Origin of the sequence: Paenibacillus residui, assembly GCF_042677205.1 — a bacterium.
Taxonomy (GTDB): Bacteria; Bacillota; Bacilli; order Paenibacillales; family NBRC-103111; genus Paenibacillus_L; species Paenibacillus_L residui.
This window is the reverse complement of the sequence record NZ_JBHTIU010000013.1, coordinates 1-57,671: the sequence shown is the minus strand read 5'-3', so window position 1 is coordinate 57,671 and position 57,671 is coordinate 1. Positions and strand designations below refer to the sequence as shown.

Annotated in this window: 40 protein-coding genes; 4 read left to right on the top strand and 36 right to left on the bottom strand. The window is 49.6% G+C overall.

Features of this window, described 5'->3' with window-relative positions; genetic code table 11:
• Window positions 1–19 precede the first annotated feature (19 nt).
• The 16 genes from ACFQ03_RS05050 to ACFQ03_RS04975 all read right to left on the bottom strand — a co-directional run bounded on the left by ACFQ03_RS05050 (window position 20) and on the right by ACFQ03_RS04975 (window position 21,187).
• Window positions 20–934 carry an ABC transporter permease gene (locus tag ACFQ03_RS05050; RefSeq protein WP_379286522.1) on the bottom strand — a complete coding sequence of 305 codons (915 nt, stop codon included), beginning with the start codon at window positions 932–934 and terminating at the stop codon, window positions 20–22.
• 95 nt (window positions 935–1,029) lie between these two features.
• Window positions 1,030–2,511, bottom strand: coding sequence for a response regulator transcription factor (locus ACFQ03_RS05045; protein WP_379286520.1), 1,482 nt, complete (start codon window positions 2,509–2,511; stop codon window positions 1,030–1,032).
• Window positions 2,489–4,276: a cache domain-containing sensor histidine kinase gene (locus tag ACFQ03_RS05040; protein ID WP_379286518.1), complete on the bottom strand. Its 1,788-nt coding sequence runs from the start codon at window positions 4,274–4,276 to the stop codon at window positions 2,489–2,491. The genes ACFQ03_RS05045 and ACFQ03_RS05040 overlap by 23 nt, the downstream gene beginning before the upstream one ends.
• Before the next feature lie 167 nt (window positions 4,277–4,443).
• A complete protein-coding gene (locus ACFQ03_RS05035; protein WP_379286516.1) occupies window positions 4,444–5,451 on the bottom strand; it encodes a hypothetical protein in 1,008 nt (335 codons plus the stop codon).
• Between the two features lie 12 nt (window positions 5,452–5,463).
• Window positions 5,464–7,542, bottom strand: coding sequence for a hypothetical protein (locus tag ACFQ03_RS05030; protein WP_379286514.1), 2,079 nt, complete (start codon window positions 7,540–7,542; stop codon window positions 5,464–5,466).
• A gap of 24 nt (window positions 7,543–7,566) precedes the next feature.
• Window positions 7,567–10,527 (bottom strand): right-handed parallel beta-helix repeat-containing protein, encoded by a 2,961-nt coding sequence (locus ACFQ03_RS05025; protein WP_379286512.1) that lies wholly within the window; start codon window positions 10,525–10,527, stop codon window positions 7,567–7,569.
• Window positions 10,528–10,746: 219 nt separating this feature from the next.
• Window positions 10,747–11,868, bottom strand: a complete 1,122-nt coding sequence (locus tag ACFQ03_RS05020) for a hypothetical protein (RefSeq protein ID WP_379286510.1) — start codon at window positions 11,866–11,868, stop codon at window positions 10,747–10,749.
• Complete coding sequence (locus ACFQ03_RS05015; RefSeq protein ID WP_379286508.1) at window positions 11,865–12,014, bottom strand: hypothetical protein; 150 nt, start codon at window positions 12,012–12,014, stop codon at window positions 11,865–11,867. The genes ACFQ03_RS05020 and ACFQ03_RS05015 overlap by 4 nt, the downstream gene beginning before the upstream one ends.
• Window positions 12,015–12,845: 831 nt before the next feature.
• On the bottom strand, window positions 12,846–13,382 hold the full coding sequence (locus tag ACFQ03_RS05010) for a shikimate kinase (RefSeq protein WP_379286506.1): 537 nt from the start codon (window positions 13,380–13,382) through the stop codon (window positions 12,846–12,848).
• Between the two features lie 49 nt (window positions 13,383–13,431).
• Complete coding sequence (locus ACFQ03_RS05005; RefSeq protein WP_144939155.1) at window positions 13,432–13,899, bottom strand: GNAT family N-acetyltransferase; 468 nt, start codon at window positions 13,897–13,899, stop codon at window positions 13,432–13,434.
• A 53-nt stretch (window positions 13,900–13,952) separates the two neighbouring features.
• Window positions 13,953–14,528: a histidine phosphatase family protein gene (locus ACFQ03_RS05000; protein ID WP_144939157.1), complete on the bottom strand. Its 576-nt coding sequence runs from the start codon at window positions 14,526–14,528 to the stop codon at window positions 13,953–13,955.
• Window positions 14,529–14,813: 285 nt separating this feature from the next.
• Window positions 14,814–16,427, bottom strand: a complete 1,614-nt coding sequence (locus ACFQ03_RS04995) for a DUF4127 family protein (RefSeq protein WP_379286503.1) — start codon at window positions 16,425–16,427, stop codon at window positions 14,814–14,816.
• 86 nt (window positions 16,428–16,513) lie between these two features.
• Window positions 16,514–17,206, bottom strand: a complete 693-nt coding sequence (locus ACFQ03_RS04990) for a hypothetical protein (RefSeq protein WP_144939161.1) — start codon at window positions 17,204–17,206, stop codon at window positions 16,514–16,516.
• A 144-nt stretch (window positions 17,207–17,350) separates the two neighbouring features.
• Window positions 17,351–18,892 carry an ATP-binding protein gene (locus ACFQ03_RS04985; RefSeq protein ID WP_379286550.1) on the bottom strand — a complete coding sequence of 514 codons (1,542 nt, stop codon included), beginning with the start codon at window positions 18,890–18,892 and terminating at the stop codon, window positions 17,351–17,353.
• Between the two features lie 8 nt (window positions 18,893–18,900).
• Window positions 18,901–19,923 (bottom strand): hypothetical protein, encoded by a 1,023-nt coding sequence (locus tag ACFQ03_RS04980; protein WP_379286501.1) that lies wholly within the window; start codon window positions 19,921–19,923, stop codon window positions 18,901–18,903.
• Between the two features lie 439 nt (window positions 19,924–20,362).
• Window positions 20,363–21,187 (bottom strand): M55 family metallopeptidase, encoded by an 825-nt coding sequence (locus ACFQ03_RS04975; RefSeq protein WP_379286499.1) that lies wholly within the window; start codon window positions 21,185–21,187, stop codon window positions 20,363–20,365.
• A gap of 264 nt (window positions 21,188–21,451) precedes the next feature.
• Between ACFQ03_RS04975 and ACFQ03_RS04970 the strand changes: the two genes are divergently transcribed.
• Entirely contained in the window at window positions 21,452–22,567 is a 1,116-nt protein-coding gene (locus ACFQ03_RS04970; protein ID WP_260982144.1) for an ATP-binding protein, read from the top strand.
• A 256-nt stretch (window positions 22,568–22,823) separates the two neighbouring features.
• On the opposite strand, the gene ACFQ03_RS04965 is transcribed toward ACFQ03_RS04970, so the two are convergent.
• The 10 genes from ACFQ03_RS04965 to ACFQ03_RS04920 all read right to left on the bottom strand — a co-directional run bounded on the left by ACFQ03_RS04965 (window position 22,824) and on the right by ACFQ03_RS04920 (window position 34,786).
• Window positions 22,824–24,320, bottom strand: coding sequence for a DHA2 family efflux MFS transporter permease subunit (locus ACFQ03_RS04965; protein WP_379286496.1), 1,497 nt, complete (start codon window positions 24,318–24,320; stop codon window positions 22,824–22,826).
• A gap of 214 nt (window positions 24,321–24,534) precedes the next feature.
• On the bottom strand, window positions 24,535–25,899 hold the full coding sequence (locus ACFQ03_RS04960; protein ID WP_379286494.1) for an extracellular solute-binding protein: 1,365 nt from the start codon (window positions 25,897–25,899) through the stop codon (window positions 24,535–24,537).
• A gap of 265 nt (window positions 25,900–26,164) precedes the next feature.
• The gene (gene pdaA, locus ACFQ03_RS04955) at window positions 26,165–26,941 is read right to left on the bottom strand and encodes a delta-lactam-biosynthetic de-N-acetylase (protein ID WP_144939169.1); all 777 of its coding nucleotides are present in this window, start codon (window positions 26,939–26,941) and stop codon (window positions 26,165–26,167) included.
• A gap of 565 nt (window positions 26,942–27,506) precedes the next feature.
• Window positions 27,507–30,680 carry a bifunctional cytochrome P450/NADPH--P450 reductase gene (locus ACFQ03_RS04950; protein ID WP_379286491.1) on the bottom strand — a complete coding sequence of 1,058 codons (3,174 nt, stop codon included), beginning with the start codon at window positions 30,678–30,680 and terminating at the stop codon, window positions 27,507–27,509.
• A 131-nt stretch (window positions 30,681–30,811) separates the two neighbouring features.
• On the bottom strand, window positions 30,812–31,381 hold the full coding sequence (locus ACFQ03_RS04945) for a TetR/AcrR family transcriptional regulator (RefSeq protein ID WP_379286489.1): 570 nt from the start codon (window positions 31,379–31,381) through the stop codon (window positions 30,812–30,814).
• Window positions 31,382–31,519: 138 nt separating this feature from the next.
• Window positions 31,520–32,131 carry a flavin reductase family protein gene (locus tag ACFQ03_RS04940; RefSeq protein WP_379286487.1) on the bottom strand — a complete coding sequence of 204 codons (612 nt, stop codon included), beginning with the start codon at window positions 32,129–32,131 and terminating at the stop codon, window positions 31,520–31,522.
• Entirely contained in the window at window positions 32,128–32,736 is a 609-nt protein-coding gene (locus ACFQ03_RS04935) for an alpha/beta hydrolase (RefSeq protein WP_144939175.1), read from the bottom strand. The genes ACFQ03_RS04940 and ACFQ03_RS04935 overlap by 4 nt, the downstream gene beginning before the upstream one ends.
• Window positions 32,733–33,683 (bottom strand): ring-cleaving dioxygenase, encoded by a 951-nt coding sequence (locus ACFQ03_RS04930; protein ID WP_379286485.1) that lies wholly within the window; start codon window positions 33,681–33,683, stop codon window positions 32,733–32,735. Before ACFQ03_RS04930 ends, ACFQ03_RS04935 begins: the two co-directional genes overlap by 4 nt.
• Window positions 33,684–33,815: 132 nt before the next feature.
• On the bottom strand, window positions 33,816–34,214 hold the full coding sequence (locus tag ACFQ03_RS04925) for a DoxX family protein (RefSeq protein WP_379286483.1): 399 nt from the start codon (window positions 34,212–34,214) through the stop codon (window positions 33,816–33,818).
• Window positions 34,215–34,336: 122 nt separating this feature from the next.
• Window positions 34,337–34,786, bottom strand: a complete 450-nt coding sequence (locus ACFQ03_RS04920; protein WP_379286548.1) for a MarR family winged helix-turn-helix transcriptional regulator — start codon at window positions 34,784–34,786, stop codon at window positions 34,337–34,339.
• A 313-nt stretch (window positions 34,787–35,099) separates the two neighbouring features.
• Here ACFQ03_RS04920 and ACFQ03_RS04915 point away from each other — a divergent pair, with 313 nt between their 5' ends.
• On the top strand, window positions 35,100–35,981 hold the full coding sequence (locus ACFQ03_RS04915; RefSeq protein ID WP_379286481.1) for a polysaccharide deacetylase family protein: 882 nt from the start codon (window positions 35,100–35,102) through the stop codon (window positions 35,979–35,981).
• 473 nt (window positions 35,982–36,454) lie between these two features.
• Here ACFQ03_RS04915 and ACFQ03_RS04910 read toward each other — a convergent pair whose 3' ends face one another.
• The 9 genes from ACFQ03_RS04910 to ACFQ03_RS04870 all read right to left on the bottom strand — a co-directional run bounded on the left by ACFQ03_RS04910 (window position 36,455) and on the right by ACFQ03_RS04870 (window position 52,538).
• Entirely contained in the window at window positions 36,455–38,038 is a 1,584-nt protein-coding gene (locus ACFQ03_RS04910; protein ID WP_379286478.1) for a response regulator, read from the bottom strand.
• On the bottom strand, window positions 38,019–39,863 hold the full coding sequence (locus ACFQ03_RS04905; protein WP_379286476.1) for a cache domain-containing sensor histidine kinase: 1,845 nt from the start codon (window positions 39,861–39,863) through the stop codon (window positions 38,019–38,021). The genes ACFQ03_RS04910 and ACFQ03_RS04905 overlap by 20 nt, the downstream gene beginning before the upstream one ends.
• A gap of 106 nt (window positions 39,864–39,969) precedes the next feature.
• Entirely contained in the window at window positions 39,970–41,262 is a 1,293-nt protein-coding gene (locus ACFQ03_RS04900) for an ABC transporter substrate-binding protein (protein ID WP_379286474.1), read from the bottom strand.
• A gap of 35 nt (window positions 41,263–41,297) precedes the next feature.
• Window positions 41,298–42,128: a carbohydrate ABC transporter permease gene (locus tag ACFQ03_RS04895; protein ID WP_379286546.1), complete on the bottom strand. Its 831-nt coding sequence runs from the start codon at window positions 42,126–42,128 to the stop codon at window positions 41,298–41,300.
• Entirely contained in the window at window positions 42,128–43,012 is an 885-nt protein-coding gene (locus tag ACFQ03_RS04890; RefSeq protein ID WP_144939186.1) for a carbohydrate ABC transporter permease, read from the bottom strand. Before ACFQ03_RS04890 ends, ACFQ03_RS04895 begins: the two co-directional genes overlap by 1 nt.
• A gap of 711 nt (window positions 43,013–43,723) precedes the next feature.
• Window positions 43,724–48,862 (bottom strand): FIMAH domain-containing protein, encoded by a 5,139-nt coding sequence (locus ACFQ03_RS04885; RefSeq protein ID WP_379286471.1) that lies wholly within the window; start codon window positions 48,860–48,862, stop codon window positions 43,724–43,726.
• Between the two features lie 303 nt (window positions 48,863–49,165).
• The gene (locus ACFQ03_RS04880) at window positions 49,166–50,932 is read right to left on the bottom strand and encodes a glycoside hydrolase family 2 protein (RefSeq protein WP_379286469.1); all 1,767 of its coding nucleotides are present in this window, start codon (window positions 50,930–50,932) and stop codon (window positions 49,166–49,168) included.
• A gap of 283 nt (window positions 50,933–51,215) precedes the next feature.
• A complete protein-coding gene (locus ACFQ03_RS04875; protein WP_144939192.1) occupies window positions 51,216–51,773 on the bottom strand; it encodes an NADPH-dependent FMN reductase in 558 nt (185 codons plus the stop codon).
• Window positions 51,774–51,968: 195 nt separating this feature from the next.
• Entirely contained in the window at window positions 51,969–52,538 is a 570-nt protein-coding gene (locus ACFQ03_RS04870; RefSeq protein ID WP_379286467.1) for a superoxide dismutase family protein, read from the bottom strand.
• Window positions 52,539–52,892: 354 nt separating this feature from the next.
• On the opposite strand from ACFQ03_RS04870, the gene ACFQ03_RS04865 reads away from it, so the two are divergent.
• Window positions 52,893–53,378 carry an RNA polymerase sigma factor gene (locus tag ACFQ03_RS04865; RefSeq protein WP_379286465.1) on the top strand — a complete coding sequence of 162 codons (486 nt, stop codon included), beginning with the start codon at window positions 52,893–52,895 and terminating at the stop codon, window positions 53,376–53,378.
• Complete coding sequence (locus ACFQ03_RS04860) at window positions 53,365–54,630, top strand: zf-HC2 domain-containing protein (RefSeq protein ID WP_379286463.1); 1,266 nt, start codon at window positions 53,365–53,367, stop codon at window positions 54,628–54,630. The genes ACFQ03_RS04865 and ACFQ03_RS04860 overlap by 14 nt, the downstream gene beginning before the upstream one ends.
• Window positions 54,631–55,250: 620 nt before the next feature.
• Here ACFQ03_RS04860 and hflX read toward each other — a convergent pair.
• On the bottom strand, window positions 55,251–56,519 hold the full coding sequence (gene hflX, locus ACFQ03_RS04855) for a GTPase HflX (protein WP_379286461.1): 1,269 nt from the start codon (window positions 56,517–56,519) through the stop codon (window positions 55,251–55,253).
• Between the last annotated feature and the right edge of the window lie 1,152 nt (window positions 56,520–57,671).

Below are 57,671 nucleotides of genomic sequence, written 5' to 3'. Positions count from 1 at the left end.
CAACTAGCGAATTCCCTTCTTACCAAATGCCTTCCCCCCATTGCTTCGCAATCTTATTTGCTCCCAGAACAAGAATGAGCCCGATTACGGATTTGAATAAACCGACCGCCGATGCCAAGCTGTAATTCATTTGCTGGAGACCGGTACGGAACACCCAAGTATCGATAATATCTGCTACCGGATAAACTTGAATGTTATAAAAAATATAAATTTGATCGAAACCGGCGTCGAGCATATAGCCAAGTCTCATAATTAACAGCAGGACGATAACGTTACGTATTCCGGGGAGCGTAATGTGCCAGATCATTCGCAGTCTGCTCGCTCCGTCTACTCTGGCAGCCTCATAGAGAGTCGGATCGATTCCCGCCATCGCTGCCAAGTAAATAATCGCCCCCCATCCGGCATTCTGCCAAATATCCGAGCCGATCAGGATACTGCGAAACCAGTCCGTTGACTGAAGAAACGGAATCGCGTTCCAGCCCCACTCGACGATCCAGCGATTCAACAGCCCGCTGGATTGGGAAAGAAAGGCCAGCAAAATCCCATAGATAATGACCCACGACAGGAAATGAGGCATGTAGCTTATCGTCTGAATCAGATTTCTGAACCAGTTCGTCCGGCATTCGTTGAACAAAAGCGCCATCAATATGGGAGGCACCGTGCCAAACAACAGTCTGTAGAAACTGATCGTAATGGTGTTGATCAGCAGTTGGGAAAAATAGGGCGATTCATAAAATTGTTGAAAATACTTGTACCATGGATCCGCCCATGGACTGGACAGGATTCCTCTCAACATATCGTAATCTTTGAATGCTATGATCGCGCCATACATCGGAACATACTTGTAGACGACGTACCATACTAAACCAGGAATCAGCATGAAGTAAAACACTCGATGCTGCCATGCCTTTCTTGCAATGGCTCCCCCTTGCATTCATTCACCTCCCTCTGACGCTCTTTTACAAATTCATTGTATCAGCCTCCTCCTTCGCACATAATTCACAACGTTTTGAACTTGGTAGAACAATATTATGCATTTCGGCATTTCTCCGAATGCCTGTACATATTCGGGGTCATGTTCGTATATCGTTTAAATATTTTGATAAAGTAATTATCATGCAGGAACCCGACCCGTCTTCCCACTTCACTGACGGTCATATCCGTATGGTCCATGAAATGCTTGGCTTTCTCGATGCGAAGGCAATGCAAATAATCGATGAAATTGGCCCCTGTTTTTTTCTTGAACAAACTGCTCAGATAGTGCTCCTCCAGAGCAACAAATTGCGCAAGTGATTTCAGAGTGATATTGGTGTCGTAATGTTCATGTATATAATCCAGTACTTTGTTGATTTCATGATGATCGGTCATGGAAGGTTCCACCCTCCTGCCTCCTCCCATTCCATCCCTTAATCTTGCCAACAGTTTGGCGAGCAAGTCCTCGTGACTTGTACAAACGGAAAGATCGTCCGTATCCGCCTCCGAACGTTGCGCGATGCGGAACATCAATCGGCTGAACTGATTCGCCGCCTGTTTCACCACATGCATCGGAAATACTCCCCGTTCCATCCGCTCCCATATGTCTTTGATCAAGGCTTCACATTCCTCTATTCTGATTTGCTCGAAAGATCGGATCAACTTTCGCTCGATTTTCCAGGATACGAAATGACCGCTTTCTTCGGTTGTATCTCCCTGTTCGAAATAACGAAATCCTTGTTGCCCGCTATACCAAAATTCGTCCAGCTTCCGCAATGTGCTTTTCCACGCTTGCGGCAATTGCGAGCCGGGTACGGATGCACAGAGGACCATGGGGAAGGGCGCATCCCTGCCGCGAAGCGGATTCACTTTAAGCTCTTGCCGGCTCCAACAGAACATAGTGGTGTGACCGAGAGCGGAAAATTCGTGGATAACGGCATGTTTGTCTTCCTCCACCAGCCTCAATGCCTTAAAATCTTCAACCGAAAAAATACCGGTGCCATTCAGTACCGAACAGACCGAAACGAACGGCATCATTTCTCCCGCTCTATTCTCAATCGGTTTTCCCTTCTCGGGCTTAACATCCGTCACCTTCTCCCACATTTCCCGATAATATTGCCGATATTCGTAAAATAATCGAAGCGATGTTTCTCCCGCCATTCGCTTTAGCTGCTCATCCACTTTCGTTAATATATCCCGCAAGACCTCGGCATTCATGGACAGCTTCAACACATAATCAAAAGCCCCGTTATGCAGTGCCTGTCGTGCATACTCAAATTCATTCATGCAGGTCAGCATGACAAAGAGACAGGGCAGGCCTGCTTCCCTCGTCTTCTTCAAAAGGTCGATTCCATTCATGATCGGCATGACGATATCGCAAAGCACAAGATCCGGCTGATGTTCTTCTATAAACTCCAGTGCCCTTAATCCGTTGCTTGCCTCGCCGATCACCTCGAATCCGCTTGCATTCCAGTTTATATTTGACCTCAACGATCTTCTTACATGGACTTCGTCTTCAACAATTAGAATTCTCCACATGACTCAACCCTCCCAAGCTGTAAGGAATCGAAATCAGTAACGGAAACGAGAGCTTTACTTTCGTCCCCCGGGTAAGCGGAATGATCTTAATTTCCGCATCCTCTCTGAACAAAAGGCGGTATCTTTCCCGCAAGTTGGCAAGTCCGATGCCCCTTCGACTACGTTTGAACGCGACCTGTTTCGCATATTCCAGACCGATCCCGTTGTCCTCGACTTCAATATGCAGCTTCTTATTTTCCGTATAAGCACGAACAACGATGATCCCCCCCGACTCCATCTGGTAGAACCCATGATGGATCGCATTTTCCACAAGAGTTTGCAGACCGAGCTTGGGCACCAATGCATAATCTAGGGTGGAATCCACCTCGTATACGATGTCAAACAGATTATCGTAGCGATATTTTTGAATATACACATAAGAGCCTACCAAGTCGATTTCGTCTTTCAGATAGATCAGTTCGACCTCCGAATTCAAGCCGGATTCCAACAATTTACCCAGGGATACGCAGATCTCCGCGATGGTCTCATTTTTGTCATCCAAAGCAATCCATTTGATGGAATTCAGCGTGTTTAATAAAAAGTGGGGATTGATCTGGTTCAATAGCATCTGGGAATGAATCGCTTCCTTCTGCCGTTCTTCAATCTTCAATTGGGCCACTAAATGATTAATATCGTAAACCATTTGATTGAAGGCTTGGTGGAGCCCCAGAATCTCCCCTTTATATTGATCCTCGGGAAGATGCAGCTTCAGATTTTTGCGGACCATTTCCATCATTTTCACCTGCAGCTGCTGTAGAGGGCGAGTAATGGAAGCGGAAATAAGCAAGGTGATGACCGCGAAAATACCGAACATGATATATAACGTAACTAATACCTGATCCCGCATGGCCTTTAAATCTCCCAAAAACAAATCCAAAGGGAAAAGGTTGATAATATACCAATCAAGCGATGGAAGATATCGGATGTTAATGAGAGCATTCGTTGTTTTGTCAATGTAATAAGTGGGGAAGCCGCCTTCGCGCTGTTTGGAAATAAGCTGTTGAACGATGCCGTTTTGCAAGGGCAGCCCGTTTTTCGTCTGGGCGATGATCTGTCCGTCGGCATCCGAAATGAAGTACCTTTGACCTGTGGATATTTCCTTGGCGATGGACTTGAACCATTCTTTATAATCAAGCCGGATCCGCAACATGCCGATCGGTTCATTGTTCGCATCTTTAACTACCGAGAATAAGGTGAACAGGGGCGAACGATCCCATAATTCGTTTCTGTCTGTTTCCCTTAGCAGCAAGTGATAGGAAGTATCCTCATGCAGCAGGCGATTAAATCCCTTCTCCGGGATGACCTGATTGCCGTTTTCTGCCGATTTGGAGGAGCTGTAGTGGTTGCCGTAATTATCCGTTAGTGAATATTGCACATATGAGCTGTACTCATAGGTTTGCAGCGTGTTGAATCTTTCCTCCAGCATACTGATTCTCTCCACTCGCTCGTATTGCGAAGGTGTTTTCAAGATGGCCATGACGTTGTTATCATTCTCCAAGGTCAGCATGGACAGGATGATGTTGCTTTTCATCATTTCGAACGATTGCGCGATTTGTTCCAACTGGTTTTCATTTAGCTCGCTGATTCGATATTCAATCAAGCTTTCCAGCTTGTTGAACTGATAGATTTGAATGCCCCCAATAGGGATCAGTACGAACAGGATAAATGCATAAAAGAAACGATACTTCAACTTGGCAGGAGTTATCCGGTTTATAAAACGCTTCACAGCATGCATCACATCACCAATTTTCCTTCCTTTGTAATTATCGCTATTTTATTACTTTATCCCGACCGTTTCCATCATCCGCGCTGATAGAAAGTTGACAAAAGCCGCTCTCCGAATAGGAGGCGACTTTTGCCTGATATCAAGCGTATGTGCGCGATTCGATGAACCTATGAAGGCGGATTTCCGCGCAGAAGCAGGTTTCGGATATACTTTTGACGTTGATCGTCAACGTTGTAACGAAGCTCCATCCAATATGGAACATTCTGAAACAATTGATTGATCTGTTGGGCATTCAAACGATCCAGGTTGCGCATTTTAGCTTCATGCGCGTTTCCCTTGACCAGCAAGGGCAAGACACATTGGCGATAGAAAGCCGTCTCCGATGTCTCGGGGTTATTCAACCAGTATTCTGTCAGCGCCTCGGAAGTTGACCGGAACTTATTCCATGCCTTGGTGAGCATGTGCTTCTGGATGGCCATACGCTGATCTGTTGTCGGCTGTTGGAAATGAAGCAGATTGAACTGTCCCGTTTGATGTACTTTCCCGCCCCAAGTTTGGCCATCTACGGACGACCAGCGGATCAAGTTGAACTGCCAGTTGCCTCCATCTATCGGAATTGCGTCATATACAACCTCCCAGGGCACGATAACGACCGTTCCCCAGCCGCCGGGGATTGGCTGCGAATTTATTTGTACACTGCCCTTCAGCGGTCGGTTATGCCGGAATTCGCTCTGCCACTCATAATATTCTATCGGGGATCCGGATGTCGGTATGATGATCTGATGATAAGGAAGATCTCCTTCGCCGGTAGCGATAAAGATTTCCAGCGAATTTTCTACCGGCTGGCCGTTCTCATCGATTTCCGGCTCCTTGGACTGGACGAACATATACAAGCCATCCTCGCGGTATACCATGTAAAAGGCCGTCTCATGCTCGCCGCCCGGCGGAATCGGAGCAAGATTAGTATAGTTTTCAAACCGTGTATCTTTGTATTGCGGATTGTTGAAGTAGGAGCTTTGCATCCAACGGTCCGGAGTCGATAAATCTTCCGTCGCATAGGTGACTTCGTAAACTTTTTTGCCGTCGGAGCTCGCATACCCCGTGTTTATCCATATCGACCCGCATAATACAAGCACCCACAGAATCGCTATCCATCGATTGGTCGCTTTGATCATCGTTTTCTCCTCCTACTGCCCATTTTGCAGGTCGAGCATGTGTAGAATATGGCGAATCATCTCAAGCCTTAGCAAATCCTGATTCGTCGAGCGTTCATCGACGGATTCGAGCCAGTTCAACGCATGATTGGCAGCCGTAATGCGCTCTGGAACGCCGGAGGACAGCGCGTCAGCCGCAACCTGCTTAAGCTTAGTTGCATAACGGATATCGTCGATTCCCTCACGGTAACCTTCCCATGCAATGGTGTCGATCACATTCGTTTTGGTCGGATAAACCAGGTTGAAGGCGCGGAATTCGGAGGATGCGTTGTCATTCCAGATATTCGTGGGGTTTTCGGAATAGATGTAATTGTAGGTGGCATCATAGTTGGCTTTGTACGGCCACATCCCGTGCCGCTGCCGCATCAAGTCCGGATTCTCGGGGCCGGTGTGCGGGTAAGCATAGTTTGTAATGAGCCGATCACCGCCCAGAGCATGCCACTGATCCGCTTTCTCGCGCGTCGGTTCCCCGACCCAGTTCAAGAAATTTTCCGGAATGCCCAGAGCTAAATGTGACGCATGACCTGTGGCATAAATCTTACCTCCCTTGTCCTGAATATACTTCCACATCTCTTGCTGGAATTGAAGCATGCCCCAACCTGCTTCATCCCAACCATCCAGGTAAAGGTTCGTATGACCGGCCGCACCGGAAGCAATGGCCAAAGCTTCGTCAACTTCGAGCTTGTGATTGTCAATGCCGTTGCGCCATGCATTATAGAAGGTGTCCATCTTCTGTTTGTTTTCATCTGTCGGGTTCGCTTCATAAGCTGCTTTGGCATTCAAATAGTTGTTGTACTGTACATAGATACTGTACGGAGGAAACGCTTGCTTGACGCCGAATAGCGGATTCAATTCGAGTCCGGCCTGCCGCATCAGCTCCAGCTGCCGGAGGAAGGTATTCTTGTCTGCGGCCGAATAATATGGCCCGGGGAGATTAATAACATTGTGATCGACCAGATTGCGATATTCGTTCAGAAGTCTCGTTTCAGCCAGTTCGCTGTTCCCGTTGGTCGCTTTCAGTGTTTCCTTCAATCTGCTGTGGTGGTAAAGCATGACGTAAAAGTCCTTGTTCAAATCGTAGTACGTCTTCGGTTTGGGAAGCTCGAACGGCAGCACGCGAATGATGAGCGTGATGCTGCCGGCCGGAGCCCCGTCTGCGGCAATATCTATCGAGCCCCTGTAAATTCCCGCAGGCGTCTCGAGCGGCACCTTCGTTGTCACCCACATCTGCTTTGATTCTCCGCGCTTAAGCGTAACAGGCAGCAGCGTCGGGCTATCCTCAACCGGTTCCGAGTAGAAGTCAAATTTCGCAGCCGGGACTCTGGAAATGTCCACATATTCCGATCCGGACGGGTAGTCCACCCGTAACAAATTCCTTTTCCCAACCCGGTCTACTTGAACCAGATTTTCATCATGCAGCAGAAGCTCGGGCACCAGCACGCTCTTGGATGGGTCGCTGAAATAGCTGTACCATCCCGTTCCGCCCTGATACCAGGTTTTGACCACCCGCAAATCAACTGCACTGGAGGGGATCGAACCTCCCTTGCCATGCAAATCGGTTATGGTGAAAGTGAGTGAGCTTACGTCGCTCAAAGGGGCGAGAACGAAGGAGGCGGCCTCAAATTCGCCTTGCGCCGAAATGACCGAAACCCGATCACTGACGACGCCGTCTTCCGGAATATCATCGGGCAGCCTCTGCAGCGGACTTAGCGCCGGAACTTCATACACGATAAACGGAGAGTCAGCCCATACATCTTCATTCTCGATATCCGCAGCCAGCTTCAACGCGTAGTTCAATGCCTTCCGGGTGACCTGGACATCTTCCGGTAATATCTCGGAGGAGCCTAGCAGGGAAGTCGCTCGATCACTCACACTTTCAAGAAACTGTTTCAGAAGGGGCCGGGGCGTTAATCCCATCCTCAAATCGATCTGAGCGACCTGTTCGGTCAGCTCTTCTCTGTATTCAAGACTTGATGCGGATGCCTTGACCGGTAACGCGACCATAAGTAAGCTGGACAACATAATGGTTCCTAGAAGCACATGCCTAAACATCGATATATCACTCCTTCCTAATGGTTATTGAATGGAGCCGAAAGGCCTGAAGACAGCCAACGCTCCGATATATAGCCATGAGTACCCATCCGGATACGATTTCTCGGTCGCCGCAGTTCCTGCCGGTTGATTCGAACTGCCAGATTGGCCTGCAGCCGTGCATTTGTAGACGTTGCCCGCAGCATTGACCAAGGTGTTGATTGTATACTGACTGCCGGATGTCCATTCCGTATCATTTGCAATTCCCGTCGTTGTACAAACCCATCCGATATATCCGCCCGGGGCAGGAGCGGCATGATATAGGATTTGCCCTACGGTATATGCCCCGGAGGTCGGGATTCCGGCCATCCGATCGCCCGTTCCGACCGAAGCCGCGTTGATATCTGTGGAAATATCGCCAAGTAATTTCAATAGCTGAGCAGTGAATGTGCTATCCTGCTGAACAGTCATCTGATGAACGAGGTTCTCACCGATATATGCTGTTAATTTCGGCACCTTTGCAGTGTATACATTATTTCTAAACGCGCCGAACAGCTCGATTTTGTTGCCGCTATAACTTGATTCAAGATAATTATCGGTTATTTTTAGAAGCTTTTCGGCATATATCGTGAACGGTCTGTTGAGCTGCGCCGGATGCTGCATAGACACCTTATTTCCTTCAATGAGCACGTTCTCGAAATTGGTTAGGTAAATTCCTTCGTTATTCGCACCAAAGACTCGTTTTTCTTTATTCAGAACGATCCGGTTATTTTTGATCCGGGCGGTTTTGGTAAATGAGTTCGGAAGTCCAGATAGCTTCATGTCAAAATTATGAAGGATACAGTTCTGTACAAGCGCGTCATTAACCTTCCAGAATCCTGCTGATGCCCATCCGTCCTTGTCGCCATACAAACCGCACCCGACAATAGATAGTCGGTTCAAGGACAGTTCTCCAAGTTTGGCAGAAGAGTTAATGAACCGAAAGTCGCAATCCCGAAAGATCAAGGCGTTCTTCCCGATCAAATCCCAGCCTTGGGAATTATCACTGAACAACCTGGAAGAGGTGTTTAATGTAAATTTACAATTTTTAAACTCGGCGAGTCCCCTGCGATTCAACCAACCTCTTGCAGCTTCCTTTTTGTTATAATTGAATTTGCAATGGCTGAAGGTAACTGTGTCGTAGGGAGCATCATATGCGAACGCCTGCCATATACTACCTGTTATTTCTGTCGTATAGCCTCCGGGGATTGTTGCCCATGCCGGCTCGATCATGGCGCCTGCAAAAGACCACGTATAGCCGTCTGCGTATGTATGATCGCCATTTGCATGAGTCGGCGCATTCGCAGCCTTGCCGCTCCCTGCCTGAGTACACCGATAGACCTTCCCCGCATGAGTAACTTGTTTTCCGACCGTATATGAGGTGCCGGAGGACCACGGAAGGGCGCCCGGAGTAATAAGGACGTGATACAACGGATTGTTTAACCAAGCGGCATTCTTGACGGAAGGAAGTACGGCAGTGCCGACACTGCCGGCATAATTCGTTCCTGCGGAAAAATCCGGATGCGCTTTCATCATCAGGAGGAAGGAAACGTCCTCAAACATGCATCCTTCGTAAACGGACTCATAGTTAATGGACATCGTTGCGTTTAAGAAAGTGTCCTGTTTGAAGTATACGGAACCGCTCGCTCCTTGTCCCGTACCAACTACGCAATTGTATTGATTATATTGGGATACTATATTCGTGCCCCTGGAACCTTGGAAAACAACACCGCCGCTTAAGCCATTCGTCACGGAGTCGAACTTGTTGTTTTCAATCAGAATATTTCTTCCATGCACAATACTTATATGAAGACTTTCATTGTCCCGGAATATATTGTTTCGGATGATGATATGCTGGTTGATATTCGTTCCGTCCTCGATATCAATCCCCATAGGAAACGGATATAGTCGTCTGCCCGCCACTGGAGTCGAATGGCCCATCCGGTAAAATTCACAGTTTTCGATGACTACTTGCTGCGCACCCGTTATGGCTGCTCCAAGAGAAAAAGAATCGTGGATATTGCAGTTGAGCAAACGAATGCCGCGTGAATATTGGAAAGCGTTGATCGTAATATAAATCGTGCTGGGAATGATTTGAGACAGATCATAAGGTAATGAAAGTTTAAACTGAGTTGTACCTTCCGGCAGCACATCCAGATGAATATCGTCGAAGCCGCGCTTTAAGATTCTGCCTTTATACACCATATCATCATCATAACAGTAAAGTTCAAAGATGGTCTTGCTCAGATTGACCGGTTTGCCATCGTATCGCGTACCGTACGCTCCGTATCCATTTCCCCAAATACAGAAATATCCTCCATTCGTCGAAGTGTTTGGTCTTCCGCCTGATGAAGTGGCCAATGAAGCTAACGTAATCATTTCTTTCATTCTCATGTAGTCTGCATTTGCAACGTCGGTACCGGTGACCGGATCAAATGTGCCCGCTTCCCAATCCGGGGAAGTCGTTACAACCAGTTGACTATACGTCCCTGACAGACTTACGCAATATCCGGGGAAATTCATGACTTCTACGCCATTTAACGTAATATTTCGCGATCCGCGCTCTACGATGATTCCGATACAACCTTCGTGAATGGAGTTTGCCAATGTGGCATAATCATGGGCAAGATGATCGCCGACTATTTTTCCACCGAGGATCGTAACGTTTCTTTTTTCCACAATACTTATAGCAGCATAGTAATCCCAGCCATTGGCCTCTTTCTGAATGACACAACCGTACAAATCCAGAGTAGTATCGTTTTGCAGCAGGATACACGCGTTTTCACTGTAATCCTTGGAAGCCGATCCCTTCGATACGGTGTATACGCCTTCCGGCAGCTTTACATAGGAATACCCGTTCTGATATGCCCATTGCAGAGCGTTATTGATTCCTTGTGTCGTTTCAAGCGGATTCGTTCCATCATTACTGATCCCCCATTCGTTAACGTCAATGAGATAGTAACTCATTACTCTGGCCTCTCTTTCCAAATGGTTGGATAGCGATCCTGTCCACGAAGCGGCATCTCATTTATGATATCGCTTTCAATCCATTACTTATGATGTGATGCACTGGAATCCATCCCCCCCCCCTCCTATGTCCTATTTTTCAATTTAATTGTATCATTCCGTGCATACGTATTTTATTAACATTGTTTTGATCGATATAGAACAAAATTATGAACTTCTTCACATCGTCAGGATGAATTGCTCGAGAGCATATGCAAAATCTTGTCCGAATCTTCGGCTGTTATCCGGGGTAGCGGCGGTCTGGCCGCTTCCGAAGTAAGGAAATTCAAAGCTGCAGGCCAAGGAGGCCCCCGTTCCTTCGAAAAAGTTAGCGCATGTTGTGCTGCCCGGCAGATTCCAGTCTTCTCCCATGCTTATGTTATGGGCGGATGAATGCCTGATGGCGTCCTTGTCGCGGCGTTCGCCGCTTGCCTGTTCCAATAATCCGCTGAGCGCTTCGATTCGCTCCTTGACCGGCGAGTCTCGCTTGACAAAGAAAGGGACGTCGTTCCGATCTCCCCACTTATACGGACTATGACAATCGATAGTTACGGCAGTCTTTAGTCCTTCCGCGTAGTTCATTAATGCTCCGGTTGAACGGTAAATGGGCTCCACTATATAATCTCGATTGTGATCATGGGGAATCCTTGCTTTGCCTTGGTCGCCGTTCTCGACTCCATCTATGTCCATGAACGGAATATAATGAAGCAGAAATCGTTCCAACACCGGAGATGAATCAGACGCAAGAAGGGAATCGAATAAACCTTCCAGCATATAGGAAGGAGCCGATTCGCATGCATGATGCCTTGCCGTGAAGAAAATATGCCGATCCGCATTGCGGTTGCCCAGCGTTAATATTGGAATCGGCCGCAGCTGTTCAGAATGCGTCAGCACTCCCCGATTCACTTCCTTGCGGCCGGCAATGCGGGCATAGTAACGTTCGAAATGGTACAGCTGATAAGGGATGCAAAAGCAAAAATACGCTTTCTCACCTCCATGCCGAAAGGTGTAAGTAAAGGCTTCCCTCGATAAGAGAGACTCTTCGCCCAGCCATCGCCAATTAACTCCGTCTAAGCTAACGGCAGGACCCCAGGGCCCGACCACCTCCCCGTTCACAAATTGAAATCTTATCGTCTTCCCGCTCGAAGCGATAGCAGAAAAATTCCAATAAAACCACCAGTTTGAAGAATCCCTTAAATCCTGCTCCAGCAACACAAGATCATCTTCAATAGACAGAACACGAATATTGCCTCCGGAATGACGGCAGTCAATCGAGACGGATGCGGTTGAGAGCGGTATCATAGATGCACCCCGATGGCCGGGTTGATGCCGATAGGATGGATGTCGCATCCGAACAGAATGGCTCCCCGCTCCAAAAACATCGCCGGCGCCGAACGCCCTGTCGACCCCAGACAGACGGTTAATACATTATCTTGCAGCATATTCAATGCTATCATCCTTTCTGCACCCGAGCATGGATGCTAACAGCATTCTAGCTCCGCATGCAGGCCCAGTCAATGCAGATGATCGTTTCTGCGGCCCCTTCGGCAAATTCCATAAATTCGATAACTAATGATGTAACATATTTTTGTACTAAGCCCCCACGCTGGATCGATCCGTCCAAATCGTGAAGCAAGGGAACTTACGAGCATTTGCCGAAGCTGGGGGGCCTGTATGCCAAACTGTATCAATCGCAATTTGCCGAATCGCTCCTTTAATACGTTTCCAAAAGACAAAGACCTGCTAATGTGCAGGTCTTTGGAACCGATTTGCTTCTTTTCTACGTCCCTTTGGACTACTATCCCCTTCACTCAGTTTCATCTGGCGGTTCAATCCTCTTTCTATGTTCTTTTGACTGGTATCCCTTATACTCAGTTCCTCCCGGAAGGCTGCCTTCCTTTACTTCTCCCTTTTTGACTGCTATCCCCTATAGTCAGAAGTCTGCCCTGCGGGGTAACCAAACGTCCCTATTTTTGATCAACCCGTGTTTTTATACGGATATCTCTCAACGAACTTATGTAAACTGTCCTACACTCTGTAGTGGACTTATTCCGGACATGCCCATCTAAATAAATGTCATTCCATTATAAAAATGTTGACCGACTCAGAAGATAAGATCCGGTAATTATCTGTCTGAGCGAAGGGGATAACAGTCAGAAGCTTGAGAATAGCAAGATTAAGTGAGCGGTCCGGCTCAAAACGCGAGATTGATTCGATACGAATAAGCGGGTCAGGGGAACATTTGAAATCTTGGGATGAGATGAGGCAACCCATTTTTCTTAAATGCATTTGCTTTCTTTAGAAAATAAGCTAATGATTTGTGCTACCAAGTCTTCGATAGACTTATCATCGGCCTCGATCGTGTAATCGGCATATTTGCTGTATAATATTTTTCTTTCATTATATACATCAAACAATGTTGTCCCTTTATCCATAACTATCCCGCGGCTTTTTATATCTATATCGGCAAATCGTTTTTCTACGTTCGGATATGAAAGATTAATATATACTATAACTGCTATCTGCTTTAAAAAGTTCATAGCTTCATCGGAATAGACAGCGCTCCCACCCGTTGCTATACAACAATTTGTGCAATCAAGCGAGCAAATCACTTTGGATTCTTTAATAATAAATTGTTTACTTCCGACATCCTCAAGTAATTGCCACAATGGCTTACCGTATTTTTGTTGTATGGTAAGGTCTGTATCAATAAATGTCATATCCAGTTCTTTGGCAATCAAAGCTCCAATGGTGCTTTTCCCACAGGCTGTCATACCTATTAGAACGATATTCTTTCTATTATTAAATTCAAACATTAGAACCCTCTCTCCCCGAAATGCGTTAATAGTTTAGTGTAAAGGATGGTCACATGATCGGGGAAATGTCCTTTTCATAAAATATGATTTCCAGATCATTCCACAATTTTCGTCCTGTCACCTGATAACCGTTTCTTTCAAACAATTTTTGGGCCGGCTGCTGGCTGCTTGTCGTGTCCAATCTAAGCTTCCGATAGCCCTTTTCCTCGGCCGATTTTTCCAGTGCAGATAAAATCTGCTGCCCAAGCCCTTTTTTCTGAAATGGCTGATCGACCCGAATCCTCTTGATTTCTGCGACCGTTTCCGTCATTTTGCGAAAAGCCGCCATGCTTACCACTCGGTCATCTATCAGTCCCACAATAAAGTCCCCGTTGTTGTTTATGTAGATCTGCTCGATGTTTTCCAAATCTTGATCTATATCGGGCCCGTCCATCCTTGCATTGAATTGATCAAGTCCTGCCCAATGCAGCTTTTGGACAGCTTCCTGATCCTTGGGTTGATATGGTCTAATTTTCACCTAAATCCTCCTTGCCTCTTGCGATTAAAGCATCACGACTGGTTAATCCGATTTCATATCACTTCCCATACTCTCTCGACGCTTTCCAACCGGTTACCGGTGAAGGTCAGCTTATAGATGTCCGGCATCGAAATGCTTCTCCAAAAATCAAAGCCAAACTCTTTATTATAATAGTTCATTATGATTGTCATGATGTTTCCATGAGTACCGACCACAATATTTTGGCCGCGGTGATCATTAAGGAGCTCCTCGATGACCGGAATGGCTCGTTGTTGAGCTTCCCTCGTCGATTCTCCGCCTTCCAGGGCAAAATCCGGATCAGCGAATGATTTTTCAATCGCCTTCAACAAATCTTCCCACTCCGCCTCATATTCCAGCCCAATAATGGCTCTTTCTCTTAATTGGTCAAATTCGATAACGGGAAGCCCTTTTCTCTCGGCCAAATTTTGAACCGTCTGCACGGCTCTCCTATAATTGCTTGAAATAATATAATCAACTTCCACTTCTGCTAAAATGTCGGCTACTTTGCGTGCGGCGGCCAGACCTTCCTCAGACAACCCTCTCGTTTGCTCCTGTCCGAAAATATACGGGGCTTTCGCATGTCTTACCATATAGATTGTGGTTTTCATATAAACCCTCCCTGAAGGAAATTTCACGGATAAATGGCTTGCCAAAATGAAAAAAGCGCCTCAGAAGGACAAGGGATGACGCGGATACCCTACTAAAAATGCCCATCTAAGAGGTCGCTTTCTATGAAGTTTAAACGACGCCGCAAGCAAAATCAACGGAAAGATGGGATAATTTCGCTCTTTGCAGCAGCAGACTCTCCCGCTATGCAAAAAAACCGCCAATAGGCGGTTAAGTGTTCAATAAATTCAAATGTATTAAACGAAATTCAATCGGGGAGTTGCTTCTCACTTTACTAGCTCTACGTCTACACGGACATCCAGCTCGAACGTTCGGTTCCAGGGCAATTGCACAAGGACGAGTTCAGCGTCCCGGATAGCTGCCGGGATCTCCCCCACTCCACGATCTCCGGCACAAATCAGCGGCTTCGTTGCCTCAAACAGCTCCTTTATCCGTTGAATGATCCTGGCGTTTACCTGATCGTATTCTGTCTCCAGATCCCAAGGACTGACCGACAGATTCGCTTCGATCCATCGGTTTGCTTCCCCGCGTATTTGTGCCTGATAGCCCCATTCATCCATAAGCCGGGATACCAGGAACGAGTAATGCGCCTTCTCAGGCCTGCTCGCATTATCCCCCATCTCATTCGCCGGTAGAGTCGGCACTCCTCCTGGTCTCTGCAGCTCATACATCGTGCGGGCAATAGCGTGGGAAATACACGTACCAAGGCTGTTGCCCGCCGTATTCCAGCCGGCATAGCCGGACAGCCGGGTGAAGAGGCGCTCATCGAGCAAGTAACGGACCAGCTCAATGTCAGAAGCGTTGGGCAGAGCCACATCCGCAATCGCCACTCGCCGCCCTTGCTCTAAGTGGTATCGGGCATTCTCCGCCAGATCGGTGATCAGATGTCGCGGATTGAATAAAGCATTCACCGGCTCCGTCTCGCTCCCACCATTGTGAATATTATTAAATGGGGAGTTCACCGCTAATATCAAATCCGCCTCCAGCGGCGAATCTACGATTACCGCGCCCGCTGCCAGCAGATGCGCCTTGACCGTTTCTTCCAGAGGACGATCTTCGAATTCCGGAATGACCTGCTTGCCCGCCTCGGATGTAAATCTCGGAAACACTTTCGCCTTGCGTCTGTTTAACCTCTGCACCATACGGGCGAGCAAGGTTTGGGTTCCTTCGTCCGCGCCGGGATATATCATCGTCTTGGCCTGAACATGTCGGTCGTAGATGTAACGCTGCAGTTCCCACTGCTCCTTAATGTGAACGCCTACAGGGCTGGCATCCTCCTGTGTGATGCTTAAATAATCGATGATGCCTTCTGCCGTCCAATCAATCAGCAGCTTGTGGATGCACATATTTCGTTCTCGCGCCTGGAAGAAATCCAGCAAAATTTCATTCGGAATCTGAGCCTTGACATGCAATATCTCTTGCTCAAGACCCGGCTCCTTTAACCGCAAATGCCGGTCGGACAGCTCCGAATACCGCTGCACAAGGTGTTTATATTTTACGTATTCGGCATTCCTTCCTGTTATTGTAATACGCATGAGTACACTCGAGACAAATAGAGGCTTGCTTGGGTACTTTGCCTTAACGGCACGTAATGCCTCCAGCGTTTCCCGGGCCTGCTCCAAAGCCCGTTCGTTAGTGCGCGAAGCAATCAGGCCGCCGAAGGCGAGCTGGTCGGCAGCTACAACCAAACCATCGACCGAATCTGCCGCCTCGAGCAGCCAACCATGAATGCTCTCACAGTGTCCGGGGGTCATGAACTTTCCAAGCATTTCGATTGGTGGCATATGCAGATCCACGTCGGCGATCTCTGCAATTTTTCGCGGGAACCACTGACAGCACGGCCGGCTATCCAGCGGAACAAGCGCAATACGATGTCTCATAACTCCACGCTCCGATCCTGCGTTCATTACTTGGCTTGCGATGCCATTTATTCGGAACCTCCGTCTCTCTTATACCAACCGTCCAATTATTCAGTCAAGCGGTCCAATTCGCTCCGGAATCTTCTCGTCGCTTCATAGATCGAACTCGCATCGGTTCCGGTCACAATCGCTCCAATCATGATTCCCCTCACCCCGGTAAGTTGAAGGGCCTCCAGCTCCTCGACCTGAAGGTTCCGTTGACTTGGAACGATAACCGGCTTCCCTGAATTTTCCACAAGCCAGCGGTAATTCAGCAAATCGTCGATGGATAAAGGATCGCCATATTCCTGAGGTGGAATAATAGAGGCCTCCAGCATCTCGATCGGCAGGGACCGTAATGCGGTGACAGTGCTTTCTCTATAATCGGCGCCTACTGCCAGCATCTTGTCAATCCTCTTGTCGCTAAGCATCCAACCAGGCGCATGCCGGGAATACAAGGAAATAAAATCGACTCCGAAGGAAACCAGCCGGTCCACTTCTTCCTTCGTTACTTTCTGAGGCGAGTCCCCTGCCACAGCCCCGATCGATCCGGCGAACATCCCGCGCATGTTCGATAACAAATCCGTATATTCCGTTGTCGGACCAAACGACGTTCCGCTGGCACGATGCTCAATGTTGAAGTGAATCTTGATAGCATCCGCTCCACCTTCCGCTGCCGCTTGGAACAATTCCAAGGAATTTGCGGGGAGACTGACGATCAACGCTGTCTTTTGTTGCAGCAACTGAACAAGCTGATTCATTGAAACCTCCGATATATTATCGACTGAGAGCGCTCCCAGTCGGGATTGACCACATTGTATCAGCACACTGCGAATAACGTCAATCCTTTTTTGCTAAAAGGACACAATCCCCCACCGGACCACGGGAATTGCCGTCCTACCAGCTTATTTCTTCGTATGAACAATAAAGAATACCTTAGTTCCAACGCCTGGCATGCTTTCTATTTGAAGTCCCTTGCCAAAGTACCGTTTTAGTCTTCGATCCGTATTAATCAAACCGACTCCCGACTTGCTGTCCGGTTTTCTGTCCAGTATTTGCTGCAATCGGGCTTCATCCATCCCGACACCATCGTCCTCCACCGATATTTCTGCATAAGTATCGAAGTGAGAAATCCGAATAACAATATTTCCTCCACGGGAACGCTTCATGATGCCGTGTTTTATTGCATTTTCGACCAGGGGCTGGATAGTTAGCAGCGGGATTTTCAAATCCTTGCATTCTCCGATCTCCCAAGCGACGCGCAGCCTGTCATCATATCTCACCTGTTCAATATAGAGATAGGATCGGACGATATTCAGCTCATCTTCTACCGGGGCAAGCTCATCCTTGTATTGAAACTGAAATTTATTTCGCAAAAAATTGCCCAGCTCATCAATCAGATCGCGCATTTTCCCCAGATCGATTTCACTTAGAGCCGTTACAGCGTTCAATGTATTGAATAAGAAATGGGGCTGAATTTGCGCCTGAAGCCATGCTGCCTCCATTCGCAGCCGGTCCCGCACCGACTTTCTTACCTCGGTTAACGCATGTACCCTGGACCTTAATTCCAACGCATCTGCCGGCTTCGTCACGTAGTCGTTGGCACCGGACAGAAAGCCGTTTGCGATATCTTCGGGCCGGTTCCTGGCCGTAAGGAGCAGAATGGGAAGCTCCGTGACCGGATAACGCTCGCGGATGCTGCGCGCCAGCTCATACCCGGACATATTAGGCATCATGACGTCGGAAATGACTAAATCCCATTCCTTGGTATCCAGCATACTGAGCGCTTCCGAACCGCTCGTTACCGCCGTAATATCGAATCCTTCCGATGAAAGAATATTATAGATCACGTTCAGGTTAACCGGATCGTCGTCTACGACTAATATTCGGGATGGATCAGACTGATTTTCCTGCCCTGGTTGCAGCGAGGAGATCGAGCCGGCCTCGGAAGCAGCGGCCAATACCGTTCTAGCGTCATCAATCGATTTAAGGACTCCCGTCTTCGATTCTTCTTGTGCTGCGGCGGAGTCGGAAATCTGCAAGCTGAAGACGAATTTCGAGCCTTGTCCGGGTGCAGAACTAACCTTTAGCGTTCCTCCGTGCAATTCTACCAGCTGTTTGCAAATGCTAAGCCCGAGGCCAAAGCCTCCCTCAACCATCGTCTTTCCGGGGTCGCCCTGCTCATAAGGCTCAAAGATATATCGCAGCGTGTCCTCATCCATCCCGATACCCGTATCCGTAATCGCAATATGCGCCCTTCCGTCTTTTACTACTCCCCGAATCGCAATTTCACCTTCGTTAGTAAATTTGACCGCATTGTGAAGCAGATTGTATACGATTTGGATGACCCGGTTTTCATCCGCATACACATGCGGAAATTGTTCCGGAATACGATTGACCAGGCGCACCCGCTTCCCTTCTGTCATGAAATGAAGCATGTCCAACACTCCCGTTGCTATCGTTCGCATGGAAAAGCTTCGGAGCTGCAGCCGGGCATAAGAACGACCAGCAATGCGGCAATCGCGCACAGGACCGTATATCCAGGTACGATGATTCGCATAATGACAGGAAGCTGCGGCTTCACATATAGCATCAAAGCAACGGTAAGACCGATAAGGGCCAGCGCTACAAATTTAAAGCTCCAATCGTAACTCATCGGGAACCAGTACTGCAATAATTTGTCTTCGCTTCCCGATAAAATCGTCAGTACCGCGCTAATAAGGGTCTGGGAAAAATATAGCGGTTGCTTATCCTTGGAACTCAGAATGTACAATATAATCCCGAAAGCAGCCTGTACAAGAAATACGACGGCAAAGATTAGCTGCATGTTGATCGATAGCTGCGTCTCGCGTGCCATTGCCGCTTCCGTACCGAACTTGATCGAGCGGATGATCCCGCTGCCACGGGAATCCTTATAATTTGCCGCTTGTATAACAATGTCGATCACTTCACTGCCATTCGTGGAGAAGGAGGCGGAATAAGGAACATTCCTCGCCACATACTCCTTCTCCTCCGCGGCGGGCACCCCGGATTGGGCCAGCAGCCGCCCATTGACATACAAGGCCGACGAGCTTCTAACGCTTGGAATACGGATGGTATAGGTGTATTCATCTTCCGGATTTACGAGAATTTGCAGACGATACGAGCCATAGCCATAGGGAGTGCTCCCTTCCGGCTGCATGGAATCATTCCATTTTCCCGGTACCGAAAGTATATGGGGTTCGACTCCAAGGGGTACCCCCGGTTGATCCGCCAACATTGCATGAGGATAAAATTCCCACTCTCCGTCCAGCTTAATCGTCTGGCCTTCCTCGGCATCCCAGCCGCGCAAGTCGAGCCGGCCGTTCACGGCATGCGGCTGATCCGCATGATAAAACATCGCTATCCAGAATAAACGCGCACCAATAAGGATAGCCAGAAATAGGATTACGATGACAATGGTTTTCCATGCTTGGACTCTGTTTCGGCTAATAGGCAAATGACTCGATCTCCTAAGCTCAACCTTTAAACCGGAATGGGAAGAACCCAATAAATGGATGCTCTCCGTGTTTAAAAATTTACCTAATATTTAACTATAAATCATTATAAACAAGTGTTTAATTTATGTAAAACATTGACGGTTCCTTCAACGATTTCCCTTAACGATTAACGAATTCCTCTAACGCCAAAGGAAAAAAGCTCATGCCCACAGTCTCGGCATGAGTTTACGTATATTGGGAGACGGGTGCTTTTCTCCGAAAGCTGCGGATGATCCGTTACCTCTACTTTATTTTAAGCAATAAGACCTCTTATCTTTATCCCCGCTAAGTAATCGGAAATTGAAAAAGCAATGCCTCCCTCCAAACTACAGCAGCCTTCATTGGCAAAAATAGCGACCGACACATGATATGACGTTTCATTCAAAACGTGCCGGACCTTTAACAAAATTGTGTTTTCATCGCCAGCTCCGTCATGACGATCATCCCCTTGTAGGCTTCCAAAATATCCTTGGCGCGATAAGAGACGATCGTTGTCCCTTCCTCGATGTGAGTTCCCGGGAGCAGATTTGCCCATTCCGCCTGGCCGTAGTTCGCAAATTCGATCCGGAGCAGCGGATTGTCGGGTGGGGTGAGCGGCTTCACCTTCTCCAGATTTTGCAGGGCCTGCGCCGTTTTCTCGCGAAGAAGCCGGCCGCTTTTGTGAGGGGTAAGACAGACCGCTGACGTGCGTGAAACCTGCTCCTTAACGATGGCCGTTGTGATTCCCGGAATAAGAGCCTCCGCTTCTTTGGCTATTTCATCATCCCCTGCAACCATGACGACAGGCACTCCGTAATAACCGGCCAAATAGGCGTTAAATCCGAATTCACCGATCACCATATCATTTATGTACATATGACGAACGCCGAAAATCATCGTATGGCTTAAAACCCCTTTCATGGACGCACGTGCATGATAGCCAAGGAACACCGCAGCATCGAAGCTGGCATCCAGCCCTTGCATCATCGAAAATGGTTTGACATTTCCGGAAATCAGCTTGGCCTCCGGGTGAAGCTTCTCGATCAGCAGGTTATTCATCTTGGAATGACTGTCGTTAACTATGACTTCCCGGCATCCGGCTTGAAATGCCGCATCGATTACGTGATTCGCTTCATCGGTCATCAGCTGCTGGCCTCGGGTATAATGCTGCATGCTGGAATTGACGAACGTCGGATCCACCAGCCCCGTAATGCCTTCCATATCTACGGTCATAAACAATTTCATTGCTATCCTCCTCCGATTTTTCAAAATTCTTCCCCATATTTGAAGGTTCCCCTTCCAAATGATTTCTAGGTTTTTCCGGAATCCCCTTCTTTCTCAAAAAAATAATCCAGGCCATCCCCTGGAGTGACTTTTACACCGTTCAACGCAAATATCCATTTACAACCATGTCAATTTAAGTTAAAATATACGTAAACACGTAATTACGTAATTTTAAATCAGCGAATCGATAGCGTGTTTAAATCAGCTCTCAAGGAGTGGGGATGCATGGATCGAAATTATGGCGCTGAGTTGGATGATTTGAAAGCAAGGATGGCAGAGATCGAGAGGCTGGTTCGGCGAATGGCCGGGCTGGAAGAACAGCCTGTTTTCGAGGGAGGGAATGACCGTGCGGAGAAGCCAGAGCTTCTGCAGGAAGACGGCATCGAATCCTGCTCAATTTACTTCTCGGGTTCTTACCGGAGCGGTGACCGAACGATACGGTGTGAACCGCAGCAAAGGCAGGCGGACGAACTGCTCGGCGTTAACAGGGCGAAGGCGGCCAAGGTGCTTTCCGCCCTTGGGCACAAGCAGCGGCTGGAGCTGCTCCTGGAGGTATGGAACGAGCCTCTAACCGGGGCGGAACTGGTGGAACGGCTGAACATGGGGACGACCGGGCAGCTTTACCACCATTTGAAGGCATTGACCGGGGCTGATTTACTGATGCAGGAAGAACGGGGCGGGCGCTATACGATTCCGGTCCACCGGCGCTTTCCTGTTCTGTTCCTGTTATCGGCCGTCGCGGATTTAATCGATACCAGCGATTATATCGCCATGACGGAAGCTCGCAATGAAGCCCACAGCTATTTAGGCGCTCCCGCGAAGGAAGGCTATGATCCCCACCAGCTTCTGTGGGCGGTTGTCAGCAATACGATTCAGGAGCATCAAGCCGGCTTCTGCAGCGAGATGGGAATCTACCTGCATGACGATGGCAGTGTCACCGTGGCGGATAACGGCCGGGGCATCTCGACCAAGCTGCTGCCGCAAACCGGCCAGCCTGCCGTGCAATCCGTCATGACGAATCTCGACCTGTTCAGCGATCCCAAGCTGTCGTTCTTCGCTCCCGGCGCGGAGAAAGGGATCAGCATCGCGGTGGTCAATGCTTTGTCCCGCTGGCTGAGTGTGGAAATCCGCCGAGACGGAGGAATTTATCGGCAGGATTACCGGCACGGCATTCCGCAATCCGGGCTGATGACCGTTGGCGAGACGAACGAGACCGGAACGAGCGTTACATTCAGCCCCGAGAGGGAGCTGTTTGCAGGCCGCTTTGACAGAGCGGAGATCGAGGCGCGAGTTCACGAACTGCATGAAGCCTACCCCGGGCTTCGAATCCGTGTGGAATAAGCAAGAAGGGCGACCGGCCCGATAGTCGCTCTCGGATGGGTGTAATGAATACTGGGCATAGCGATCCTCGACGAAACGGGGCTGTCCCAAAAGCTTTCGCATAAAACGGGAAACATCCCAAAAATGAAGCAAAAAGGACCTCAAATCCCACTATAAGTGGAAACGGGGTCCTTTTTTAGCAGCCAAATTTAAACCCTGGCGGGGCTGATAAATCATAGATCGACTGATGAGACAACCCCGTGCTATCGTTTGTCTCTTAATGGGCGTTGATTCGCTGCCCTTCCGCTTCCCCCTGCGGGGAAGATGAGCGTCTAAGGAATAAGACCGCCAGAAGAAGAGCGACTATGACAAGCCCCAATGCGAAGAGAAAGGCCTGTTTCATTCCTGCTGCCGTGGCCAATGCTTCCCATTGCTCCTTGGACACGGTGCGCTCTGCCCCCGCCTTGAAACGGTCCGAGCCGTTCGACATGACGGTGACAAGCAGCGCCATTCCCATAGCACCCCCTACTTGCTGAATCGTTCCGGAAATCGCGGTTCCATGGGGGTACAGCGATGGAGACAAAGCGTTCAGCCCATTGGTCATGAGCGGCATCATCAGCATCGATATCCCCAGCATCATCAAGGTATTCATCCCTGTAATGACGAGATAGGAAGTCGACAATGTCATGGAGACGAGCCCGACCAGAGCGACAACCATCAGAATCAGGCCGGTCAAAGCCAATCCCCTCGCTCCGAACCGATCGAACATTCTGCCGGTAACCGGAGACATGATTCCCATGACCATCCCGCCCGGCAGCATGACCAAACCGGCTTCAAGCGGGGAGTAACCCAGCGCGGTCTGAAGAAAGATCGGCACCAGCATCATCGTGGCGAACATCGCCATCATAACAATAAGCATGATAATTGCGGAAAGTGAGAACATGCCGGATTGAAAAGCCCGGAGATCGAGCATCGGCTGCCTCATCCTCAGCTGACGGCGGATAAACGCTATAAGCGCTATTCCGCCGATTGCCACGGGAAGGAGCACATCCGCATCAGACCAGCCCCCGTGTCCTTCCCCGGCGCGGCTGAACCCATATACGATGCCGCCGAACCCGACGGCAGACAGCAGCATCGAAACAAGATCCGCCTTCTGACGGCTGGAATCCAGCACATTCGTCAAGCGCATATATGCGAACAGGATCACGAATGCCGCAATGGGCAAGACTCCATAGAATAGTAACCTCCAGCTATAATGGGCGACAATCAGGCCGGATAGTGTCGGACCGATCGCAGGGGCGAAGGTGATGACGATCCCGATCGTCCCCATAGCGGCTCCCCGGCGATCCATAGGAACCATGGCCAGTACGACGTTAGTCAATAGCGGAAATAATAGAGCCGTTCCACTGGCTTGAACGAGCCTTCCTACCAGCAGCCATGCAAAACCCGGAGCCAAAGCGGCAACAAGCGTACCGGCGGCAAACAGGACCATAGCGGTCAAAAACAGCTTTCTTGTCGTAAATCTCTGAATCAAGAAGGCGGTGGCCGGGATCATGACGGCAATGACTAACAAATAACCGGTCGACAGCCACTGCGCCGTATTGGGCGAAATCCCCAGGTCATTCATAATGGGGGTCAGGGCTACATTGAGCAAGGTTTCATTCAGAATCGCGACGAACACTCCCAGCACCATGACCCATATAATCAGACGGTTGCTTTTAGTTCCGAAGGCAGACTTTCGTTGGTCATTCATTTCGGACATAACTGAATTCATTTCTCCTCTCCTAACCGGAGGATATCCCTCCGGCTTCTTAAGAACTTCCCTATTTTAGCATGCGGCCGTAGTTCAGATTTCTTATCGATTGCTATTTGACGCTCCCCTTTTCGAGCCCTTGAAAGGATTGCAGAAAAAGAAAAAACTGACATTCGACATGTCAGTTTTTTAAGCTCCTATTCTTTTATCCGATCAAGTTCGGCCGGGAACCGATTTATTTGCGCCCCTTCACCTCATCCACGATGACGGAGTACTCCTCCGCTATTTTCCTGATAAATTGTACCGCATCTTGATCCGATGTCAGAAATTCCGCGGACTTCGTCGCGATAAAATCGCTGAAGCTTTCATCGTACGGCGAATACGGCGCCAGTTTGGCCAAAGTTTGAGAGAATGGTGCCGTCACATTATATTCTTCCTTAACATGCATGGATGTAAATTCACGGATCGCTTCCTCGCTTTTGATAACCGGCGGGCTTCCTGCCTGCGATAACGCGATTTGCCCCTGCTCTGAAGCCAGGTAGGAGATTACAGACCATGCCGCATCCTTGTTCTTGCTGTGCTTGGTAATGTTAAACGGCAGGGCTCCCCAAGTCGGTGCGATGTTCGGCTTATCGGCCCAGGTAGGAACGGCGGCCATGTCGAAATTAAAGCCTTCCACACGAGTTAACAGCTCCAGCCAGGGCGAGTTATTGACCCACATGGCAATATTCTGCTTACCGTCGCTAAAGCCGTCCGGATTATTCTTGGTATCAGGGTTCACTATACCGGGAATACTCCTGTAGCGGTCCAGCAGTTCAAAAAATTTCTTCGTTCTGGGATCATCCGCAAAAACAATTTCACCGGTTTGAGGGTCGGTGCCCGGTACGCCAAGCTGCATAAAAGGCGTGCTGTTCGGAGCGAGAACGAGCCCCCTGTATTGAACCCCTTCACGGTTGACCGTTAAACGCGATGCGATCTCCAGCACTTCGTCCCAGGTCATGTCATCCTCGGGATAAGGCTCTCCGAACAAATCGAAAATATCTTTATTGTAAAACAGCGCCCTTACGCTGTTTTCGACCGGCAGACCATACAGATGTCCTTGTCCGAGAGGATCCAGCGAGCGCAGATTGTCAACGATTCCTTCTTGAAAAATACTTAAGTCGAAATTGGTCTTTTCGATATATTCATCGATCGGCATCAGGAAATCCAGATTTTCAACCAGCTCTTTGCTTGGATTGCCGACGTTAATATCCGGCATTTCTCCTTTGGCTATTAATTCCTGTATAAACTCGGAGCCAACCGGGTTCCCGCTGATCAGCTCCAATTTAATGTTGGGGAATTGCGCCTCGATCTGCTCTTTATACCGGGAATTAAACGTTATTTCGTCTATCCATATTAACATCTTCAGCGTGACGGGATCTCCATGATAAGCCCAGGGCTCTTCCGCAGATTCTCCATTGGATTCTGCGCCCCCTTCTTCACTTGTCTGGTCGGGTTGTTCCCCCGGCTCAGCCACATCTGTGGAACAGGCTGTCATCCATGAAGCAATAAGTATGAGAATAGCAAATAAGAACAGTGACTTTTTTAAATGCATCTGCATTTATATTAAACCTCCCTTATGAGCTTATTAATTTATGCGCTTACAAATTAATCTGCGCTTGAAACAACCCTATCCCCCCCTTTAATAAAACTGATCGGTCATGATGCTTGAGACGTAGTTTTTCCTAAATATACTAAAAACGGCGTGAATATGGTGTGAAAAATAGCGAGATCATACGTTCCCAAGCGAGGTTCGGTACGACTTCAAAAAAAGAAAACTGCGCAGACAAACCTGCGCAGCTATCCTTTCTATGCATACTCCCGGCCTAATAATTTTTGACGGTCAGCTGATGAAGACTCTTGAATTCATAGCCCTGCTGCCGGGCCTCATCTATGATCCGGCCCAATGCGGCTGCATTGTCGCTGGAGATGGAATGCAGCAGGATGACCGCTCCGGGGTGAAGCTGGGACATCACTTTCTCGTAAGCATAGCCTCCGCCCCGCTGGTCGTTAACATCCCAATCTTTGTACGCGACTGACCAGAACACATTGGTATATCCCAATTCTTTACTGACCCCAAGCATCCGGTCGCTAAAGATTCCCCGGGGCGGACGTAGAAAGCTCATTTCTTTCTGCTCTGTCAGCTCGGCTACTTTCTCCTTCACCTTATCCAATTCGGTCTGGATCTGCTCCTTGGAAATCCGGGTCATATCGGGATGGCTCCAGGAATGGTTGCCAACGACGTGGCCTTCGCTAACCATTCTCTTAACCAAATCCGGCTGATCCTTGACGAAATGACCGGTGACAAAAAAGGCGGCGGGAACCTGCTTCTCCTTTAATATGTCCAAAATCTTGGGCGTAAAGCCATTCTCATATCCATTATCGAAGGTGAGATAAAGCTCTTTCTGTGTCGTATCCCCCAAGAAGATGGCGCCGTGCTTCTGAACAATGTCCTTAAACCCTTCCTGATCGATGGAGGGCAGCTGCCCGTTCTTGCTTTTTTTGAAGCCAAAGTGATGGGCTCCTCCGGGTGACGCCGCCTCTGTCTGCAAGGGAAAGATCATCAGCGTTATTAGAAAGAAAAGTACCGCAATTCGTTTCATTCGTTAAATCACTCCAGTAAAGGTTATTTGAACGTTGGTTTCAGCCCTTATTTTTGTCCGCTTTACCAATATTCATGTACTGGATAGATGTTTAAATGAAAGAGGTGCGTGAGAACCCTATAAAGTACGTATGCCTTCGAAGTTTTCCGTACGAGGCTAGCGGTCAATTTTCCACTTACAATCACTCTTCTCTTTCATTGTTGTCCATTGGAGCAATTGGCGTTGGAGAAAGCCACACGTCGCATCCGGGTCGGTATCGACTCCGTCAAAGACGAGCAAAAGTGCACTAAAATCCCGCCTTTTTCCATAAAGAAGGCAAAAGACGCTCAAATGTGCAGGTTTTTTGGACAATATAGGCCCATTTCGCAAAAATCGCTCCAAAGACCTGCATTTTCGCTTTAGAATAAGGCACCTCGAGGCTTTTTTCCAAAAAGACCTGTAGTTTCGCTTTAGAACAAGGCACCGCGCGGCTTTTTCCCAAAAGACCTACATTATCACTTTAGAATAAGCCACCGCGCGGCTTTTTCCCAAAAGACCTGCAGTTTTACACTATCCTGCAGACTATTTAGATTCCAGCCCAGACATCCTTGGCAAGACGACCTTCCTTCTCCAAGCCCTCCAGCCACTTACGGGCCTCCTCCTCACTGACTTGATGAACATCCCGGTAGGCTTCCTGTATAGCGAGCTCGACCTCAGGAGCCATTCGGCTCCCGTCTCCGCATATATAGAGCCTTCCACCTTGGTCAAGCAAACGGATGATTTCCCGCGAATTCTTCAACATCAGATGCTGGACATAAGTCTTTTCGGCTCCTTCTATTCGAGAAAATGCCGTATGCACGCGCACGATTCCTTCCTGCTCGAACCGTTCCATTTCCTCCCGGTAGATCTGGTCTTTTTCGTTGCGGCAGCCGAAATATAAATGAGCCTCACCCAGCTTGGCGCCTTCCTGCTTCAAAGCGCTGCGGGCTTGCAGAAAACCTCTGAATGGTGCAATCCCGGTTCCCGGACCGACCATAATGACAGGCGTTTCCGGATTTTCCGGCAGTTGAAAACCGGAATCCGGCGAGCTGACGAACAGAACGATGGGCTCCCCGGGCTGACGTGCGGCCAAATAATTCGAGGCCACCCCGCGATATTCGCCGCGCCCGCTCTTGGCCGGTCCGCGTACAACGCCGACGGTAATGCTTGCCTTGTCCGGCTGCATCTTGGGAGAGCTGGAGATGGAATAATACCGCGGTTTAAGCGAGGGCAGCAGCTCGACAAACCGCTCGAACGGCAGCTCGCAGGCCGGATACTGCTCCAACAAATCAAGCATCGTTAAACGTTTGTCCAACACTTCTTCTTTATAGGCTTCCTCCTGCAGGAGGGCCTCCAGCTCCTTCTTATGAGGCGGGCAGACGGTAAATGCCGCAAGCTCACGAAGCTGGGCACGCGTTGCCGCTTCCTGCAGCTCCACACTGTGGCTGAGCAAATCATACACCCGAATCGGACGGTCGAGCGGAAGATGAACGACGCTGCGTCCGCTCGCGCTAATAATAAGATGGTCGCTGGCATTCAGCCCGAACCGCCGAAGCACACGCTCTACCAGCTCAGGCGCGTTCTCAGGGATAACCCCGAGGTGATCCCCTTCCTGGTAAGAGACGCCTTCCGGCAGGGAAATCTCGATATGGCGCGTGCTCCGTTCGCTGTCTTCACTTTGCAGCTCGCGATTTTCCGTTATCGAAGCAAGGAGCGCATCGTAGCTGTCGGCGATCGGGGTTCCTACAAGACCGCTGACGAACCGCATGGTCAGCGTGCTTCGTTCCTGCTGCGGAACGTTGATGTTTTCCAGTCCGAGAGCACTGAGCACTTCCGGCCAGATCTTCCCGCTCCATTCCTCGACCTGCTTCTCGAAATCGCCGCTCGCATCCGCTTCCCCGCGGACAGCCAACCGTGTCGCTCCCTTGGCCGCGAGCTGCTCGTCAATAATCCGGGGAACCTGCTGGTACGTGCTGGCCCAGTTATGGTCTCCGCAGCCGAACACCGCATAGCGTACACCCTCCAGCTCGCCGGGCCCCACTCCTTCAATCCATTGCACAAATTCACGGGCATTGCTTGGCGGCTTCCCATTATAAGATGCCGAGACGATAAAGACCGCCCCCTCTTTGGGCAGCTTGCCTACGCGATCACTCAATGGAGCCACCTCGCTGCGGAAGCCCCAATAACGGGCCGTATCCGCGAGCTCTCGTGCAATGCCCTCCGCCGTGCCCATATTCGATCCGTAAAGCACAAGCAGCGGCGTGTTATGGGCTTCCACCGCAGGCTTTACCTCCTGCTCGCCCTTGTTCCCCGCCGGTGCCGTTGTCTCCGCCGTGGAGAAAGTATAGGAAACCTGCCCGCCCCGGGGGCGAACCCGCAACGTGAAGCCTTCCGGCTTTAACGTCAATGTTTCCTTCACTTTCAACTGATAGTTCGTATGGTCTATAATCTCGAAGTGCTTAAGCACCATTCCCAGTACCAATGTCGCTTCTTGCAGGGCAAACTGCTGCCCGATGCATGCCCGCTGGCCATTCCCGAACGGCTTATAGGCGTCGTAAGGAATTTGGCTCGGATCGGCGAACCGTTCCGGGCGAAACTCTTCGACATCCTCTCCCCATACGGAGGTGTCCCGATGAAGCTTAGGGATCAGCACGTTAACGCTGTCACCTTTTTTCATTGGATATTTCCCGGCCAGCATCGTATCTTCCTTGGCGTACAAGGCGAAAGCAGGAGCGGTTGGCCACAGCCGGAGCGATTCATTCAGAATCATCCGGATATATTTGAGTTCACGAACCTGAGCATAGCTCGGCACCGGATCGGTTAGAACGCGATCGACTTCCTCATAAGCCTTCTGCAGCTTATCCGGGTTCTTCAGGAGGAAATAAAGAGCAAAGGACAATAGCCCGCTTGTCGTCTCATGCCCGGCAATGAGAAACGTTATGATTTGGTATCGGATGTTCTCATCGTCCAAAGGCTGCCCCGTTTCCGGATCCTTGCCGCTCAGCATATGTGCAAGCAGATCTTCCCCACCTTGATAGCCTTGGGTTTTGCGCTCGGAAATGATTTTATCGACCAGGGAGAACATCGCTTGAATATCATGCTTGTACTGCCGTTTGGTAATTACCATCAGCTTATCCTGAATATCCAGGCGCTGCAGCTGACTCATGGCTTCGCCCAGTGCCCTGGTCATACTTGTAATGAAAGGATGCGGCTGTTCCCGATAGAAGCTGTTGAAACGGTAATTGAACCCACACAGACCGATCGTATCCAGCGTCAATCGGGTCATATCCTCCGGCACATCAACACTCTCATCCGGATTCAGGCGCGCCCATTTCTGAATAAGCTGGAGCGCAATATCGACCATCATGCCGTGATAACCGCGCATGGCCGTTTGACTGAAGCTGGGCAGCAGAATATTGTGCGCCTTATGCCAATTAGGCTCATCCGTTTCACTTGTGAACAATCCGTCCCCGGTGAAGGCGCGGACTTTCTGCAAAGGTGCCCATACTTTCTTATCGAAGCGGGACTCATCGCAAGCATCGGCTACCAACTCATGGCTGGATATAAATAAATCCGACCGCCCGGGCAAATCCATTCTGAAGATAGGCCCATACTGATCCGCCAGCTTGACCAAGGATTGGACCGGACTACCGAGATCCAATAAAGGAAGATTGCCAAGCGGTCCGAACGTTTTGGGTTGTGGAATCATCGTTGTTGTCATATGCATTCTCCTCCTGATAAAGGTTAGTATGGAACTGGTATCCTGGGGGTATACAGCCCTCACAAAAGTGTTAACTTTTACGCAGGGACGGAATGAATATTCATTCCGTTTCGGGCAAAAAGCTTCGCTATTCAATGAACACGAATAGCGTTCCAACAGCATTCTTCAATCTGCGCCAACAAACCGGGCGTTTCTTCCAGTGCTCCGGTCTTCATCATATTAAAAAGCTGGACCATCGCTCCATATACCATAGCGATCAGTGCATTCGACGGCAGCGGGCAAATCATCCCCTGTTCTTTGCCTTCATCTATAACACCGCGAATTAAATCCAGAAATTGTTCAAACATCTCTCTGCTGCTCTCATTCAGGAACGGGGCATCCGAATGGGAAGCGATGAAAGTTAAAGCTTGACCATGAGCGCCTGCATATTCGCTAATACGGAAGAAAATATGCTTAAAGCGTTCGCGGATCGGCGCCGCAGCCGGAGGCACGTTTGTCATCAAGGTATTGGTAAGCTGCTGGATGCATTCTTGAAACAACGAGTTGACGAGGACTTCCTTGTTCGCAAAATAGCGATAGATGGTGCCGGCTCCCACCTGTGCCTGATCCGCAATCGTAGGCACCGTAGTCCCGTCGTAGCCCCGTTCGGCAAATAGCTCTAATGCAGCCTCCAAAATATCCATTCTTTTGTTTTTTGACATTTGACAGCCTCCCAACTCGCGGAATGAATATTCATTCCTTTCAAAAATAATTTATATGATCCCTGTAAAAATGTCAAGAAGGTCGAACGGCCATAAGGGCCGGATCTATTGATCCGGCCCCGAATAGAGCTATCTCTGTTATTGCGGCCGTTCGATGGAAAACAACTCGCCTAACGTGGAATAATCATTCCCCGCCATTCGGCTAACCGGCCTTAACCCTATGGGGTTGATATAACCATTGTTATAAATATTATCTGATAAATGAAAGCGAACGACTCGAACAATCAGCAAATCGCAAGCAGGAGTTCCGGCCAGGCCCCCAAGCGGAATCGCTTGTTCCAGCGAGCATTCCATTCGGATTTTCGCTTCTTTCACACCCGGTACGGATACAATGTCGCTGTCTACCGGCGTTAAACCGGCCAGGGCCACTTCACTTTCATCCGGGGGCAAGCTTGCCGCCGTTTGATTAACGGCTTCAACATTGGTCTCGTCCACGATGTGCAGGACAAGCTCCCCCCTGTCGATGGCATTCCTCGCCGTATCCTTCATGGCTCCCTTGCTGCGTTGAACTGCTATGGAAAGCATCGGCGGTTGGCTCGAGACGATGTTGAAGAAGCTGAACGGCGCCGCGTTAAGCACCCCATCCCGGGTCATCGTCGTTACGAAAGCAATCGGTCTGGGGATAACACTGCCGATAAGCAGCTTGTAAATCTCCCTCTCATTCCGGCTCTCCGGGTCAATAGCAATCATAACGATTGCTCCTTGAACCAGGCGGCCGCCGCCTCCACCTCGGTCGCCGTAAGCTGATGGCCATAGCGCTCCCAATGAACACTTACTTTCGCACCGGCTTCGCCTAACAATTGCTGCAATTCTTCCGTTTCGGCTGCCGGGCAAATCGGATCGTTGAGGCCGGCGCCAATGAAAACGGGGATTCCCGATAAAACAGGAAGCTTAATCCCTCGCCGCGGAACCATCGGATGATGCAGGATGGCCGCTTGCAGCGCATCCTGATAATGAAACAGCAGACTTCCCGCTATATTAGCACCATTCGAATAACCGACGGCTACTAACCGGCCAGGGTCCACAGAATACTGAGCAGAAGCCTGCTGCAAAAACTGATAAACCTCGCCTGTCCGGAAAATCAGATCCTCCTCATCGAACACCCCTTCCGACAGCCGTCTAAAAAAACGAGGCATTCCGTTCTCCAAAACGTTACCGCGTAAGCTCAACACGGACGATTCCGGAGAAATCATCCTCGCCAGCGGGAGCAAATCGCGTTCGTTACCTCCCGTTCCATGAAACAGTACGAGCGTCGGCGCTTCAGGGTTTGAGCCCTGTTCAAAAAGATGTCTCATTCTTGCTTCCCCTCCATCGCTCTGATTTCAATAGGAGGTAAATTCGCTTCAATTTCAGACCGGTACGGCTCATACCATTCCGGCAGCATTAATTTTTCTCCCAGTGCCGAAGGAGCTTCATCGCGCGCAAAACCCGGGGGATCCGTTGCGATTTCAAAAAGTATTCCGCCTTGTTCACGGAAATAGATCGCATTAAAGTACTGCCGGTCGATAAGCGGAGTCGGTTGATAGCCTTGCTCTTCCGCCAGCACGCGCCAATCCACATGCTCCGCGAAATCTTTGGCACGCCATGCGATATGATGTACCGTCCCGGCTCCCCCCGCCCCCATCGCAATGTCGGAATGCGGAACATCGATGATGTTGCCGAGCTGTCCTGACGCCCGGTACCGGGTATTCCCCACATCCTCGCCTATTTTTTTCATGCCGAGGGTTTGTTCCAGTGTCTTTCTCGTTGCGGCCGCATCCGTGCTAAACAGAATGGCTCCGCCAAAGCCTTTGATGGCCTTCTCCGCCGGAATGCCTCCGAACCACCATTCGCTGTTCGGACCTTCCTCCCGTTCGACGAGCTCCAGCCGCAGGCCTTCATTGTCCGAGAATTGAACGTATTCCTCGCCGAAACGGGTTTGCTTCACCGTGGAGATTCCGAAGCTTTTCAAGCGGTTTTCCCAAAATTCCAGCGTTCCCGGCGGGACGACATAAGTGGTAACTCCTACTTGCCCCCCTCCAACCCGACCTCTGCGCGAGTTCGGCCATGGAAAGAAGGTCATGATCGTTCCGGGACTGCCCGCCTGGTCCCCGAAGTAAAGATGATATACCTCGGGGGCGTCGAAGTTGATTGTTTTTTTGACAAGCCGCAGACCCAATACCCCTGCGTAAAAATCGACATTCGCCTGCGGATCTCTGGCAAAAGCAGTTATGTGGTGTATTCCAGCCGTTTGTAACGACATAATTCTCTCTCCTTTTTGTTTGATTTTCTTGAAGTAGGGAGGGGAAGAACGGGTTCCCGCTGCTGCTGTTTGGAATATATTTTCCCCTTACCCCATTCTTAAACACCGAACCAAATTCCGGGACTTGCCGGCTTATTGAAGCAGAAAATCCAAGGAATAAGTGCCTGCGCCGATCATTGCTACGCCAATGAGCACTACCAGCAGCACAAGCGGATATTCGATACCGTCGGCGGTCGACCACAGCCCGTTGCGAGCGTGCACTTTAACAATAGCCCCCAGCATGGTCAACACCAGAAGCGCAGCCGCCAATGGAGTGAGAAAACCTAGGGCGAATAACGCTCCGCCGACCAGTTCCATCAATCCGGCCAATACCGCCATTAACACGCCGGGCTTGATTCCGACCGATTCCATCCAGCCGCCGGTTCCCTTAGGTCCATAACCACCGAACCAGCCAAAAAGCTTCTGCGCCCCGTGTCCGATAAACAATAAACCAATAACCAAACGAATAATCAAAAGTCCTAATGCTGTCATATAAATGACCTCCTAAATTTAATTTGAAATTAATAATCTTGAATTAAAGATATTATGCAAAAAAATATGGCTCCAATCGTTATAACTTCTTCACCGCCGTAAGCTTATAGACTATAGACCCGCTATCCGGCCTCGGCTCCTTTACCCAGCTTCTTCAGCAGTTCTGTAATCTCTCTTTTTTCATCCATGCTTAGAGCATCCGTCATGGACACAACCACCTCAACATGCTTTTCGAAAATATCGGAAAACCATTCCTTGCCTCGCCGGGTCATTTCCGCATAAATGACTCTCCGATCCTTGTCGCAGGGAATTCGCTGCAAGAGTCCTTTGCTTTCAAGCTTGTCGATATTGTAGGTTATACTCCCGCTTGTAACTAGAATCTTCTCGCCAATTTGCTGCAGAGGAATTCTTCCCTTGATATACAATACTTCCAAAATCATAAATTCCGTAGGCGTCAGACCATACTTCTTCATGTCCTGAACCGCCCGCTCCATAATGGTTTTGTAAGCCTTAGACAATACAATGAACAGCTTCAAAGAAACCGAAGTATGCGGATCGAAAGATTGCGGCATCATGCTCCCTCCTTTCATTTATCTCGGATTCGATTATCTTGAATTAAAGATAATTGATTTTAATATAATTGTCAAGGGTTCTCTTTCTGGTTTTTTTTGGAAAACGATAATCGCTTAAAAAATGGCTTTTCTTGGGACAAAGTTTGTCAACAGCCCTGTGGCTGATCTTTATATACGAATGATTAGTGATAACTTAATTGGACGATTGCTATCCTCTTAAGTGCAGCATAGACGGCTTCATCATATCATTGCAGGGATGTGGAAAAGCCGGCGGGCATAGACTTATAAGAATGAGATCAAGGAGAGGTGACCCATGCGATTCCCCTTTTATTATGTTCCCGCGTGTCCTTGCTGCGGCACATCCGGTTCTCAAGTCCCGGCGCCCCATGGGCTATGTCGCGGTTATTCCCCCTCTGCTCCTGCTTTACCGTACTATCCTTATATTGTCCGTCATCCTATGGTTCCCCTACATGGAGGGTATCGAATTCCGGAGGAACATGCCGGAGGACCGGAGAGCGCGCAAGAACGGCCTCCTCAGCCGCAGTTAATAGACTGGTCCGCCCTTTATCCGAATGAAGTCATCCTGCACGGTCCGGCGGTGAAGAAGATCGCCCTCACCTATGACGATGGGCCGGATGAAACATGGACGCCGCAGGTTCTCGATGTGCTGCGGGATCATAAGGTGAAAGCGGCCTTCTTCTGTGTCGGATGGCGGATTCAGAAATATCCGGATTCTCTGAAACGCATCGTAAGAGAAGGGCATGTCGTCGGGAATCATTCGTGGAATCATCCGGATCTGAGCAAGCTGCCGGTTAACGAGGTGAGGAATGAAATCCTCCGGACCGAGAGCGAAATCAACCGTTTGACCGGAAGGAAAACGGCGCTGCTCCGTCCTCCCTACGGTGCGTTAAGCGATCCGTTGATTAAAACGGCCATGGCCCTGAAATACAAAATAATTCTGTGGAATGTTGACAGTCTTGACTGGTCGGGATTAACGGCGGAGCAGGTCGCCACCAATATTCTTTCGCATGCGCGGCCCGGCGCTATTATCCTGCAGCATAGTGCCATCGGTACAGGAGGAAATCTTCAGAACACCGTCAATGCTCTCCCCTACACTATTGAAACGTTGAGAAAACAAGGGTATTCCTTCGCCTCTCTGCCGGAACTGCTCGGCATCCCTGCTTATAAGGAATAACCCATGGAAGGAGTACTCCCGATTCCCCGGCTTCCCGGACATCCGTTCCTTGGAGATAAGAGTCTCGCAAATACAACCGCATTTCTAAATTGCGCGATGTGATTCCCCTTCAATCAACCCTATCAGATCAATCAATCTTCGCTTCGGGCTTTGGACTGTTATCCCCTCTGCTCAGAATCCAGATACATGGGGTGATCTTTTACCGGTATGTCGTGTTCGTTATCTCATTTATTGGACGAGAGAATCCCGAACCAAAAACTTTGGCCTGTCGGATTTCGAGTCGCTCCTGATTAAAGGGGATACCAGTCAAAAGAGCAGAAATACAGAACCGAACCACGGAATCACCGAGCCGAGCCGAACTGCACCGAACTGCACCGAACCGCACCGAACCGCTAAGCGCCACGTCAGACCGGGCTGGCAGATAGGGACAAACCGATTGGGAATCCCTTCCATACCCCTGGATACCGCCTGCATCAGCCGCCGTTTCCGCGGCGTTTTCTATATTCGCTTGGAGTGAGGCCGACATGTTTTTTGAACGCCTTGCTGAAATATTTCTCATCGGCGAAGCCGACGGCCTCTGCAACTTCATGCACCCTTAAGGTATGGCCGGACAGCAAGGTCTTGGCTTTGTCCATGCGCAATCGGGTCAAGTAATCCTTGAGATTATGGCCGGTTTCTCTCTTGAAATGCCTGGCAAGCAAATCGGGATGGAGCCTGAACTTGCTGGCCAGCTCCTGCAAAGTGACCGGCGTTCCGTAATGTTCGTCGATATATTCCCGCACCTGCTTGATCACTTTATACCCCGATTCACGTTCGGCAGACACGCGTCCGGCCAGCTCCAAAAGCCGGTTCAGCAAATCGGCTCTTAATCGGGGCAGAGAGAACCACCCGTCTTCCGCCCAATAAACCAGCGGACGGGTGCTCTCCGCTTCCTGCTCTGACAACTGCTCCCGCAGCAAATCCAGCTCCTTCTCCCAAATCGCGATTTGCTTGCGCTGGAGCGTACCTCCCCCTTGCTCCAGCGAGCTCATCAGGGAGTCGATATGCTGCCGGATTGCATATTCATTTCCGCCCAGAACGGCGGCCTTCAAGTCTCCGCCTTCCGTAAGCGGCCTGCCCTTCATTTCCTCCATATCCGCTCGGGTATATACGTATTCCGTACGGGGCTTCAGCAAATTGCGATGCATGTAAATATCTATAAGCGGGGAACCGATCTCTTGCAGAAAACCGGGAAAAAGCCCTTCCTCGCCAAGAATGATCTCGCTCTCCACGCCCAGAATCCTGCGCACAGCGGCACCTATTTTACCTAACCATAGAGACTCGATGCCCGTATCCTTCATCAAGATTTGCACGAAGCCCTCCTCCCCGAGCATGGCAAAGGCAAGCCCCTTCTCCGGGAAACCGATCATTTCGTTGACGATATTCTCCACCGCAAACCTGAGCAAATCGACACGGTCGCGAAATTTCTCCCGCGCCCTCTCGGCAGCCGGCTCGAAAGCGATCAGCCCGACCCGGCCCCGAGTTTGCCCGGGAACAAAACCGAATTCGCTTTGCAGGCGGGTTAACAATACGAACCCGTTATCCGGTTGTTTGGCGTATTGGGCAAAAGCATGGGCCCAGTAGAGCGGAGTGACTTCGTTCACCCGAATCCGATTCTCGATGCTCTCCAGCCGTTCCCGTTCTTCCTCACGCCACTCCTCCGCCGCTTTCCGTACTCTCTCCGCAACCTCCTCCGGGTCCACCGGCTTGACCAAATAATCGAAGCCTCCGTATCGGATCGTTTGCTGCATATAATGGTACTCGCTATAAGCGCTGATGACGATCGTTTTGTGAGGATAAGGACAGGTGTCCAGCCATTCCAGCAGCGAAACCCCGTCCTTGCCGGGCATACGCATATCCGTAAGGATGATCTGCGGCCTTTCCCGTTCGATGACAGCTATGGCCTCCTCCCCGTCAGACGCTTCCAAAAGTGTGGCTACTCCTGCTGCGCTCCAATCCACCATCTTCTTCAAGACGGAACGGGCGTGCCGTTCATCATCAATCAGCAGCACCTTCATCGTTCATCCCTCCTTCCAGCTCGGATGCATCCGTAATGGCCGGGAGTATCAGCCAAACGGTCAATCCCCCGCCCGGCGTCGGTTCAAGGCGAAGACGAGCCCTTGCCCCGAAATAGAGCTTCAGACGGTTATTCGTATTCGTCAGTCCCATTCCTTTCAACTCATGTCCGAGATGGTTTTCGTTCAGTCCTTTCTGCAAACGGTTAAGGTCCGTCTCCGTCAGACCGGGACCGTTATCCCGCACCATCAATTGCAGCTCCCCGCTCTCGTGCAAAGCCGCTTCCAGCTGCAGGCTCCCGGCTTTTTTGGAAGCTTGGAAGCCGTGCTTGAAGTAATTTTCGACGATTGGCTGCAGAATCATCTTGGGCACGATGCAGCTTCTGGCCCTATCATCGATCTGTACCTCGACGGACAGCCGTTCTCCGAACCGCTCCTGCTGCAGGTGCAGATAAGCCAGCACATGCTCTATTTCCTTGGACAGCGGAACCAGATTTTCTTCTGTCTCCATGCTGTAACGCATGATGGAGGATAGGGAGCGGAGAAGCTTATATACCTCGGGTGCTCCTTTGTCCACCGCCAGCGAGCCTATCGACTGCAGGGCATTATGCAGAAAATGAGGGTTGATCTGCGATTGCAGCACCTTCAACTGATTCGTTCGGTTCTGCAGCTCCAGCCGCTGCTCGCGCATAAGCAAATGCTTGATCGTATGGATCATGGATTGGAAGCGCAAACTTAACAGGCCGATTTCATCCCGGCTCTGCACCCCGAAGTCCACATCCATATCCCCCTTCTCTACACGGCGGATGGTGCGAAGCAGGACGCGAATCGGCGAGGTGATGCGGAAGGTGACGAGCGTCGTCGCGGCAATGACCAGAACGAGCATAATGCAGCCGATGGCAATATTCATCCGGATCATCTTCTGCGCACTCTCGAACATGACCTCGTTCGGTATTCTTTTGACCAAATACAATCCGCCTACGGACTCGGACAGCTTCTCAAAGAAAATCACTCCGTTGAAATCGTCATCGCGCCAATGGAGATAACCGCTATCTGTCGAAGCGTTTTCAACCGCCCTCAGCCATTCTCCCATCCCGGCCGACTCGCCGGATTCATCGGCTTCACCGGATGAGAAGAACACCACCCCGCCCGGCGCCACCAGAAACAACTGCTCCTTGTCCTCATCGTACAGATGCTCACTTAACTGATGGACCGTCTCTGTACTGAAATCGATCGACAAATAGCCTAGCGGCGTCTTATCCGGGTAATTCGCCAGCAATCGGTGAAGGCTGAACACCATGGATGGATTGTCGACAATCTGTCCGCCGATTCCGTAATGGGTCATGACATGCGGGGGCTCCAGCCAGGAATGACCCCGGGTTGCGGACGCAGGCTCGAACACCGGGTGCTCGCGGATGTCCAGATGCTTGGCGTTAAACACATATTTTTTGGAGACCGAGTACGCCTGCTGCCTTTTGTCCAAATACAAGAAAACCTGCTCAATATCATCATTGAAGTGATACATTGAGGACAGTATTTTTTTGATCGTTTGGATGCTTTCATAATCATTCATCCGGTTTCCCGTCGTCAGCACGTTCATGAAATCCGGATGCTTGTAGACGGAGAGCGTCAGTCGGTCTACTATTTCCAAATAATTCTCGATATTGTTCTTGCCCTGGTACAGAAGGCGCATATTCTCCTGTATGGTTTGCTCCCGCGTCGATTTTACCGTATGGAGATAGGTCAGCAGAATGGAGATACCCGAAGGAATCACCACTACCAGAAGCAAGAGAGCTATTAACTTGTTGCGAATACTCGAACGAAGCATGTCAGATCATCCTTTTCGTAAAACGAGGGAAAACATGCGCCATGTATCCATAGATGGAATGGGCATGTTTTCTCTTGATACAGCCTGATGAAGACCCAGGGGCTCCTTATTTTTTCAACTCATCCCAGGAGGACTGGATTTGCTTCAGCATTTCCTCGTAGCTGTTTTGCTTGCCTACATAGCCTTGCATGGCCGAACTGAACTGATTATCTACCCCTTCAGGCCATTTGGGGAATACCCACGGCAATGTCTTACCGGCTTTGGAGTAATTCATAACATCCTGCGACAAGCCTTTGAGATTGTCGGCTTCGATATGATTATAAGCAGGGATGAACAGAAACTTCTCGGTCATATAGCTCTGTGCCGTTTCATCGGTCACGAGCCAATTCAAGAATTGCTTGGCTTCATCAATATTTTTGGAATCCTTGTTGATGACCCAGTTGAACGGAACTCCGACATGAAGCTTATCCATCGCTTCCGCATCATCGTTAATCGGAATGGGCAGCAGTCCCATATTCATGTCCGGATTGATTTCGAATACTTGCGGCTCCATCCAGTTGCCCTGCTGCATCATCGCGGCCTTGCCGGTGGCAAACAACGATACTTGCGTGTTGTAATCATTGGTCAACGGATTCGGATCGCCGTATTCAATGATCGTGTCGAACAAGTCCTTAAACTGCTGGAAGACCGGATTGTCTGCAAAATGGGCGGACCCGTCATTCAAGCCTTGCAGGAAAGCATCCTGATCCGGCTGATGTGCAAAGGCGACATTCATCAGATGAATTCCGATGACCCACCATTCCCCGAATCCCGTGGCAAACGGAATGTATCCTGCTTCCTTGAGCGTTCTTGCGGCCTCACGCAGCTCGGATAGCGTCTTCGGAGGCTCGATGTTCAACTGCTTGAATATATCTTTGTTATAAACCAATCCATAGCCTTCGATATTGTAAGGCATAGCCAGCAACTTCCCGTCCAGCATCGCACCGGCCTTGGCCGTCTCGAACGCTTTCTCTGCCCATGGCTCCCCGGACAGGTCTACGACCTGATTCTTCCAGGTTTCCAATTGGGACAAGCCTTCCACAACGAAGATGTCTGGACCCTCTCCCCCGGCGAAGCGGGTTTTGAGCAGGGCGCGCCAGTCCGTGCTGCCGCCGATAACCTCCTGCCTTACATTAACATCCGGATGCTGCTCATTATAGACATTAAGCAGCTCTTGAAATTCCTTGTCGATATTGACTTTAAAGTGGAACACGGTAAGCTCCTTCTTCTTGCCGGAGCCCTTCTGTCCTTCCTCTTGCTTGGTGCCGTCCCCCGCGCTATTGTTCGCGCCTCCTGCACATCCGGCGAACAAGGTCCCCATTAGAACCAGGACGACAGCGATTGCCAAATATTTTTTCACCTGCGATCCCCTCTCCTCATCATTATAATCTATGATCATCCCTTGACTGAACCCGCAGCGATCCCTTTAATGATATATTTTTGCAAACTGAGAAACAAAAGGATGATGGGCGCTGCCGACATGGTCAAGGTTGCCATAGCCAAATCCCACTTCTTGGAATATTGGGCAAAAAAGGAATAGAGCGCTATCGGAATGGTGCGCAATTCCCGATCCTGCAGCATCAGCAAAGGCAGCAGGAAGTCATTCCATATCCAAAGGCTGTTCAAGATCAAAGCGGTCACGATCATCGGTTTAAGCAGCGGGAGGACGATGGACCAGAATAACCGCTGATCGCCGCAGCCGTCCACGATCGCCGCCTCTTCGACTTCTAACGGCACGCTTTTGACAAAGCCATGGAACAGGAAGATCGTAAACGAAACTCCGAAGCCGAAATAGATGACGATCAGGCCGGGACTGCTGTTGATCAACCCGATATTTTTGGTCAGTTGGACCAGTGGAATCATAATGGACTGGAACGGGATAACCATCGCCGATATAAACATAATGAACAGGACCGTGCTGACCTTCCCGGGAAAGCGCACCAGCCTCCAGGCCGCCATTGCCCCGATAATCACCATTCCCGTGACACTTAGTGAAGTGACGAGAACGGAATTGAGCAGCACCTTCGGAAAATCTATCGCCTCCCACGATGCCGAGAAGTTTTTGAGTGTAAAAGCTTGCGGCCAAGCTGCCGTATCCACCATAATTTCTCCTAATGTTTTGAAGGAGTTCAGCAGCACAAAATAGAAGGGAACAAGATAAATGATGGCGATCACAATCAACAGTGCTTCGGCAACGAACGTTCGCGGCCGATACCGGGTTTCCATCAATATTCGACCTCCCTCTTCTTGGTAAAGTAAACTTGAGCGGTCGTCACCAGCGCGATGATCAGGAAGAACAGGAAGGCTTTGGCCGTGCCTAGTCCATAGCGGTTATATTGGAAAGCTTCCTGATAAATGTTAATGGCTACCGATTCCGTAGATCCATACGGCCCGCCGTTAGTCAGAGCCAGATTCAAATCGAACACTTTGAACGCCCAAGACAAGGTCAGGAACAAACAAACCGTAAAAGCCGGAACAACGAGCGGGAGAATCATTCTGAACAAAATCTGCATTCGATTGGCACCGTCTATTCGCGCCGCCTCCAGCAGGGAATCGTCGATATTTTGCAGAGCCGCCACATAGATAACCATCAGGTATCCCCCGATCTGCCAAACGAACACAATGACCAGACCCCAGAACGCCGTTGATGCATCCCCCAGCCAAGGGAGCTTGAAAAATCCGATTCCGGTGGCCTCCCCAATCGAAGGAAAACCTTTCACGAATATAAACTGCCAGACAAACCCGAGAATCAATCCGCCAATGACATTGGGCAAAAAGAAGGCGGTCCGCAGCATATTTCTCGTTTTGATCGGCCCCGTTAACAGCAACGCAAGAATGAAACCGATCACATTAGATAGCAGGACAGCCGCAACCGTAAAACGGATCGTAAACCAGAATGAAGCAAAAAATTGCTTATCGCTCGTAAATATCTTTTTGAAATTTTCGAAGCCGACCCACTGCACTTCTCCACTGACTCCGTTCCAGGAAGTAAACGAATAGATCATCCCCATCACAAACGGAATGGCGACGATGAGAGCAAAGAATATAAAAGCCGGTCCGACAAACACCAGATGGTTGACGAGCGTTTTCCCTTTTCTGCCGTACCGCATGTTTTCACCTTCCTTTCGACGAAGCATCGATTCCTAGTGTACAAAGAACAGAAAAGCAAATACACGTACAAATCGGGATAAAAAGGTGGAAAAATCCGACTGCTGATGAGCAAGGGAAAGCCGCACGTCGCACCCGGGTCGGTAAAAACACGCCGCAAAGACGAGCAAAAATGCATTAAAATCTTGCCTTTTTCCAAAAAGAAGGCGAAAGACGCTCAAATGTGCAGGTCTTTTTCTCTAAATGGGGCCATTCCGCACAAAACCGCTCCAAGGACCTGCATTATCTCGTTTTAGAATAAGGCACTGACGCTACCCTTTTTCCGAAAAAGACCTGTAGTTTTGCTTGTCTTTTCCCCAATCCGGCGGACGCAACGAGGCTGTCCCAACAGAGTTCACATAAGACAAGAATCTCCGGTGCTGAGCGGTGCAGAAAAATCGAAAACCGGATTATTTAGCACAGCCCCCCGATTAAAAAGGCACTAGCAGCTAAAAACGTCCGGTTTTAAATTAGAACCGAATAAGCTTGTACGCTTAATCTGCAAAAAAATACCCCGCCAAGGTTCATGACCTGACGGGGTATTGTTTACTTTTTATCACTTTGCCGTTTGCGGCTGGATCTGATGATCCGCCAGGCAGCTCCGCGATGCTCACCGGGAGAGGCGCGGGCGATTCCGCCCAGACCCGCTGCTCTCAGCGTTAAGCCGCCCCGCGCTATTCCAGGCCCGCGATCAACGTTTGCACGTCCGCACCAAGCTTAGCCATTGCGGCTTCGGATATTTTGTCCCGATGAGCCGGGTTATTCATATGCTTGAGGAAATCCTCCAGGCTCTTGCTCGCCTGCGGCAGATGCTGCTTGCCTAAATGATGCGCCGCCTGCTTCAGGCTGTTGCGGAGTTGAACGGTAAGCGGCTTAAGGATATCGCCGGAAGAAATATATTCCTCCAGTTGCCAGGCTACCGCTTCCAAAGTTACCGGTTCCGGTACAGCACCTTGCTCATGGGACAGCGGAATAACGAACGCAGCGCCGGGAGCGATATCGTATATATAGCCTTTGCTGAAGTCATTGACATTTGCAAAGGAGCGAATCAATGTAATATCGCCGAGCTTGAGGCTGTACTGATTGCCGCCCAGCCCTTCGATGCCCCTGATCTGATAAGCGGCGTTGCGAACCTGGTCATTCTCGACAAACAGCCACTTGCCGATCAGGTCCTCCGGCTGCATCCCCTCTAAATCCATCGTTACCAGGAGCTCATTGCTGACCGAAAGCTCGCGGGTGAAGTCGGTGACGGTACCGGTCAGCCTGGCCCGGACGGGCTCCGCCTCGGAATCCAGCGGACGGATGGCTGTGCCGTCATGCACATACGCATACTCCTGCTTGCCGTCCATGACCGAGTACAGGCCAAAGAATCCCTGAAACCGGAATTGATCGTCGATAATGTATTCCTGCGAGGAATCCAATGAATAGACGATGTAGTCGGTCCGCCCATTCTCCAGAACGACTTTGACCGCCTGCACCTTACTGCCATCCGCTTCATTCTCTCCTTGTCGCACCTCTGCCTTCTCTATCGATTGAACAAACCGGCTGCCCTTGTAGGGCTCGATAACGGAAGTGAACAAGCTGTCCAGATTAGTGCCGCTGCGGTGGCCTATGAAATAGCGGATTTCCTTCGGATTCCCCGGCTTGTTGTCCGGCGGCAACCCGTCGGCCAGCGCCGCATCATCCAGCGGAGTCAGCATGGTCAGCCGCAGGTGAACGTCCGTATTCGCTCCGGCCCCGCCGCCGTATATATTCCACGTGTCTTTCACATTCCAATCCACACTGAACGGCGCGGTCGGATTCTGAGCCCGGTCCACATCCTTCAGCCAGTGGAAGCCGCTGCCCATATACCCCGGTCCGTCCACATCGTCTACCCGTTGGCCGAACGGCACATCCGGTCCGGCGTAAGTGCCGACATATTGACCGCTCTCATCCGCCTGAGGTATGAGATCGAGTCCTTCCGTCGTCACCTCCCCTTCCATGCTGTGGAAGCTGAAATGATGATCGCTGCCGCCTTGAACTTTAAAGAAATCGACGATATACGAATTGTCGCCATCCACCCGAATCATGGCGGAGGTCCGCCGGAATTGCGATGTCTGCGGATATACCTTGGGTGCCTCCACGTCGATCAACTGCACCCTGCCGCCGTTCAGATCCACATGCTTCGGCAGCGATACGACCTGTGTAGCCATCTTTCTCTTATTAACGACCACCGTATTGTGGCTGATCGTATTGTTCATCCACTGCGCCCGATGCATATCCACCGCATCGGCAAATTTCGGATAACCGAGATCGGGCGCCAGGTCGAGGCCGAATGCGTGAATGCCCAGATTAAGAGTATCCCGGTGCCCGTGTCCGGACGAAACCCCGTAATACATCCACATTCCGCGCTGCGTGTCCACCGGTTCCGGCTGGTCGTCGTCCTGCGGTTCCTGCAGCCTGAGCTCGGTCACTCCCATTTTGTAATTGCTGGCGCCGTCCGTTATTCCGCTGTAGCGGAACGAAATTTGGTGCTTCCCTTCTTCCAGAGTCAACGTGCCCAACAGCTCCAATTCCTTCGAGGAGCCGAAGAAATCGACTTCCTTGACGAATTGATCATCGATGTATACGTTATATCTGGCGTAGGAAGGAGCGCGCCACGGACGCAGCAGCACATCGTATTCGCCGGCCGCCGTCACCGGGAAAGCGAAGGTGATCGAATGTCCGGGCTCATTGGCTTCCAACTGAACCGTCGAGTTCGAATCGAAGAATCGATAGCCTATTGTGCTTTCGATTACTTCCATATCCATGAAGAACAGGCTCTCTCCGTACTGAGGCACGGTCTTGAAGCCGTCACGCAAGCCTGCGTACCCGAAGCCGGACAGGTTGGTGCTTTCCAAATCAAGCGGTCCGATCTCGGCAATCACCGCTTCGATATCCTTGCCGATCTGCTCCGGATTTTCGGTGAACACATCGCCATGAATGCCGGAAGCTCTGTAGTTATTCAAGAAATAGGCCAGTTGGGCAAAGATGGGCTCCCTATACACTTCGTAGGCCCGGATCATCTGTGCCAGATCCAGAACATGCACGGGATTTCCCGCGGCCGCCGTATCCCCGATCGAAGGAGTATACCTCTCCAGCATCGTCAAGGGGTACATGGCCGAGAACATTTTCCGGAATTTCACATTCTGGTACAAGTCCGCTTCCGGATATTTGTCATATCCCTCCAGAATGTTGGCGACCTCCAAAAAGGAGGATATCCACAGACGATTATAACCGGGGGACCCTTCGTTACCGTGACCGTCCCGGTCTACCGTATTGACGAGTCCGGCCAGAATATTGCCTCCTGTTACCCGGTAAGGGTTCGATAACAGACCGCCGCTCTGGAAATTGAAGTCCAGCCATTCCTTCGTCTCCGGCAATGTATCATACACCACCGCCGCTAAAGCCAAAGCGCTTTGATGGAAGCCGTTGTTGCCAAAAATATTGGCGTTTTTAACGTTCGGATACACTTCCTTCAAAATTCCGTCCTCGATATTTTTGCGGATTCCCGTGGCCGAATCCTTGAACGAAAGCTTATACTGCTCGCCCTTCTGCTGTAAAAATACGAGAACCTCGTCCATCACCTCGGGATCGTCCATCGCCGGGAAGAAAGCGTCATAGGCCTTGATAAATTCCTTCACCAGTCCCGTTTCCCATATGGAACCGACCGCCTTGCCGCCGGCCCTTCCTCCGTCGGAATGCCAATAGATCGACCGGTCGAACACCCGCAAATCAAGACTGGGGTAGACGTCCGCGATCCGGTCGAGCAGCACGATCCCCGCTTGGGCATACTGCTTTTCCCCGGTGAAGATATATGCATCCCGCAGCGCTTTGATCGCATCCACTACAACTCCGTTGCTATACCACAAATGCCAATGCGTATAGTACGATATAAAGGTGTAGTAATTGCCGTTCTCATCCACCCAGCCGTAGCCGTCGTCGACACCCCAGGTTTCCCCCTTCTCCGGATAAAGCTCATTGACCAAATATTGAGGGTCGGCCAGCTCCCGGCGGAAGATCCCTTGTTCATCCAGTCCGCTCTCATAATAGGACTTGAAATCGTTCGTCGGATACCGGTAGTTCTTACCGTTCTCGTCTACCGCGCTCGGATCGATCAGCTTCCAGGGTTCGTTGAACGGATCCGCCTTATACGGATAATTCCCCCATTTATCGATTTCCTTGCCCGACACCGGGCTGCCTAGCGGCTGATTGACCGCATAACTTCGCGGCAATGTTTGAGGGGGAACGGATTTCCATAGAAAGTCCCATCCGGCCTCCACATATTTGGCCGCCGCGCTCACCGCTCCCGACCGGTGGCCCTTGGCCCATTCGTATTGCTGCACATTGTTCCTCGCATTGGCCACTTTCTCTTCGGTATAGAAGGTGCTTCTCGTTTTGGAGCTTGTCAATTCTCCTACCTCCACGGTTACCCCGTCAGATTGAGTAACTCCGGCAAAAGTGACATCGACAGTGATCGCTGCCGCCCCTACACCGACTGCCTTGAAAAATCCGCCCTCCGTCTTCTTCAGCAAAACCTGATCATTGCTGCTTGTGAATACAATCTCGGCTTGGGACAGATCAGCCTTCTCCCCGTTATCCAATACCCCTTCCACCGAAGCCTTTACATACTGGGATTGCACCACGTCATCCTTATCCAGCTTGAGCTGCACCCCGGCAAGCCGGCTGTCCGTCACCTCGATCGGCAATTCGGCGCTTACGGTTCTGCCCGCCAATGTAACCTGCACCTGAATGACCGCCGTTCCTTTCTTTAATCCGGTGACCTGACCGGTCTCATCGACCCGAACCGTCTGCGGGTCCGAGCTGTGAAAGACCATCTCCGCTCCTGACAAATCCGCGTCGGCGCCATTGCTTAACATGCCGCTGACATGGAGCTGCCTCGTCCCCATTAAGGGAAGCGGCCCCCCGTCCATTCCTAACTCCACGCTTTCCAATAGCGCATTCACCACTTGAATATTCAATGATTGGACAGCCTTAAGCCCGTCAGCCTCCGCCTGAACGTGAATGACGGATGAGCCTTCAGCCAATCCGGTAATTAAACCGCTTTCATCAATACTGGCAATGTGATCATTCTCGCTCGCATAAGAGAACGTTGTCTGATTAACCGGCGTACCGTCCGATTTATATACCGATGCCTGCACGCTCGTCGTTTCATTCATTAATAATATCTGCTTTGCCGCAGACACACTTAATTGCAGAGAAGGAAGCCCTTCCTGTTCAATCAGTGAAAATTTATATGGATACAAGGAATAATTAGAGCCTTTATCCGCCATCGGATTGCGTCCCGCCACCTGGAAGGTGATGGTGTGCGTCCCTTCGGTCAGATAAACGGTTTTCAAAGGAACGGTCGGTCCGAACATGCTTCCCGGATCATAGAAATCATACCGGCCTATCCTCTCTTCGTCGATGAAGAGGTCGCCATTTCCGGCGGCTTTATAGAGATAGCCTTGAAATTCCAGCAAGTAATAGCCTGTCCGCGGTACATCAAACTCGAAGGAGCGAGACTGGCCGACGGCATCCGCCGCGATCGAGGTGCCGTACAGATCTACTTTGCGGGTGATCGGCTTCTCGTTAATATCCCCGAGCACCCTGAGATTGGAGTCTCCCGAGTAGGCATCGATAAACATGTACGTGTATTCAGCCGGCGGTTCCGCCGCCTCGGCATGGACGAGCAAGGAACCGGCGAATGGGACGGGAAACATCGTGACCGTGAGCATAATGGCCATAATAACAGACAGCTTTGCACGTAATTGTTTGTAGAAATACGAACTCATACATCATCGCCTCCTGTTTATAGATTTTGGACCGACAATCTATCATTGCCCTCCTTCCCCATAATCTTTTCCTCAGAATTTGAAAGCGTTACCAATTTCATCCTAGTCGTTTTTTCGGTTAAAAGAAATGGTAATTTCATGACAAGCATTTGTAATATTTTAACTATTTCATTATCTGCGGACTGGGTTTAAATCCGGTTGGTCCGGGTCGTGCAAAAAAACCTCTGCTCCCGCCATCCATACGGTTCAGAGGTTCTTTATTAGAGCAATCTATTATTAAGCTTCTGCCGTTCGAGTCGGTTTCTACCGGGACTGTCCTCCCGCCGCATCCTTCCTCTCGATGGTCGCCGGTCGTGAATGAATGGCCCGGAAGACTTCGGACGGAAATTTCGGCCTCCGGTCATACGTATACAGGCCGTTAACCTCCTGCTCGACATCATACAATTGAGTGTAGCAGAACCCGAGCATCAGCGGATGGTCCATCAGAACGCTGGTCAGTCCCTCATACCGAGCCAGGAATTCTTCCTCGCTGGCGGGCCGGTTGCCGTACCCCCAGCCATCGTCATTGCCTTTGTTGGGGTTCCACCAGATTCCCCCGTATTCGCTTACGAAGTAGGGCTCCCCGCGGTACTTCTGCCGTTCCGGAAAAGCATTAAAGACCGGGCCGCCCGTCTTCATCGGCTCGTAATGGGCGCGAAAAACTTCCGGGTCCTGCTCATAGTCATGCACATCGAAAATGTCCGTCTCCACATGATAATTCCCGCTTGTATCTATAACCGGGCGTGTCGGATCCAACGCCTTCGTCATTCGGTAGATGCTGCGCAAGGTGGAATCGTCCTGCTTACCCCATTCCGTATCCCAGGTTTCGTTGAACGGGCACCAGCCGATAACAGACGGATGATTGAAGTCCCGTTCCACCGCTTCCAACCATTCGGAAAGCATGGTCGAGAGCCCCTTACCTCCGGAAATGTTAAGGCCCCAATTGCCATACTCGCCCCAGACCAAATATCCGAGCCGGTCGGCCCAGTACAGATACCGCGGCTCGAACAGCTTCTCATGCAATCTGGCGCCGTTAAAGCCCAGTTCAAGCGAAAGCTCGATGTCCCGCCGCAAATCTTCATCCGTTGGGGCGGTGTAAACCCCTTGCGGATAGAAGCCCTGGTCGAGCACCAGCCGCTGGAAGACAGCCCGGCCGTTAATGCGCATGGCATGACTGTCAAGTCGAAGCGTGCGCAGTCCGAAATAGGAGGATACGCTATCCAACTCTTTGCCGGATTCGTCCGATAGCGTCAGCTTCAAGTCATACAGCCTTCCGCAGCCCGGCTCCCATAGCTGGATAGTCGACAGCGGCAGTGTAACGCGGACCGACGGGGAGCTCACTCCGATATCTGCCGCTCCGGCGAAACTTCCTTCATATAGAGCCTCCGCCTTAAGCCGGACCCCGTTCCTCCAACCGTCGACCTGTGCTTCAAAATGAAGACAGCCATTCTCCGGATCGGGATAATAACGCAAGGAGCGAATGCTGATATCGGGAACACATTCCAGCCACACCGTTTGCCAAATGCCCGTTGTCCGCGTGTAATCGCAGCCGTGGGATCGGTAGAGGCAGGATTGCTTGCCGCGGGGCTGCCTGCCTGACCGCGGATCATCCTCCGCACATACCGTCACTACATTAACGCCCGCACGCAATTGTCGGGTAATGTCGAAGGCGAAGGGAGTATATCCGCCGCTATGCTTTCCGACAGATTCCCCGTTAATCCAAACCTCGGCTTCGTAGTCGACCGCGCCGAAATGAATGAGCACCCGCCCCTCCGCCCAGGCGGCAGGGACTTCAAAGGCCCTCTGGTACCAGACGCCGGCCATAAAATCCTTATACTCCACACCGGACAATGAGCTCTCCGGGCAGAACGGCACAAGAATACGGCCGCTCAAAGCATACTCCGGGTTGGTCAAGCCGCGTTCCCGGCCACTTCGTCCATGATCGATTTCGAACCCCCACTCTCCATTCAAGTTCAGCCACTGCTCCCGTTTCAATTGCGGCCGCGGATATTCCGGTCTGGGAATAGCCATTCTGCATCTCTCCCTGTTTTATTTTTTCACTTTCTCATTTTTCACCTTTCCATTTCTAGCCTTTTAGTTCCGAATGTTATCGTTTTCTAGTATTTTTCTTATTTTACCACACTCTCGCATATCCGTCTGTCACAATCATATTTATGCTCCATTTAAAGTCCGTATTTGGCTGATTTATCCGTTTCACGATTTCGTTCAAATAAAAAAAACGCTCCGGCCAAGCAAGCCAAAGCGCTTCGTTGATTAAGTATCTCATTATCCCATTATCTCATTACAGTCTATTTTATTGTTTCATTAATTGGGATTGGCGGTTGAACCACTGAATAAAATTGTCCACTACCGTATCCAGAAACTTAACGGTTGGTTCGTGGGTCAGATTTCCGGCCGCATCGATTTTCTCATGAACGGCACCGACATATACTTCGTTGCCTGGAAGAAGCGGAGAGGATACTCCCGGCGAGAATAAAATATCGCGCAAATGCCCTTGAGCACGAGCCGTGCCCAGCGCCCCCATGGAGGCGCCCATGATCCAGGATGGTTTGCCGATCAGAACTTTGTCCCCGCGGGATAACCAGTCAATCGCATTCTTCAGTACACCGGAAATGGAGTAGTTATACTCGGGAGTGACCCATAGGACCGCATCGGCTTCCGCGACCTTGCCGCGAAATTGTTTGACTTCCGACGGAGGGTCATTTTCTATGTCTTCACTGAACATAGGAAGATCCTTGATGTTCAGAACCTCTATGTCCATTTTCGCTTGGTATCTTTTCTGTACATATTCCGCCAGCTTTCGGTTGTAGGACTCCTTACGAATGCTGCCGACAATCGCGACTATTTTCATGTGCAATGCCTCCTGTAGTATGGTTCGTTAGTTCAGATGATTTCCTAGCCTATGTGTGCCGGATTTTCTTTAGAAGCCAACTGTTGATATATCCATTATATGAAAATGGTATGCACTTTCAAAGCCCGGATTAGGAGAGCCGATATCCGTTTCCTTTCCATTACCCTTTCACGATCCTTTAGCTCCAGTACCGTTTTATTCCGGGATATTGCCTCCAACCAAGCGATCTCCGGCGTTACCTGCCGGGTCTGTCTTATAATCATCTTCATCGGCGTGAATGATGATGGATTTGCCCCGCAAGGAATAGGCGCCGCTCTTTTCCAACGTCGCAGCTTTGAGCAGTAAGTCGGCCTCGGCGGTGCCATCCGATTTCACCTCAAGATTAGGCATGTCACCGAGATGATGGCCATCGGGATTGGAATGCCCGTGCTTCTTCCCGTCCGGATTGAAATGTCCGCCAGCCGTCTTGAAATCGAATGGAACGAAAGCTTTCTCGTGAATATGGAAGCCATGCTTGCCCGGAGCCAGCCCGGATACCTTAAGCTGCAAGCGCACCCCGTCCGGCTCCTGTGTCAAGATGGCCGAACCGACTTCTTTGCCGCGGGTATCGTACAGTTTAACAAGCGGTTCATCTGCCGAAACCGGCTGGGCTGTCTCAACCGCATTGATTTTCCATACATAAGCTAAGGACACCACGCCGAACAAAATCGTCCCAAGCATTAAAACAGCGATTAAATGTTTTTGGTTGAATGGTTTTCGCTTCAAAATAGTACCTCCTTCGAGATCATGTCTAGTTCATTCCACACTTCCCGATTATTACCAGAATGTCGGAATTTTATTAGACAATGTCATCTGAAGGCGGCGATATTAGCATCAAAATAACCCGGTTGTCCCCCAAGCTCCTTACCTCGACAAACTTCCTCCACTGGCCGAATTCTTGATCGCGCAGAAAAATAATCTATATTTTTCTCTGCAGGTGTAACAAAACGATAGTAAACTGGCACTAATAATTATAAGCTTGTTCAACAGTCGTTTATAGGGAATCAGGGAGAGAACGATGGTTTTTTGCAAACAAGCAGATAGGGCATTAAAGAAGCTCAGCGACGAAGAGGTGTGTGCATGTATGATCACATAAAACAGATATATCTCGTTTATTATCACGAGCTGTATCGGTTTGTGGCAAAGCATTGCCGGAATCCGGACCATATTGATGACATTGTTCAGAATACGTTCGTGGAAGCTATGAAAAGCCTCGAAACGTATAAGAGCCGCTCCTCCATCAAAACCTGGCTGTTCGGCATAGCAAAGCATCAACTGTATAGGCATTTCAGAAAAAATAAGATGCAAGTCGATCTGGATGCCCTGGAAGGCGCGGCATGGGCCACGCATAATGACTTCAGCGACAAGCTGCTGGCAGAGCAAATCCTGGCAACGATTAATGATTTAGAGCCTCCTCACAACGAAATCATGCGATTAAGGCTGATCGACGGACTATCCTTCAAGGAAATCGCTCTTAGGATAGGAAGAACGGAAAATTATTGCCGGGTCAACTATTACCGCACCAAAGAAAAGCTCAGGAAGGAGTACGCTTATGAAAACCTGTAATTTGGTCAAAGACTTAATTCCTTTGTATGTAGAAGAGCTGGCTAACGAAGATAGTGCGGAACTGGTAAAAAATCATATTACGGAATGTGCGGAATGCAGAAGCTATTATGAAATGATCAAGCAGGATTATGAGGAACAGAAAGCAATCCAGCCGGATGACAAACAGTTGGATAGATTAATGGGGCAGCTTGCGGGGTATCAGCAGAAGATCAAGCTGGCCGGAGTGATGATGGCCATGCTTATGTCCAGTATTATTCATGGCGCCGGGGTTCAGTTTTTGTCTACGATCCCTTTCCTGATCCTCGTCCCTTTTGTTTGCAGACTGTATTATGGCAAATCGTGGCCGATTCTGTTATCTTCCATCGGATTTGGAATCATAGGTGGATTATTAAGCGAGAACCACTCCTCCAGTTATATTCCTTTCTTCACAGTGATGACTTTCCTTACATCCATCACCGGCGTCCTTGCTGCCGTATTGATCAAAAGCAGAATTGGGAAAATATGGAGAACCGTTTTTTGGATCATATCTGCCGCCCTGTTGTTCGCAAGCTGTATGGCCTTCTTTTCTCTAAGCGGCAACCCTGTCGGCTATGTCCAAGCGATGGTCAAAAGCAAGGATTACGTAAATAAGACCTATGAAGAAGGGGTGTTGAGCTTCAAGGGAGTTGTGTTTAACTTCAAAGACAAACGGCACTATGGACAATTTGAGTATGTATTGAATGGAGTCCGGCAGACTGCGACAATCGGCTTTGATCCTGATGGGCAGGTCGATGACTACTATAAATACGTGCTGGAGTCGCTATTCTTGTACGAAAGAAGCGCAGACATGAAGACCGAAATAACCGCCGCGATCGACTTCTCTCCCGTGGCAATCGATGCAAAGCCGGCATCGGAGCTTAACATAACAGAAGATGAAATCAACGACCGATACTATCATCTTTCATATGATCCCGAGAGGCGGAACAAAGCGACAGCCCTTAGAAGAAGCGAAAGCGCGAAGTTGAGCTATGAAATTTCCTTCGGCCCCTTCAGCGAAGAGTACGATAAATTGTCCAAGGAACAATTTATCGATAAAGCGGCGGCCATCCTGAACACTTTGCAGGCACGCCAGGTTCCATTTTACAGCATCCAGGTTAAAGCGCTGGATCCAAGCGGCAGTCATCTGCAAAGCATCAGCTTCAGCAGCTCTTCATCAATTCAACAATTAAAGGACAGTTATACAACGCAAGGGTACGACATTTATAAAAAATAAATCAGCACGAAATCTACACCATCCCGTGAACCTTCATAACACGCGACGGATGGACAGTTAGGATGTTCAAGGGAGGATGCAGCTTTACAGCATCCTCCCTGTTCTTCTTCTCCCATCTTCTCTATCTTTCTCTTCCCGTCTTCTCAATCTTCTCTTGTCTCTAACCTCTATCTTTCTTTTCTCATCTTCTCAATCTTCTCTTGCCCCTGACCCTCCATCTTTCTTTTCCCATCTTCTCAATTTTCTCTTGTCCCTAACCCTCAACCTTTCTTTTCTCATCTTCTCTATCTTCCCTTGTACCTGACCCTCTATCTTTCTTTTCCCGTCTTCTCAATCTTCTTTTGTCCCTAACCTCTATCTTTCTTTTCCCATCTTCTCAATTTTCTCTTGTCCCTAACCCTCTATCTTTCTTTTCCCGTCTTCTCAATCTTCTCTTGTCCCTAACCTCTATCTTTCTTTTCCCGTCTTCTCAATCTTCTCTTGTCCCTAACCTCTATCTTTCTTTTCCTATCTTCTCAATTTTCTCTTGTCCCTAACCCTTTATCTTCCTCTTACCGTACTCCTCATAAACTCCTATTCGCCCCATCTTGCCTTGGTTTCTGTCCACTCCGAATCTGGTATTATTCTTCAGAGATGACATAATGCCGATACTTATCCCAATCAGCCTTCTTGCATTCCAGAGTCAATTTGGTTCCTTCCTGCTCGTATTCGGTGGCAAGTATATGCGCCTTTTCATTGAAATAAGAAACAAGCTGGCCCTGATCATACGGAATCAGCATGACACAGGAGACGTAATCTTTAAAAATATGACTACCGATCAATCCGACCAGTTCTTCTATGCCTATTCTCTGTTTAGCGGATAAATACACCGCCTCCGCCTGCACGTCGGGAACCTTTTTTTGCGTTAAATCGGCTTTATTGTAGGCATAAATTGTCGGTACGTCCTTTACGCCTATTTGCTTTAAGGTTTCATTAGTTATATTAATTAACTGCTCGTAGTAAAGGTTGGAGTAATCCACCACGTGAATGAGCAAGTCGGCTTCGGCGGCCTCTTCCAGCGTAGAACGAAAGGCTTTGACCAGATGATGCGGCAGCTTGCTCACAAATCCGACCGTATCCGTCAGCAAGAAAGATTTATTATCCTGAAGGGTAATGTTGCGAATTGAAGTATCCAGAGTGGCAAACAGCATATCCTTCTCAAAAACCTGTTTATTCTCGGCAGAAGGGCTAAACAACTCCACCATGGCATTCATAATCGTCGACTTCCCGGCATTGGTATAGCCTACCAACGAAACAACCGGAATTTCATTTTTGCGGCGCTGCTTCCGTTGGGTTTGTCGATGAGCGACAAGCGATTCCAATTCTTTGTTAAGAGCGGATATTCTCTCCTCAATCCTTCTGCGGTCCAGCTCCAGCTTAGTTTCTCCGGCCCCCCTGTTTCTCGTTCCTACTCCCCCGCTCTGCCTTCCCAACGAATTTCTTAATCCGATGAGGCGGGGAAGCATATACGATAATTGGGCAACCTCTACCTGCAGCTGTGCTTCTTTCGTCTTCGCACGTTCTGCAAAAATGTCCAATATAAGCAAAGTCCGGTCAATCACCTTGCAATCAAGATCTGCTTCCAAATTACGAATTTGCGATGGGGAGAGCTCATCGTTAAAAATCACCATGTTGGCGTCCTTCTTCGCAATCAGAGAAAGCACATCTTGAATTTTCCCGGTCCCAATGTAATGGGAAGGGTTCACACGAGTTAAATTTTGGGTCAGTTCCCCCACTACCTCCACATGGCATGCGGCCGCCAGATTGGCCAATTCCTGCATGGAATACTCAAAATCGGTATGTTGATTAAGGTTAACGCCGACCAAAACGGCTTTCTGTATAAGTTCCATATAAGTTTCCTCCGAAATCATCATGAGCCATCAGCTTCATTAATTATAAAACTACTCCTTTATTTTATCAAAGAACATTCATCCCATTCGGGAATGAATAGTTATATTTGTTTTTGGGCAGCCTCATACCCGTTTTTCTGTTAGGCTTCCTTGAAACCACCGTCACGAAATATCTCTCCTATTCCTCTGTTTGTTCCTCTGTTTACCTCTGTTTGCCTCCCTCCTCTCACCTAAAATCTCTTTCTAGAACCTTTGACTGTCATTATCTCTCTGCAGTCCCTCTGACTGTTATCCCATTCGCTCAGTCTTTATCTGCAACTTCGTCATCTCTATCCCCTCTTTTGGTTGTTATCCCGTTTACTCAGGACCTGTTAGGCCATCATTATCTCTCTCCAGTCCCTCTGATTGTTATCCCTTTACTCAGTTTCTGTTTAGCCGTCATTATCTCTCTCTAGTCCCTCTGACTGTTATCCCGTTTACTCAGTTCTTGTTTGGCCATCATTATCTCTCTCCTAGCCCTTTTTGCTGCTATTCCGTTTACTTAGTTTCTGAATGGCCATCATTATCTCTCTCCAGTCCCTCTGACTGTTATGCCGTTTACTCAGTTTCTGTTTGGCCGTCATTATCTCTCTCTAGTCCCTCTGACTGTTATCCCGTTTACTCAGTTTCTGTTTGGCCATCATTATCTCTCTCCAGTCCCTCTGACTGTTATTCCGTTTACTCAGTTTCTGAATGGCCCTCATAACCTCCTCTCCAATCCCTCTGACTGTTATCCCATTCGCTCAGACGTCTCCCTTCATTTCTTTGACTCTTTAAAAACATAGAAATTTCTGGTCAAAATTCAAGACTGATTGGTTTGAATTTTTGCCAAAAAACTCTTTATAAAAGTGCATTCTACTTCGATTTAAACATCTATTTTCATTTAAAATATCATTGAAACGGGAACGTATATTCTGTATAATAAATACAAACAAATGTTCGTTTTGAGGTGAATGCAATGTCCTCTTTTGCTTCGGAGGTTATGGAGTTAGAGCGGCGTAGTGGCTTCCATTCGAGTTTATATCGAAAATGGATTGGAAGTTTCGGTTCGAAGAGGGATGAAGAGTCGGACAAGAGTTTTGGCTTGGGGGCATTTTTGCCTAGAAACGCGGA

Excerpts from the sequence above, each read along its gene's own strand:
- ACFQ03_RS05050 (WP_379286522.1), bottom strand. The coding sequence starts at position 934 with ATGCAAGGGGGAGCCATTGCAAGAAAGGCATGGCAGCATCGAGTGTTT.
- ACFQ03_RS04995 (WP_379286503.1), bottom strand. The coding sequence starts at position 16,427 with ATGAGACATCGTATTGCGCTTGTTCCGCTGGATAGCCGGCCGTGCTGT.
- ACFQ03_RS05020 (WP_379286510.1), bottom strand. The coding sequence starts at position 11,868 with ATGATACCGCTCTCAACCGCATCCGTCTCGATTGACTGCCGTCATTCC.
- ACFQ03_RS04940 (WP_379286487.1), bottom strand. The coding sequence starts at position 32,131 with ATGATTGCTATTGACCCGGAGAGCCGGAATGAGAGGGAGATTTACAAG.
- ACFQ03_RS05045 (WP_379286520.1), bottom strand. The coding sequence starts at position 2,511 with ATGTGGAGAATTCTAATTGTTGAAGACGAAGTCCATGTAAGAAGATCG.
- ACFQ03_RS04970 (WP_260982144.1), top strand. The coding sequence starts at position 21,452 with ATGGATCGAAATTATGGCGCTGAGTTGGATGATTTGAAAGCAAGGATG.
- ACFQ03_RS04945 (WP_379286489.1), bottom strand. The coding sequence starts at position 31,381 with ATGTCAAAAAACAAAAGAATGGATATTTTGGAGGCTGCATTAGAGCTA.
- ACFQ03_RS04875 (WP_144939192.1), bottom strand. The coding sequence starts at position 51,773 with ATGAAAATAGTCGCGATTGTCGGCAGCATTCGTAAGGAGTCCTACAAC.
- ACFQ03_RS04920 (WP_379286548.1), bottom strand. The coding sequence starts at position 34,786 with ATGCCGCAATCTTTCGATCCGCATACTTCGGTTTCTTTGAAGCTGTTC.
- ACFQ03_RS04975 (WP_379286499.1), bottom strand. The coding sequence starts at position 21,187 with ATGAAATTGTTTATGACCGTAGATATGGAAGGCATTACGGGGCTGGTG.
- ACFQ03_RS04930 (WP_379286485.1), bottom strand. The coding sequence starts at position 33,683 with ATGTCGTTACAAACGGCTGGAATACACCACATAACTGCTTTTGCCAGA.
- ACFQ03_RS04990 (WP_144939161.1), bottom strand. The coding sequence starts at position 17,206 with ATGAATCAGCTTGTTCAGTTGCTGCAACAAAAGACAGCGTTGATCGTC.
- ACFQ03_RS05025 (WP_379286512.1), bottom strand. The coding sequence starts at position 10,527 with ATGAGTTACTATCTCATTGACGTTAACGAATGGGGGATCAGTAATGAT.
- ACFQ03_RS04865 (WP_379286465.1), top strand. The coding sequence starts at position 52,893 with ATGTATGATCACATAAAACAGATATATCTCGTTTATTATCACGAGCTG.
- hflX (WP_379286461.1), bottom strand. The coding sequence starts at position 56,519 with ATGGAACTTATACAGAAAGCCGTTTTGGTCGGCGTTAACCTTAATCAA.
- ACFQ03_RS04910 (WP_379286478.1), bottom strand. The coding sequence starts at position 38,038 with ATGAAGGTGCTGCTGATTGATGATGAACGGCACGCCCGTTCCGTCTTG.
- ACFQ03_RS04925 (WP_379286483.1), bottom strand. The coding sequence starts at position 34,214 with ATGACAGCATTAGGACTTTTGATTATTCGTTTGGTTATTGGTTTATTG.
- ACFQ03_RS04960 (WP_379286494.1), bottom strand. The coding sequence starts at position 25,899 with ATGCAGATGCATTTAAAAAAGTCACTGTTCTTATTTGCTATTCTCATA.
- ACFQ03_RS04895 (WP_379286546.1), bottom strand. The coding sequence starts at position 42,128 with ATGGAAACCCGGTATCGGCCGCGAACGTTCGTTGCCGAAGCACTGTTG.
- ACFQ03_RS05010 (WP_379286506.1), bottom strand. The coding sequence starts at position 13,382 with ATGTTTGAATTTAATAATAGAAAGAATATCGTTCTAATAGGTATGACA.
- ACFQ03_RS04915 (WP_379286481.1), top strand. The coding sequence starts at position 35,100 with ATGCGATTCCCCTTTTATTATGTTCCCGCGTGTCCTTGCTGCGGCACA.
- ACFQ03_RS04860 (WP_379286463.1), top strand. The coding sequence starts at position 53,365 with ATGAAAACCTGTAATTTGGTCAAAGACTTAATTCCTTTGTATGTAGAA.
- ACFQ03_RS04890 (WP_144939186.1), bottom strand. The coding sequence starts at position 43,012 with ATGCGGTACGGCAGAAAAGGGAAAACGCTCGTCAACCATCTGGTGTTT.
- ACFQ03_RS05000 (WP_144939157.1), bottom strand. The coding sequence starts at position 14,528 with ATGAAAACCACAATCTATATGGTAAGACATGCGAAAGCCCCGTATATT.
- ACFQ03_RS04965 (WP_379286496.1), bottom strand. The coding sequence starts at position 24,320 with ATGAATTCAGTTATGTCCGAAATGAATGACCAACGAAAGTCTGCCTTC.
- ACFQ03_RS04880 (WP_379286469.1), bottom strand. The coding sequence starts at position 50,932 with ATGGCTATTCCCAGACCGGAATATCCGCGGCCGCAATTGAAACGGGAG.
- ACFQ03_RS04935 (WP_144939175.1), bottom strand. The coding sequence starts at position 32,736 with ATGAGACATCTTTTTGAACAGGGCTCAAACCCTGAAGCGCCGACGCTC.
- ACFQ03_RS05035 (WP_379286516.1), bottom strand. The coding sequence starts at position 5,451 with ATGATCAAAGCGACCAATCGATGGATAGCGATTCTGTGGGTGCTTGTA.
- ACFQ03_RS05030 (WP_379286514.1), bottom strand. The coding sequence starts at position 7,542 with ATGTTTAGGCATGTGCTTCTAGGAACCATTATGTTGTCCAGCTTACTT.
- ACFQ03_RS04885 (WP_379286471.1), bottom strand. The coding sequence starts at position 48,862 with ATGAGTTCGTATTTCTACAAACAATTACGTGCAAAGCTGTCTGTTATT.
- ACFQ03_RS04905 (WP_379286476.1), bottom strand. The coding sequence starts at position 39,863 with ATGCTTCGTTCGAGTATTCGCAACAAGTTAATAGCTCTCTTGCTTCTG.
- ACFQ03_RS04950 (WP_379286491.1), bottom strand. The coding sequence starts at position 30,680 with ATGACAACAACGATGATTCCACAACCCAAAACGTTCGGACCGCTTGGC.
- pdaA (WP_144939169.1), bottom strand. The coding sequence starts at position 26,941 with ATGAAACGAATTGCGGTACTTTTCTTTCTAATAACGCTGATGATCTTT.